54 protein-coding genes (2 of these 54 running past the window's edge) are annotated in these 57671 nt (G+C 51.2%); 35 read left to right on the top strand and 19 right to left on the bottom strand.

The genetic code is table 11. The features are described from left to right. Positions 1 to 1252 carry the 5' portion of a PDZ domain-containing protein gene (locus DEV76_RS02000; RefSeq protein ID WP_109694573.1) on the bottom strand. The gene continues 1097 nt to the left of window position 1, outside the view, so 1252 of the gene's 2349 nt are visible here — the first part of the coding sequence; the start codon lies at positions 1250 to 1252; its stop codon lies off the left edge, out of view. 161 nt (positions 1253 to 1413) lie between these two features. Here DEV76_RS02000 and DEV76_RS01995 point away from each other — a divergent pair, with 161 nt between their 5' ends. From DEV76_RS01995 to DEV76_RS01980, 4 genes are all read left to right on the top strand, one after another. Beyond that, positions 1414 to 2250: an ABC transporter ATP-binding protein gene (locus DEV76_RS01995; RefSeq protein ID WP_109694571.1), complete on the top strand. Its 837-nt coding sequence runs from the start codon at positions 1414 to 1416 to the stop codon at positions 2248 to 2250. 10 nt (positions 2251 to 2260) lie between these two features. Continuing rightward, the gene (locus DEV76_RS01990; RefSeq protein WP_109694569.1) at positions 2261 to 3106 is read left to right on the top strand and encodes a hypothetical protein; all 846 of its coding nucleotides are present in this window, start codon (positions 2261 to 2263) and stop codon (positions 3104 to 3106) included. Positions 3107 to 3124: 18 nt separating this feature from the next. Then, complete coding sequence (locus DEV76_RS01985) at positions 3125 to 3499, top strand: GntR family transcriptional regulator (RefSeq protein ID WP_109694567.1); 375 nt, start codon at positions 3125 to 3127, stop codon at positions 3497 to 3499. Positions 3500 to 3621: 122 nt separating this feature from the next. Then, complete coding sequence (locus DEV76_RS01980; protein ID WP_157962667.1) at positions 3622 to 4230, top strand: GIN domain-containing protein; 609 nt, start codon at positions 3622 to 3624, stop codon at positions 4228 to 4230. Positions 4231 to 4307: 77 nt separating this feature from the next. Here DEV76_RS01980 and DEV76_RS01975 read toward each other — a convergent pair whose 3' ends face one another. From DEV76_RS01975 to secA, 4 genes are all read right to left on the bottom strand, one after another. Further along, positions 4308 to 5483, bottom strand: coding sequence for a M20 metallopeptidase family protein (locus DEV76_RS01975; protein ID WP_109694563.1), 1176 nt, complete (start codon positions 5481 to 5483; stop codon positions 4308 to 4310). Beyond that, positions 5483 to 5908 (bottom strand): SPOR domain-containing protein, encoded by a 426-nt coding sequence (locus tag DEV76_RS01970; protein WP_109694561.1) that lies wholly within the window; start codon positions 5906 to 5908, stop codon positions 5483 to 5485. Before DEV76_RS01970 ends, DEV76_RS01975 begins: the two co-directional genes overlap by 1 nt. 41 nt (positions 5909 to 5949) lie before the next feature. Continuing rightward, the gene (gene deoC / locus DEV76_RS01965) at positions 5950 to 6612 is read right to left on the bottom strand and encodes a deoxyribose-phosphate aldolase (protein WP_109694559.1); all 663 of its coding nucleotides are present in this window, start codon (positions 6610 to 6612) and stop codon (positions 5950 to 5952) included. 92 nt (positions 6613 to 6704) lie between these two features. After that, positions 6705 to 10034: a preprotein translocase subunit SecA gene (secA, locus tag DEV76_RS01960; protein WP_109694557.1), complete on the bottom strand. Its 3330-nt coding sequence runs from the start codon at positions 10032 to 10034 to the stop codon at positions 6705 to 6707. Between the two features lie 444 nt (positions 10035 to 10478). On the opposite strand from secA, the gene DEV76_RS01955 reads away from it, so the two are divergent. The 7 genes from DEV76_RS01955 to DEV76_RS01925 all read left to right on the top strand — a co-directional run bounded on the left by DEV76_RS01955 (position 10479) and on the right by DEV76_RS01925 (position 19506). Then, entirely contained in the window at positions 10479 to 11768 is a 1290-nt protein-coding gene (locus tag DEV76_RS01955) for an MFS transporter (protein ID WP_109694555.1), read from the top strand. 21 nt (positions 11769 to 11789) lie between these two features. After that, complete coding sequence (locus DEV76_RS01950; protein ID WP_109694553.1) at positions 11790 to 12953, top strand: Gfo/Idh/MocA family protein; 1164 nt, start codon at positions 11790 to 11792, stop codon at positions 12951 to 12953. Positions 12954 to 13011: 58 nt separating this feature from the next. Further along, complete coding sequence (locus DEV76_RS01945; protein WP_109694552.1) at positions 13012 to 14064, top strand: sugar phosphate isomerase/epimerase family protein; 1053 nt, start codon at positions 13012 to 13014, stop codon at positions 14062 to 14064. Between the two features lie 46 nt (positions 14065 to 14110). Next, complete coding sequence (locus tag DEV76_RS01940) at positions 14111 to 14515, top strand: c-type cytochrome (protein ID WP_198651911.1); 405 nt, start codon at positions 14111 to 14113, stop codon at positions 14513 to 14515. 27 nt (positions 14516 to 14542) lie between these two features. After that, entirely contained in the window at positions 14543 to 15265 is a 723-nt protein-coding gene (locus DEV76_RS01935; protein WP_232826848.1) for a 3-keto-disaccharide hydrolase, read from the top strand. Positions 15266 to 15271: 6 nt separating this feature from the next. Beyond that, entirely contained in the window at positions 15272 to 16003 is a 732-nt protein-coding gene (locus DEV76_RS01930) for a ThuA domain-containing protein (RefSeq protein WP_109694549.1), read from the top strand. Between the two features lie 95 nt (positions 16004 to 16098). Next, complete coding sequence (locus DEV76_RS01925; protein WP_109694547.1) at positions 16099 to 19506, top strand: ThuA domain-containing protein; 3408 nt, start codon at positions 16099 to 16101, stop codon at positions 19504 to 19506. A 701-nt stretch (positions 19507 to 20207) separates the two neighbouring features. On the opposite strand, the gene DEV76_RS01920 is transcribed toward DEV76_RS01925, so the two are convergent. Next, complete coding sequence (locus DEV76_RS01920; RefSeq protein ID WP_109694545.1) at positions 20208 to 20618, bottom strand: transmembrane 220 family protein; 411 nt, start codon at positions 20616 to 20618, stop codon at positions 20208 to 20210. A gap of 551 nt (positions 20619 to 21169) precedes the next feature. On the opposite strand from DEV76_RS01920, the gene DEV76_RS01915 reads away from it, so the two are divergent. The 6 genes from DEV76_RS01915 to DEV76_RS01890 all read left to right on the top strand — a co-directional run bounded on the left by DEV76_RS01915 (position 21170) and on the right by DEV76_RS01890 (position 28027). Then, entirely contained in the window at positions 21170 to 22051 is an 882-nt protein-coding gene (locus DEV76_RS01915; RefSeq protein WP_198651910.1) for an EboA domain-containing protein, read from the top strand. A gap of 60 nt (positions 22052 to 22111) precedes the next feature. Continuing rightward, positions 22112 to 23098, top strand: a complete 987-nt coding sequence (locus DEV76_RS01910; RefSeq protein ID WP_109694543.1) for a TatD family hydrolase — start codon at positions 22112 to 22114, stop codon at positions 23096 to 23098. A 44-nt stretch (positions 23099 to 23142) separates the two neighbouring features. Beyond that, a complete protein-coding gene (eboC, locus tag DEV76_RS01905; protein ID WP_232826847.1) occupies positions 23143 to 24051 on the top strand; it encodes a UbiA-like protein EboC in 909 nt (302 codons plus the stop codon). A 171-nt stretch (positions 24052 to 24222) separates the two neighbouring features. Then, positions 24223 to 25374, top strand: a complete 1152-nt coding sequence (locus tag DEV76_RS01900) for a 3-dehydroquinate synthase (protein ID WP_109694541.1) — start codon at positions 24223 to 24225, stop codon at positions 25372 to 25374. Positions 25375 to 25413: 39 nt separating this feature from the next. Continuing rightward, positions 25414 to 26622 carry a metabolite traffic protein EboE gene (gene eboE, locus DEV76_RS01895; protein WP_109694539.1) on the top strand — a complete coding sequence of 403 codons (1209 nt, stop codon included), beginning with the start codon at positions 25414 to 25416 and terminating at the stop codon, positions 26620 to 26622. A gap of 43 nt (positions 26623 to 26665) precedes the next feature. Beyond that, a complete protein-coding gene (locus DEV76_RS01890) occupies positions 26666 to 28027 on the top strand; it encodes an alkaline phosphatase family protein (protein ID WP_109694538.1) in 1362 nt (453 codons plus the stop codon). Positions 28028 to 28148: 121 nt separating this feature from the next. Here DEV76_RS01890 and DEV76_RS01885 read toward each other — a convergent pair whose 3' ends face one another. Further along, entirely contained in the window at positions 28149 to 29510 is a 1362-nt protein-coding gene (locus tag DEV76_RS01885; protein ID WP_109694536.1) for a 3-keto-disaccharide hydrolase, read from the bottom strand. 277 nt (positions 29511 to 29787) lie between these two features. On the opposite strand from DEV76_RS01885, the gene DEV76_RS01875 reads away from it, so the two are divergent. The 6 genes from DEV76_RS01875 to DEV76_RS01850 all read left to right on the top strand — a co-directional run bounded on the left by DEV76_RS01875 (position 29788) and on the right by DEV76_RS01850 (position 34279). Next, positions 29788 to 30369, top strand: coding sequence for a DJ-1/PfpI family protein (locus DEV76_RS01875; RefSeq protein WP_109694532.1), 582 nt, complete (start codon positions 29788 to 29790; stop codon positions 30367 to 30369). 124 nt (positions 30370 to 30493) lie between these two features. Next, on the top strand, positions 30494 to 31378 hold the full coding sequence (gene atpG, locus DEV76_RS01870; protein WP_109694530.1) for an ATP synthase F1 subunit gamma: 885 nt from the start codon (positions 30494 to 30496) through the stop codon (positions 31376 to 31378). 106 nt (positions 31379 to 31484) lie between these two features. Next, positions 31485 to 32651, top strand: coding sequence for an SMC-Scp complex subunit ScpB (gene scpB / locus DEV76_RS01865; protein ID WP_109694528.1), 1167 nt, complete (start codon positions 31485 to 31487; stop codon positions 32649 to 32651). Positions 32652 to 32737: 86 nt separating this feature from the next. Next, entirely contained in the window at positions 32738 to 33181 is a 444-nt protein-coding gene (locus tag DEV76_RS01860) for an antitoxin Xre-like helix-turn-helix domain-containing protein (RefSeq protein ID WP_109694527.1), read from the top strand. A gap of 14 nt (positions 33182 to 33195) precedes the next feature. Continuing rightward, on the top strand, positions 33196 to 33666 hold the full coding sequence (locus DEV76_RS01855) for an RES family NAD+ phosphorylase (protein WP_109694525.1): 471 nt from the start codon (positions 33196 to 33198) through the stop codon (positions 33664 to 33666). 133 nt (positions 33667 to 33799) lie between these two features. Continuing rightward, the gene (locus tag DEV76_RS01850) at positions 33800 to 34279 is read left to right on the top strand and encodes a LytR/AlgR family response regulator transcription factor (RefSeq protein WP_109694523.1); all 480 of its coding nucleotides are present in this window, start codon (positions 33800 to 33802) and stop codon (positions 34277 to 34279) included. A gap of 206 nt (positions 34280 to 34485) precedes the next feature. Here the strand turns inward: DEV76_RS01850 and DEV76_RS01845 are convergent, their stop codons facing one another. The 8 genes from DEV76_RS01845 to DEV76_RS01810 all read right to left on the bottom strand — a co-directional run bounded on the left by DEV76_RS01845 (position 34486) and on the right by DEV76_RS01810 (position 40022). Then, on the bottom strand, positions 34486 to 35094 hold the full coding sequence (locus DEV76_RS01845; protein ID WP_109694521.1) for a 3-keto-disaccharide hydrolase: 609 nt from the start codon (positions 35092 to 35094) through the stop codon (positions 34486 to 34488). Further along, on the bottom strand, positions 35091 to 35531 hold the full coding sequence (locus DEV76_RS01840) for a MauE/DoxX family redox-associated membrane protein (RefSeq protein WP_109694519.1): 441 nt from the start codon (positions 35529 to 35531) through the stop codon (positions 35091 to 35093). The genes DEV76_RS01845 and DEV76_RS01840 overlap by 4 nt, the downstream gene beginning before the upstream one ends. Beyond that, positions 35528 to 36535 (bottom strand): hypothetical protein, encoded by a 1008-nt coding sequence (locus tag DEV76_RS01835; RefSeq protein WP_109694517.1) that lies wholly within the window; start codon positions 36533 to 36535, stop codon positions 35528 to 35530. The genes DEV76_RS01840 and DEV76_RS01835 overlap by 4 nt, the downstream gene beginning before the upstream one ends. 119 nt (positions 36536 to 36654) lie before the next feature. Continuing rightward, positions 36655 to 36849, bottom strand: coding sequence for a hypothetical protein (locus tag DEV76_RS01830; RefSeq protein ID WP_109694514.1), 195 nt, complete (start codon positions 36847 to 36849; stop codon positions 36655 to 36657). A 43-nt stretch (positions 36850 to 36892) separates the two neighbouring features. Continuing rightward, on the bottom strand, positions 36893 to 37081 hold the full coding sequence (locus DEV76_RS01825; RefSeq protein ID WP_109694512.1) for a hypothetical protein: 189 nt from the start codon (positions 37079 to 37081) through the stop codon (positions 36893 to 36895). A gap of 32 nt (positions 37082 to 37113) precedes the next feature. Further along, the gene (locus DEV76_RS25820) at positions 37114 to 37323 is read right to left on the bottom strand and encodes a hypothetical protein (protein ID WP_157962666.1); all 210 of its coding nucleotides are present in this window, start codon (positions 37321 to 37323) and stop codon (positions 37114 to 37116) included. A 674-nt stretch (positions 37324 to 37997) separates the two neighbouring features. Then, positions 37998 to 39560: a ribonuclease Y gene (rny, locus tag DEV76_RS01815; RefSeq protein WP_109694508.1), complete on the bottom strand. Its 1563-nt coding sequence runs from the start codon at positions 39558 to 39560 to the stop codon at positions 37998 to 38000. 165 nt (positions 39561 to 39725) lie between these two features. Next, positions 39726 to 40022 (bottom strand): cell division protein ZapA, encoded by a 297-nt coding sequence (locus tag DEV76_RS01810; protein ID WP_109694506.1) that lies wholly within the window; start codon positions 40020 to 40022, stop codon positions 39726 to 39728. 237 nt (positions 40023 to 40259) lie between these two features. Here DEV76_RS01810 and DEV76_RS01805 point away from each other — a divergent pair, with 237 nt between their 5' ends. After that, positions 40260 to 40751: an antitoxin Xre/MbcA/ParS toxin-binding domain-containing protein gene (locus DEV76_RS01805; protein WP_109694504.1), complete on the top strand. Its 492-nt coding sequence runs from the start codon at positions 40260 to 40262 to the stop codon at positions 40749 to 40751. A gap of 15 nt (positions 40752 to 40766) precedes the next feature. Then, a complete protein-coding gene (locus tag DEV76_RS01800; protein WP_157962665.1) occupies positions 40767 to 41198 on the top strand; it encodes an RES family NAD+ phosphorylase in 432 nt (143 codons plus the stop codon). A 13-nt stretch (positions 41199 to 41211) separates the two neighbouring features. Here DEV76_RS01800 and DEV76_RS01795 read toward each other — a convergent pair whose 3' ends face one another. Together DEV76_RS01795 and pheT are read right to left on the bottom strand one after the other, a co-directional pair. Then, the gene (locus tag DEV76_RS01795) at positions 41212 to 41517 is read right to left on the bottom strand and encodes a hypothetical protein (RefSeq protein ID WP_109694500.1); all 306 of its coding nucleotides are present in this window, start codon (positions 41515 to 41517) and stop codon (positions 41212 to 41214) included. Positions 41518 to 41520: 3 nt separating this feature from the next. Further along, the gene (pheT, locus tag DEV76_RS01790) at positions 41521 to 43953 is read right to left on the bottom strand and encodes a phenylalanine--tRNA ligase subunit beta (protein ID WP_109694498.1); all 2433 of its coding nucleotides are present in this window, start codon (positions 43951 to 43953) and stop codon (positions 41521 to 41523) included. Between the two features lie 489 nt (positions 43954 to 44442). Between pheT and dnaB the strand changes: the two genes are divergently transcribed. From dnaB to DEV76_RS01770, 4 genes are all read left to right on the top strand, one after another. Then, complete coding sequence (gene dnaB, locus DEV76_RS01785; RefSeq protein ID WP_109694496.1) at positions 44443 to 46017, top strand: replicative DNA helicase; 1575 nt, start codon at positions 44443 to 44445, stop codon at positions 46015 to 46017. A gap of 72 nt (positions 46018 to 46089) precedes the next feature. Continuing rightward, positions 46090 to 47451, top strand: coding sequence for an MATE family efflux transporter (locus tag DEV76_RS01780; protein ID WP_109694494.1), 1362 nt, complete (start codon positions 46090 to 46092; stop codon positions 47449 to 47451). A gap of 9 nt (positions 47452 to 47460) precedes the next feature. Further along, the gene (locus tag DEV76_RS01775; protein WP_109694492.1) at positions 47461 to 48168 is read left to right on the top strand and encodes an RsmE family RNA methyltransferase; all 708 of its coding nucleotides are present in this window, start codon (positions 47461 to 47463) and stop codon (positions 48166 to 48168) included. A 57-nt stretch (positions 48169 to 48225) separates the two neighbouring features. Beyond that, on the top strand, positions 48226 to 49149 hold the full coding sequence (locus DEV76_RS01770; protein ID WP_109694490.1) for a class I SAM-dependent methyltransferase: 924 nt from the start codon (positions 48226 to 48228) through the stop codon (positions 49147 to 49149). A 71-nt stretch (positions 49150 to 49220) separates the two neighbouring features. On the opposite strand, the gene DEV76_RS01765 is transcribed toward DEV76_RS01770, so the two are convergent. Then, complete coding sequence (locus DEV76_RS01765) at positions 49221 to 50018, bottom strand: TerC family protein (protein WP_109694488.1); 798 nt, start codon at positions 50016 to 50018, stop codon at positions 49221 to 49223. Positions 50019 to 50027: 9 nt separating this feature from the next. After that, positions 50028 to 51053, bottom strand: a complete 1026-nt coding sequence (locus DEV76_RS01760; protein ID WP_109694487.1) for a quinone-dependent dihydroorotate dehydrogenase — start codon at positions 51051 to 51053, stop codon at positions 50028 to 50030. Between the two features lie 82 nt (positions 51054 to 51135). Here DEV76_RS01760 and DEV76_RS01755 point away from each other — a divergent pair, with 82 nt between their 5' ends. The 6 genes from DEV76_RS01755 to DEV76_RS01730 form a co-directional block, all read left to right on the top strand. Beyond that, on the top strand, positions 51136 to 51642 hold the full coding sequence (locus DEV76_RS01755; RefSeq protein ID WP_157962664.1) for an RNA polymerase sigma-70 factor: 507 nt from the start codon (positions 51136 to 51138) through the stop codon (positions 51640 to 51642). Between the two features lie 68 nt (positions 51643 to 51710). Further along, positions 51711 to 52685, top strand: coding sequence for a FecR family protein (locus DEV76_RS01750; RefSeq protein ID WP_109694483.1), 975 nt, complete (start codon positions 51711 to 51713; stop codon positions 52683 to 52685). A gap of 32 nt (positions 52686 to 52717) precedes the next feature. Further along, positions 52718 to 55363, top strand: a complete 2646-nt coding sequence (locus tag DEV76_RS01745) for a TonB-dependent receptor (protein ID WP_109694482.1) — start codon at positions 52718 to 52720, stop codon at positions 55361 to 55363. Position 55364: 1 nt separating this feature from the next. Further along, a complete protein-coding gene (locus tag DEV76_RS01740; RefSeq protein WP_109694480.1) occupies positions 55365 to 56210 on the top strand; it encodes a DUF4249 domain-containing protein in 846 nt (281 codons plus the stop codon). A 48-nt stretch (positions 56211 to 56258) separates the two neighbouring features. After that, complete coding sequence (locus DEV76_RS01735) at positions 56259 to 57437, top strand: acetyl-CoA C-acyltransferase (RefSeq protein ID WP_109695351.1); 1179 nt, start codon at positions 56259 to 56261, stop codon at positions 57435 to 57437. Between the two features lie 30 nt (positions 57438 to 57467). Then, positions 57468 to 57671 carry the start of a hypothetical protein gene (locus DEV76_RS01730; RefSeq protein ID WP_157962663.1) on the top strand. 375 nt of this gene lie beyond the right edge of the window, so the window shows 204 of its 579 coding nt (coding positions 1-204); its start codon is at positions 57468 to 57470; the stop codon falls past the right edge of the window.

The raw sequence follows: 57671 nt of genomic DNA, 5'->3' as shown, positions 1-57671 counted from the left end.
ACTGCTTCTCAATTTCTCCTGAAAACTGGATGAGGTTATCCGAAGCGCTGCAGTTTTTGGGATAGTTATCAGATTTTGGTCCGGGTGTGAAGTCCATTTCACTGAAAGGTACAGCCTGGTTGTATTCAAATGCGGGAGAGCGTACTGCGTCCGGATTACCGACAAATGCGATGCCGGATGCACCGGCGCGGTAGATGAGGTTACTGTCTGCACGCACGTTTCTGTTATAGTTGTTCACGAACACTGCATTACCACCTACTTCGTCGAAAACACAATTGGTGACTGCAGACTGTTCAGCACCTTCCACCAGCACGGCACCACCGCGGTAGATGGTCCAGTCGCTGCGCAGAAGCGGTTCTTTGGTAAGCATGAAAGTACGGGCGTTGCCAGTGAATGTAATGCCGCTGATCGTGACATTTTTCAATGGTTGCTCCATGCTTCCTTTCAGCACGATGAGTTCGGTAAGCCGGGCGTATGCAATGTTTGATGAAGGTTGTTGCCCGTTTGCCGGTTGGAAGTAAAGCGTTTTTTCATTGGCGTCGTAGTACCATTCATCCGGAGCATCCAGTTCTTCACGCACATTCTCTACGAATCGGTGTTCGGCGTGGAGGCCCATCTGGCGGTTGTTCTGCCATCCGCCTTCCAGCTTAGCTGTTCCATCGGCATTCACGCCGGTAATGATGTAATGATAGCCGCCCCATTCTGCACGGTGCAATGCATGAACAATGGCGCCTTCCGGCTTTTTCCAGGATTTGATCCTTTCGGGTGAAAGTGCATCTGCAGATGTACCGTGGTAGAAGCGTGCGGAAGAGTCGTAGTTGGGATAACGTGCGGAGATCTTAAGTTTACCATCTATGTACAGCCTGTCTATGGAATTGAGGTTTCCGGGAAGTGAGGCTTTCCAGATTCCTTTTTCGCCTGCCTGCCAGGTAACTTTCAGTGGGTGAGCACCGGAAAGTACGGGCTTTTCTCCCGCATGCGCAGTTATTTGAAATGGTTGGCCGTTGGGATTATCGTCCCGGGTAATTAGCCACGTGCTGTCCAGGTAATAGGTGCCGCCCCGTAGAATGACGCGCGTTGCCTTGTCGGGCGATTTACGCCAGACTTCCCTGGCGCCTTTTAAAGTGGCTTTAGGAAGTGCTTTGGTGCCGGGGTTAGCATCGTTTCCGGAAGGTGACAGATAAACGTGGGTTTCCTGTGCCATTGCTGCAATAGGGAAGAGCAAACTACAGGATATAATCCATTTCAACATAGTTGGTTATTTATATGCCCGAAGTTAACCCGGTACATTTGCCCCTTGTGATAGTAATTGAACTATTTCTAACAAATATTTGGAAGTTCAGAAGTAACTGCTACATTTGTGGTGTATTAGTTAGCTAGTACACTAGTTCATCAACCTATAACCCGAATTACATGGTATCCCTTCATGAACTTACCTTTTCTTACGGCCGCAATGAGCCGGTGCTGGACGGGCTTAGCCTGACACTTGAGCCGGGCCGCATCTACGGGCTGCTGGGACAGAACGGTGCCGGGAAAAGTACGTTACTGTATCAGTTGGCCGGCCTGTTGTTTCCGGATTCCGGAACTTGCCGGGTAGGGAGCTACGAGCCTTCCCGCCGCGAGCCTGCTTTTCTTCAATCGGTGTACATCGTTCCGGAAACCTTCCGGTTGCCAGACCTTTCCTCCCAATCGTACATCCGGCTGCATGCACCGTTTTATCCCGGCTTTAACGCGGAAATCTGCCAATCTATTCTGCAGCATTTCCTGATTACAGGCGACGTTAAACTGCGCAGCCTGAGCCACGGGCAGCAAAAAAAGTTCCACATTGCCTTCGCCATAGCTACCGGCGCAAAGCTTCTGTTACTCGATGAGCCTACCAACGGTCTCGACATTCCATCCAAACAGCAGTTCCGCAAAATCATCGCAGGCCACCTTCGCGAAGACCAGTGTATGTTGATCAGCACGCACCAGGTGAGGGATCTCGACAGCCTTATCGACGATGTACTGATCCTTAATGATGGCCGCATCGTGCTTCAGGCTCCGGTTTCGCTGATCACGGAACGGTTGGTATTTAAAAAGGTGAAAAGCCATGGAGAAAGCGGTAAACCCCTGTATGTCGAAGAAGCGCTGGGCGGCTATGCTGTAATTGCACGCAATACTAACGAGGAAAGCTCGCGGCTGGATATGGAGCTTTTATTTAATGCCACGCTCTCCGGCCCTGATAAAATTCTTCCTGTTTTAAAAGATTAAAACCCTGTATATGTCCTTATCCTTTCAAAGATGCAAACAGTTGGTAGTGCTGGAACTTACGACGGAGCGCAAGTTTTATGCATATTCGATACTCGCGCTTGCCGGTATTTTACTGACTTATATGTTATACAATGCATATTACACTACAGATGGCTTACATCACGATCTGCAGGAGCAGATAGCCACGGAAGGCCTGATCATTTTCAGCCTGATGACATCGGCATATTATTTCAGGAAAATCAACAGTAATGATTCAAGGCTGGAATCGCTTATGTTACCGGTATCGCCGGTGGAACGGCTGATAGTGGCGCTGTTTTTTACCCTGGTTCTCTATCAGATTGCGTATCTGGTCATATACTTCTTTTGTGCAGGGACAGCTTTTTATGTGGATGAAACGCTGCAACATGGAAACCGCTTTTACTTATTTGATGGCAGAAGGGAGATAGACAGCAGTTTCCTTAAAATGCTCTTCGGGATGGTAACCCTTGGGCTGGCAACCGGCGCTACTTTCCGGAAGCTTCCGGTGGTGAAGGCAATATTAATCATGGCATTATTATTTATCGCAAATAACATGATCAGTCAGCATCTGAGCAGATTCCTGATGAAAGAAACGCAGCTTCCGGCAAAATTGCAGGAGCCTGTATTAGGACAGGTAGCGAAGAAGGTTGAGTTGATGAACGCGTCTCCATTCGGGCACTGGTATTTAAAATCCCAGACTGCCAGTGGGGAAACGGTAAGTGTTTTTACAATTAATCCGCCGGCATCCGTGGAGTTGCTGACCTCTGCAGCAGGCTTCCTGTTTCCGTTTGCGTTGATGTACCTGGTCGTATTAAAGCTGCGGGAGCAGGAAATCTAATCCCATCAATTCTTCTCTATGGAATTTAATAATCAGCTTTCCATCTACTTACAGATCGCGGAACATGTCTGTGACCGTATTCAGTTACGGGAATGGGCGCCGGAAGAAAAGATTCCCTCCGTGCGCGATCTGGCTGTAAGCCTGGAAGTGAACCCCAATACAGTGATGCGCTCTTATGAGCACCTTCAGCAACAAGGTATCATCCAAACCCGTCGCGGCCTGGGCTATTTTGTAAGTGAAGATGCTGTTGTTAAAATTACAGCATTGCGGAAGGAACAATTTCTGCAGGAAGAGCTGCCGCAGTTCTTCCGGAAAATATACCTGCTCGGCATTGAGCTGGATGAGCTGAAAGTCAGGTACGAGAAATTCAGGAACCGCCAAACAAAGGCATAACAATGATTTTCATGAAAAAAAGCAACATCTTAATACTAATCTTATTTCTACTTTTCCCAATAGGACTGATAATTCATCACTTATCGATTTACGCTGCATTCAGGAAAGGAGCGTTTGAGGATTTGCCACAAGCGTTAGAAGCGAAGCGGATTACGAGTGTATTGAAATCCTTTCATCATGTGGTAATCAACGGCAGGGTACGGCTCGTTAACCAGGTACAGAACACCCGCTATGTAGCCAGGATGCCGATAAATATCAGTATTGGAAATAAAGGACCAATGCTGGATGTGAGGGAAGAATTAAGTCCGTATGTGAAAACCGCGGTACGGAATGATACACTCTATCTTTGGTTCGAATGCGGTAATGTGCTTGACTGGAATAATCTGACGATTGCCAGTAATGGCATTAAGGTAGAAGGTACTTCGCTATACAGCCTGAATGCGGATAGTACAAATATAGAAGTGGGAGGAATAAAGCAGCATAGCTTTAATGTGAATCTGAAAGATGTTCAGCAGGCAGCATTTTATGAAATACAAGTCAGTAATCTTACTTTCGGAGCAGAGCGCAGCTATGCTTTCCTGATCTCGGGAAAAGCAGATACCCTGGAGTACCGGCTGGTAGATCACACCGAATTACATGTTCAACCTGCAATGAAGATAGGCAGGGACGTGAAAGTTGCAGAATCGAATATGTCGAAGCTGAATATTTACAAAGCATCGCCACAGCCATAGGAGATCGCTTATGTTATAAAAGAAACCGCCCGGGTATGAACACCCGGGCGGTTTTTTATTGTCTGTAATACGCTGTATTAAAACTGTGTGGCAAGGTACGCCATCGTTCCGGCTCCGATCTCCAGTGCCCGTTCATCAACATCAAATTTAGGGGTGTGAACACCCGCTGTGATGCCTTTAGCTTTGTTTCCGGTACCCAGCCGGAAGAAGCAGGCGGGGATCACCTGGGAATAGAACGAGAAGTCTTCTGCGCCCATCCTTAATTCGGTGTCAGTTACATTTTCCGCACCCATATAATCTTCGGCCAGTTTCCGCGCTGTGGCGGTAACGTCTTCGTTATTGTACAGTGTGGGGTAGCCTACGAGGATGTCGATATCTATTTCTGCGCCCATGGCATGTACCAGCTCGGTTGCCTGTTTGCGGATAAGTTCGTGGGCCCTGAAGCGCCAGGTTTCGTCCATGGCTCTGAAAGTTCCCATCAGCTTTACTTCACTGGGGATCACGTTAGTGGTGAACCCACCGTTGAAAGCGCAGATGGAGAGTACAGAAGGAGAGAAAGGATCATTGTTACGGGAAATGATCTGCTGGAGGCTCACCACAAGGTTGGATGCGATAAGAATAGTATCTGCCGTGAGGTGAGGGGCAGCAGCGTGGCCGCCTTTGCCTTTAACAGTGATATAAATCTCGTCGGCACTTGCCATGTATTTACCTGCGCGGAAGCCCAGAATGCCTGTTTCCATGGCAGGAAGCACATGGAGGCCAAGTATGGCCTGGGGCTTGGGGTTTTCCAGTGCACCGTCCTGAATCATCAGGCTGGCACCGCCGGGGTGTTTTTCTTCTCCCGGCTGGAAAAGGATCTTCACTGTGCCTTCAAATTCATTGCGCAGCTGTTGCAGAATGCGCGCGGCTCCAAGGGCAACAGTTGTATGCACATCGTGCCCGCATGCATGCATGATGCCGGCATTTTGGGATTTATAAGGTACATCGTTGGCTTCTTCGATGGGGAGGGCGTCAATATCGCCACGGAGGGCTATAACCTTCTTTTCCGGATTCTTACCTTCTATCAGGGCTACTACACCGGTACCGGCAACATTAGCGCGGTAAGGCACGCCCCAGGCATCCAGCTGCTGTTGGATGAATTTTGAGGTTTCGTATTCCTGAAAGGAAAGTTCGGGATGGGAATGCAAATGTCTTCTGCAGGCGATAAGGTCCGGTGCGTATTCACTGGCCAGGGCTTTTATCCGGTCTTTCATTAATCTTCTTTTTCCGGTGATACGTTGATGATAGTGGGCACTACGAAAGCTCCGTTGGGGAAAAATTCCGCCAGCTCCTTGCGGAGGTCGGTAGCTTCTTCGCGCGATTTGAAATCGCCTACACGTACTTTAAAGTAAGGAGCTTCGAAATCGATGTAAGTGCGGTAATCGGGATAGCGTTGCATCACACGTGTCTTTGCATCATTGGCCTCGTTCCGTTTGTTGGTAGTGAGTACCTGCACACGGAAGCCGGGTTGGTTGCGGATAGACAAGTTGTTGATATACACCTGTTTGCGGATCAGGATGTCTATCCGGCTGTCTTTCGTCACTTTAACATTGCCTTCCTGTTGCACTGATTCCTGCGCGCGCAGAACGGTGGCGGCGGATAAAAGTAAAAGCATCAGGCAGCCTGTTCGTAACATCATATAATTGATTCGTTTGATGGCAAAATGGTTTTTCTTACCCCTTACTGCAGGGCGGCGGCTTCGTTCATAATTGCCACTCCGGAGCTTGTTCCGATACGGGTGGCTCCTGCGGCTATCAGTTCCTTAGCAAAGGCAAAGGTACGAATCCCGCCGGAAGCCTTTATCTGAATATTGGCGGGCAGGTTTTTTCGCATGAGGGCTACTGCTTCAACGGTGGCGCCTTTTTCTGCGTATCCGGTACTGGTTTTTACGAAATCGACCCCGTACTTCCCATACAGCTCGCAGCAACGTATGATTTCTTCCTCCAATAATATGCCACTTTCAATAATCACTTTGATCCTGCACTGCTTATTACGTACGATAGGCAAAATGGTGGCTATCTCCTTTTCGAGGTAAGCCCAGTCTCCCCCACGGATGGCAATGAGGTTAGCCACCATATCCAGCTCAGTGGCGCCGTCGATAATGGCCAGCACTGTTTCGGCAACCTTGGCCTCCAGTGCGGAATAGCCGAAGGGGAAGCCGATCACGGTAGCCACAGCAGTAGTGGTTCCCCCCAGGAAAGTACTGGCGGCGTTCACGAAGGGTGGGGGCACACATACTGCGGCAAAGTCGTATTCGACCGCTTCCATGCAGAGGCGCTTAATATCTTCGAGTGTGGTTAAAGGTTTGAGTATTGTATGATCTATGTACCGGTTAGTATTCATTTTCTGAAGGGTGTTTTACAGAAAGTAAAAAAAAAACGGAGTTACACAGGATGGTCCCGGGTAACTCCGTTGGTTATTTTACGCTTTGGGCGTTATAAGTCTTTCCCGTGACAGTTTTTGTATTTCTTTCCGCTACCGCAGGGGCATGGATCGTTTCTGCCAACTTTAGGGCCTACGCGTACGGGCTCCTGCTTGTGTTCTTCCATAGCAGGGGCGTATTCTTCGCGGCGAGCGGGACCTTGTTGCTGGGCATGGCCGTTTGCTGCATCCGGGTCCTGATGGGTGGCGCGCATGCGGCTCATGTCAGTTTTCTCCTCATGCCCTTCGGTGATCTGCTCTTCTTCCGCCTGCTGGCCGGGGATGCCGGCTTTGCAAAGGAAGGAAACGATCTCCTTGGAGTTTTCGGCAGACATCTGCTTGAACAATTCGAATGCTTCGAATTTGTAGATCAGCAGCGGGTCTTTCTGTTCGTACACGGCGCTTTGAACGGACTGTTTCAGGTCGTCCATCGCACGGAGGTGTTCTTTCCAGGCTTCGTCGATGAGGTTGAGGGTGATGGAGCGTTCCAGCGCGGAAATAGTTTCCTTGCCATGCGATTCCACCACTTTGCGGAGAGGGGCCAGTACGTGGAGGCCACGGCGGCCATCGGAGAAGGGAATCGAGATGTTCTCGATATGCTGGCCCTGCTCTTCGTAGATCTTTTTGATAACGGGGTAGGTACCGGTTACTACTTCGTTGGTACGGCGGTGGTAATTGGCCACTGCCTCGCCATAAAGTTTCTCTGATATTTCCTGTACGTTACCTTTCTGGAATTCATCTTCCGTTATTACGGTATCGATCGCGAAGTTCTTGATTACATCCAGCTTAAAGGCTTCGTAATCGTCGGTTGCGCGGTGGGTGGATACCAGGTTTTCAGCTACTTCGTAGAATGAGTTATCGGTATCGATAGCGAGGCGCTCGCCAAACAGGGCGTGGTTACGGCGGGAGTAGATAACAGTACGCTGTTTGTTCATCACGTCGTCATACTCGAGGAGGCGCTTACGAATGCCGAAGTTATTTTCTTCCACTTTCTTCTGGGCGCGTTCGATGGAGCGGGTGATCATGCTGTGCTGGATCACTTCGCCTTCTTTGTAGCCCATACGGTCCATGAGTGCTGCGATACGGTCGGAGCCGAACATACGCATCAGGTCATCTTCCAGGGATACGAAGAACTGTGAAGTACCGGGGTCGCCCTGACGGCCGGCACGGCCACGGAGCTGACGGTCTACACGGCGGCTTTCATGACGTTCTGTACCGATAATGGCCAGGCCTCCGGCGTCTTTCACACCAGGTCCCAGCTTGATGTCGGTACCACGGCCTGCCATGTTGGTGGCGATGGTTACGGCGCCGGCGAAGCCTGCTTCGGCTACGATCTGTGCTTCACGGGCGTGCTGTTTGGCGTTCAGTACGTTATGGGGAATCTTTTCGAAAGTCAGCATTTTACCCAGCAGTTCAGATACTTCCACGGAGGTAGTACCTACCAGTACGGGGCGGCCGGCTTCTTTCAGTTTCTTGATCTCTTCAATTACAGCACGGTATTTATCGCGCTTGGTTTTATACACCAGGTCTTCCGCATCTTTACGGGTAATCGGCAGGTTGGTGGGGATGGTTACCACGTCAAGCTTGTAGATTTCCCAGAATTCACCGGCTTCGGTTGTAGCCGTACCGGTCATACCACCGAGTTTGTGGTACATACGGAAGTAGTTCTGCAGGGTAATGGTGGCGAAGGTTTGGGTGGCAGCTTCCACTTTCACGTTTTCCTTGGCTTCAATAGCCTGGTGGAGACCATCGGAGTAGCGGCGGCCATCGAGGATACGGCCTGTCTGCTCATCCACGATCTTCACTTTGCCGTCCATCACTACATATTCCACGTCTTTTTCGAAAAGTGTATATGCTTTCAGGAGTTGCTGTACGGAGTGGATGCGCTCGGATTTCACGGCGAAGTCCTGCAGCAGCTGATCTTTGCGGGATACTTTTTCTTCGGTGGTGATATCGAGTTTTTCCAAGTCTGCGATTTCGGAGCCTACGTCGGGCATCACGAAAAAGGCAGGGTCTTCACCGGCGCCGGTGATGAGGGCGATACCTTTATCGGTAAGATCCACACTGTTGTTTTTCTCATCGATATGGAAAAGCAGGCCTTCATCTACTTTGGGCATTTCACGCTGCTGGTCGGCGATGTAATAGTTTTCAGCTTTTTGCTGAAGCACTTTCATGCCGGGCTCGCTCAGGAATTTAATCAGTGCGCTGTTCTTGGGAAGACCGCGGTGTGCACGCATCAGCGCGAGGCCGCCGGTCTTGGGATCGTCTTTCCCTTCTGCGATGAGCTTTTTAGCTTCGATGAGGCTGGCGTTAACGATTTTACGCTGCTCTTCCACCAGGCGCTGGATGCGGGGCTTCAGGGTATGGAACTCCTGCTCGTCGCCACGGGGGATAGGTCCGGAGATGATGAGCGGGGTACGGGCATCGTCCACCAGTACGCTATCCACCTCATCCACCATTGCGAAGTGATGTTTGCGCTGCACCATTTCTTCGGGGCTGTGCACCATGTTATCGCGGAGGTAGTCGAAGCCGAATTCGTTATTGGTTCCGTAAGTAATATCTGCCTGATATGCGTTGCGGCGTTCGAAGGAGTTGGGCTGGTGCTTATCGATACAATCCACGGTGATACCGAGGAATTCGAAAAGGGGGCCGTTCCATTCGGAGTCACGGCGGGCGAGGTAATCGTTCACGGTAACGATGTGAACGCCTTCACCGGTAAGGGCATTAAGGTAAGCGGGGAGGGTTGAAACGAGGGTTTTACCTTCACCCGTAGCCATTTCGGAGATTTTACCCTGATGGAGCACGGCGCCACCGATGAGCTGAACATCGTAATGCACCATGTTCCAGGTTACTTCGCTGCCCCCGGCGGTCCAGGTATTTTTCCAGGCCACTTTGTCACCTTCGATGGTCACATAGTCGCGGAGCACTGCGAGGTGGCGGTCCATATCAGTTGCCGTGGCGGTGAGAACGCTGTTCTCTTTCAGTCTGCGTGAAGTTTCCTTTACAACGGCAAAGGCTTCGGGCAGCAACTGCACTAATATTTCTTCAATTTTCTTATTGCGTTCTTTCTGAAGCTTGTCGATCTCGCGGTAAGTGAGATCTTTTGTATTTACATCCTCTTCGGATTCTGCAGCGGCTTTCTTTTCGGTGATCTCCCGGTCTATTTCAGACAGGTGATCCTTGATGCGGGCGCGGAAAACCTGCGTTTTCCCACGGAGTTCGTCAATAGGCAGGGATGACAGTTTTTCATACTCCTCGTTAATCTGCTTCACAATAGGAAGGATCAGCCTGATGTCGCGCTCAGATTTGTTTCCTCCGAAAAGCTTTGTTAAAAAACCTAGCATGTTAAAATTTTCGATGTCTAAAGAATAAAGGAACCTGTTGGGCCGAAATATAGTCAAATATTACGCCCGGATACCAGGTTGTGACAAGGTGGCAGGACCGGCCTGCTGCCAAGGCTGGTAAAATTAGGGTTTTTTGGGTGATGACCCTATGAAATATGGGAAAAAATAGCCCTGCCGCGGTATTTCTGCCGTTAAGGGCTAAAAATCCCCCGGAACAGCAGGAGAGAGGGATAGGATGGAACAGGAGGCTTTTTTAAAAAATATTTTAAGTGTTGGATTAACACTATCTAACAAAAAATAACCACATTCGTGTCCGGGATCTGCCCCCTGCCCGTTTAACAATCAGGGCATTTATTCATCATAAAAAGTAAAAAATATGGAAATACTTTTTATAAATTTAAAGGTTTTAATAACGTTATTAGATTTTTTACAAACAACACGTCTATGAAGCAGATACAGCCTAAGAGTCTTTTCGTTGCCAGCTGCCTGGCCCTGCTTGTCACATCATTATCCTTCGGGATTCGCGCCGGCATCCTCGGACAGCTGGGCGTGCAATTCCATTTAAATGCACAGGAATTAGCAGTTATCGCCGGTACGGCATTCTGGGGCTTCCCCCTTGCTGTGGTACTGGGCGGTTTCATTGTTGATGCCATCGGTATGAAAAGATTGCTCCTCGCAGCTTTCGTACTTCACCTGCTGGGTATCATCCTCACCATCTGCACACCTTATTTCAGCTCAGGCTTCTGGCCGCTCTTCATCTCCACCCTCTTTATCGGGATGGCTAACGGTACGGTAGAAGCAGCCTGTAACCCCCTGGTGGCAACCATCTTCCCGGACAATAAAACTACCAAGCTCAACCACTTCCACCTCTGGTTCCCTGGCGGTATCGTAATCGGCGCCCTCGTAGTGTTCCTGTTTAAGGAAATGGATCTGGCCGGTCTCTGGCAGCTCCAGGTTGCACTGATGATCATCCCTACGCTCCTGTACGGTTACCTGTTCTCCAAACTGGAATTCCCGGTTACAGAACGCGTGGCTGCCGGCGTTTCCAACGCACAAATGTACCGTTCGGTAACCAGCCCCCTGTTTATCTTCATGTTCATCTGCATGTTCGGAACTGCTATCACAGAGCTTTTCACTAACCAGTGGATAGAAATCCTGCTGAAGAACGTAACTGAAAACGGTATTCTTATTCTTGCGCTCACCGCTGGTGTACAGGTACTTGGCCGTGCTGTGGCAGGGCCTATCGTTCACCGCCTTTCTCCAACCGGCGTACTGCTGATTTCAGCGATATTGTCCGCCCTCGGCCTTTACCTCATGGGTAGCCAGTCTGGCAGCATGCTCTTTGTTGCCGCTATCATATTCGGACTTGGCATCACTTACTTCTGGCCCACCATGCTCGGTTTCGTTTCTGAGAACATTCCTGAATCAGGAGCACTCGGTATGAACCTGATGGGCGGTGCGGGTATGTTTGCCGTATCCATTTATATGATGTTCATGGGTGGATTTTACGATAGCATTATCGGGAAGAACCTCCCTGCAGGCGGCACACTGGATGCTTACCGCTCTGCGGCGCCCGGTTCCCCTGAAGCAGCCGCTTACCTGCAGGCGCAGGCTGTAGCTGGTCCGGAAATCATCAACGTAACCCTCGTAATACCTATTATACTCATCGTTGCTTTCGGCGGCCTTTATTTTTATATGAAAGGCAGAAATAAACAAGTATTGCAAACCGTATAAACGTATCAGAAATTATATAGTATGAACAGGAAACTCAGAATGGGAATGATCGGAGGCGGTAAAGACGCCTTCATCGGTGCCATCCACCGCATTGCGGCGAATATGGACGGCCTGATAGAACTGAAAGCAGGTGCATTAAGCATCAACCCCGAAGTAGCGGAAGACTCCGGACGCTCGCTTTTCCTGGAAAGCGACCGCATCTATACGGACTTCAAAACCATGCTGGAGAAAGAAGCAGCCATGCCCGCAGATAAGCGGCTGGACTTCATCACCATCGTAACCCCCAACTTCGCGCACTTCGAACCGGCCATGATGGCCCTCGATAAAGGGTTTAACGTAGTGATCGAGAAACCGATCACTTTTACGCTCGACGAAGCAAAACAACTCAAAGCCAAAGTAGAGCAGACCGGGCTTACCCTTCTGCTTACACATACATACACCGGTTATCCCATGGTAAAGCAGGCCCGCCAGATGGTGGCCAATGGTGCTCTGGGTAAAGTACGCAAGGTTTGGGTGGAATATCCCCAGGGCTGGCTGTCTAAGCTCAGTGAGCGGGAAGGCAATGCCCAGGCCGCATGGCGTACCGATCCCAAACGCTCCGGTAAAGCCGGCGCCATGGGCGATATCGGAACCCACGCTTTCAACCTCGCAGAATACATCTCCGGCGATACTGTGGAAAAACTCTGTGCCGATAATAACATCATGGTACCCGGCCGTCTCCTAGACGATGATGGCGCCGTACTGATGCGCTTCACCAATGGTGCTGCCGGTGTGCTGATGGCCTCCCAGGTTGCTGCGGGTGAAGAAAACGCACTCAGGATCCGGGTATACGGAGAGAAAGGTGGTATCGAATGGGCGCAGCATGAGCCTAATACGCTGATTGTTCGCTGGCTGGATAAGCCCGCAGAGATCCTCCGTGCCGGTGCGGGTAACCCCCACCTGAGCTCTTACGCTACCCACAATTGCCGCACTCCGGGCGGCCACCCCGAAGGCTATCTCGAAGCATTCGGTAACCTGTACCGCAATTTCGCCCTCACGCTCCAGTCTATCATCGATGGTACCGAGCCGGCGAAGGAAGCGCTCGATTTCCCTTCCGTAAACGAAGGTGTACGGGGCATGGCATTTATCGATAATGTGGTGAAAAGTTCCGCCAGTACCGAAAAATGGACGACTTTCGAAATTTAGTCGCTCTTTTGAACGAAATACCGGAAATTGAATTTTTTAATCTGATAAGGAAAAGCATATGAAGACGATCAAAGGACCCGGCATTTTCCTCGCGCAATTCCTGGACGACAAAGCACCTTTTAATACCCTCGAAGGCATCACCAAATGGGCTGCTTCCCTTGGTTTTAAGGGCGTTCAGATCCCTACCTGGGATCCCAGGATGATTGACCTGAAGAAAGCCGCCGAGAGCCAGACTTATGCAGACGAAATTAAAGGCATAGTGCAAAGCGCCGGGATGGAAATCACCGAGCTGTCTACCCACTTACAGGGCCAGCTCGTGGCTGTACACCCCGCCTATAACGAACTGTTCGAAGGTTTTGCTCCCAAAGAGGTACAGGGTAACCCGAAGGCCCGCACAGAATGGGCTGTACAGCAGCTGAAGTATGCCGCTAAAGCAAGCCGCAACCTGGGCCTTAACGCCCATGCCACTTTCAGTGGCGCGCTGCTCTGGCATACAGTATACCCCTGGCCCCAGCGCCCCGCAGGCCTCGTGGAAACTGGCTTTAAAGAGCTGGCTAACCGCTGGCTGCCCATCCTCAATGAATTTGATGCCAATGGGGTAGACCTCTGCTACGAAGTACACCCCGGAGAAGATCTGCACGATGGCGCCAGCTATGAGCAGTTCCTCGCCGCTACGGGCAACCACAACCGTGCATGCCTCCTCTACGATCCCAGCCACTTCGTGCTCCAGGCAATGGATTACCTGGAATACATCGATATTTATCACGAAAAGATAAAGATGTTCCATGTAAAAGATGCCGAGTTCAACCCCACAGGGCGCTCCGGCGTTTATGGAGGGTACCAGGGATGGATCGACCGCCCGGGAAGATTCCGTTCACTGGGCGATGGCCAGGTGGATTTCAAAGCGGTATTCAGCAAGCTGACCCAATATAATTTCTCCGGCTGGGCCGTGATGGAATGGGAATGCTGCATGAAGCACCCCGAAGACGGAGCCCGCGAAGGCGCACCTTTCATTAAAGACCACATCATCCGCGTTACCGAGAAAGCGTTCGACGATTTTGCCGGTACCGGTGCGGATGAAAACCTGAACAGACGTATATTAGGGCTGTAATAGCTTTGCAATAACGATTTTCTAAAAGACTTAAACTCAGTAAACGATGAAGAAATCTATCTGGATGCCGGTAAGTATCAGTGTTGTTATGTTAATGGCAGCTTGCGGTGGCGGCGAAGAAAAGAAAGCCGAAGAGAAGGCATCCACCGCGGAAACTACTGCTCCTGCAGCAGACAATTCAATGGTTGCAGACGTAACCGGTAAAGGTAAAGAACTGATGGCAGCACAGGATTGCGCTACCTGCCACAAGGAAACCGAAAAAGTAATCGGGCCCTCCTTCAAAGAGATCGCTGCGAAATATCCCAGCAATCCGGAAAACATCGCAACGCTGGCCGATAAGATCATCAGCGGTGGCTCAGGTAACTGGGGTGAAATTCCCATGGCTCCCCACGCCGGTATCTCCAAATCCGACGCGGAAGAAATGGTGAAGTACATCCTCACTGTCAAATAAGTAAGACAACCCTATAAACATTTCAATATGATGAAACGCATATTTTCCGCCTCCCTGGTACTAAGCCTCCTCGCTGGTGCCACAGGCGCATGCGCCCAGGAGCCCGTTCTCTCCAAAAAAGAGAAGAAGGCCGGCTGGCAACTGCTGTTTGATGGCAAAACCACCAACGGCTGGCGCGGATATAAAAAATCAGAAGCTCCCGAAGCCTGGAAAGTGGTGGACGGTGCCCTCTACTTTGACACCGATGCTAAAAAAGCCGGTGCTAAAGGTGGCGACATCATGACCGCAGAAGCTTACGAGAACTACGAACTGGAACTCCAGTGGAAGATCTCCGAAGGCGGTAACTCCGGTATCATCTTCAGCGTTCATGAAGATCCTAAATTCGGTGCCACTTACCAGACCGGTCCCGAAATGCAGGTGCTCGACGATGATAAACATTCCGACGGCAAGATCCACAAGCATAACTCAGGCGATCTGTATGATCTCATCGCTTCCCCCGCACGCTACGCTAAACCCGTAGGTGAGTGGAACACCGCCAAGATCATTAAGAACAACGGCAAGCTGACCCTTATCTTCAACGGCCATAAAACTGCGGAAGTAGACATGACCTCCGAAGAATGGAAAAAACTCGTTGCCGGTTCCAAATTCAAGTCGTGGGACGGCTTCGGTGCTTACCAGAAAGGTCACATCGCACTGCAGGACCATGGCGACAAGGTTTGGTACAGAAATATCAAGATCCGTCAACTTTAATAAGCCATGATGCGCTATAAATACCTCTTCCTCCTCTTTGCCGTAGCGGCAATCGCCGGCCTGGCCGCCTTTAAGAAGGCAAAGCCGCGCCTGCTGGTTTTCTCAAAAACTGCCGGCTTCCGGCACGATTGTATCCCCGTTGCCAAGCTGGCTATGCTGAAGCTCGGTAACGAAAACGGGTATGATGTAGATACTTCAGAAGACGCTTCCCTGTTCAACACAAAAAATCTCGCACGCTACAAGGCAGTGGTGTTCCTCAATACCACCGGCGATATTTTTAACGACGAGCAGCAGGCTGCACTGGAAGGTTACATCCGCAAAGGTGGTGGCTATGTAGGTGTTCATGCAGCTACAGACACGGAATACGACTGGCCCTGGTACAACCAGCTGGTAGGCGCGTACTTCCTCAGCCATCCGCACCAGCAAACGGCTACGTTGCAGGTGGTGGACAGGAACCACCCTTCTACTGCACACCTGGATCCTACCTGGGTGCGTAAAGACGAGTGGTATAATTTCAAAAGCATTGTACCCGGACTGAACTACCTCATCAAAATCGATGAAAGTTCCTACGAAGGGGGCAAGAACGGCGATAACCATCCCATGAGCTGGTACCGCGCGTTTGATGGCGGGCGCTCCTTCTATACAGAACTGGGGCACACCAAAGAATCATACAGTGAGCCGGCATTTCTGCAACACGTTCTCGGAGGTATCGATTATGCCACCGGGAAAAAGAAATGATCCCTCAAAAGAATAGAACATCAGTAGAGACGCAGGCTTGCGTCTCTACTTGCTTTAAAATACCACGTCTACTACCGATTAACAGAAACGATACCATGAAGCATTTCACATACCTCCTCGTTTTTATCGTTACAGCAGCTTTGGCCGGCTGCAGCAAATCACGGCCCGGCAAAGCCAAAGTGCTCGTTTTCTCCAAAACAGCCGGCTTCCGCCACGCCTCCATCCCTGCAGGCATTGAAGCCGTTAAGAAACTCGGCGCAGAAAACAATTTCGATGTGGATGCCACCGAAGATGCCTCCAGATTCACGGAGAATAATCTTCGCCAGTATGCTGCCATCATCTTCCTCAATACCACCGGCGATGTACTGAACACCGCTCAGGAAGCGGATTTCGAACGCTATGTTCAGTCCGGCGGCGGGTTCGTGGGCATACATGCTGCCACCGATACCGAATACGACTGGGCCTGGTACGGCAAATTGGTAGGTGCCTACTTCTCCGACCATCCCCCCGGAACCGCTAAGGCCAAACTGATGGTTACCGACAAAACCCACCCCTCCACCAAAGATCTTCCCGACACCTGGGAGCATGCCGATGAGTGGTACAATTTTAAAAACCTCAACACCGAAACCAAAGTGTTGATGAAAGTAGATGAGTCTACCTACTCAGGTGGCAAGATGGGGAAAGACCATCCGATCTCCTGGTACCACGACTACGACGGAGGCCGCGCTTTCTATACCGAACTGGGCCACACGGAAGAATCTTATAAAGAAGAAAACTTCCTGAAGCATGTACTGGGCGGTATCAAATACGCCATCGGCAAGAACCTGGAGCTGGACTACGCCAAAGCAAAGTCGCTGCGCGTTCCGGAAGAAGACCGCTTCACCCGTCAAACCCTGACGAGCGGAGAGTTCTTCGAGCCAACCGAAATGGCCATCCTCCCCAACCTCGATATCCTCGTTGTTCAACGCCGCGGCGAAGTATTGCTCTACAGTGCTGCCCGTAAAAACCTCACTCAGGTAGGCTTCCTCAACGTATATCATAAAACCGAAGTCCCAAACGTGAACGCGGAAGAAGGTCTTATGGGCCTTGCCGCCGATCCTGACTTTGCGAAAAATAATTACATCTACCTCTTCTATTCTCCCACCGATACTTCCGTGAACCGCCTCAGCCGTTTCACTTTCGAGAATGGCCAGCTGAATATGAAGAGCGAAAAAGTAATCCTGCAGTTCTACTCCCAGCGCGATATCTGCTGCCACACAGGTGGTTCCATCGCGTTCGGTCCTGATGGATTGCTGTACGTTTCCTCGGGCGACAATACCACGCCCTTCGACGAAGCCGGACAGCCTTACGTGAGCAAAGGTTATGGTCCTGTAGATGACAGGCCCGGCCACCTGCAGTACGACGGCCGCCGTTCTTCATCCAACACCAACGACCTGCGCGGTAAAGTGCTGCGTATCCGCGTGAAGGAAGACGGCTCTTACGAGATTCCGGAAGGCAACCTCTTCCCGGTAGGCACCGCTAAAACGAAGCCGGAGATTTATACCATGGGCACGCGTAACCCTTACCGCATTTCCATCGACCGTAAAACAAATTTCCTTTACTGGGGTGAAGTAGGTCCGGATGCGGCTAACGATGATTCCACACGCGGCCCGCGCGGTTACGATGAGGTGAACCAGGCAAAGAAAGCCGGTTACTTTGGTTATCCGCTGTTCATCGCGGATAACAAACCATATCGCGCATTTGACTACGCAACGGGCGTTTCTGGAGATTACCATGATCCGAAGAAACCCATCAATAATTCCCGTAACAACACCGGCTTAACAGAATTGCCACCTGCACAACCGGCATTCATATGGTACCCTTATGGTAAATCAGAAGAGTTTCCGCTGGTGGGAACGGGTGGCCGTAACGCAGAAGCAGGGCCGGTTTACTACAGCGAATTTTACCCGAAAGAAACCCGCCTGCCCGATTACTACAACGGCAAACTGTTCATCTACGATTGGATCAGGGGTTGGGTAATGGCAGTAACGATGGATAAAGACGGCAACTATGTGAAGATGGAACGCTTCATGCCTTCGCAGAAATTCAACGCGCCAATCGATATGGAAATGGGACCAGACGGCAGATTGTACATTCTCGAATATGGCAATGGCTGGTTTTCGAAGAATGCTGACGCAGGCCTGGTGCGCATCGACTATAACGGTGGCAACCGCGCCCCGAAAGTGAAGATGGACGTGGAAAAACTGACCGGAGCACTTCCCTTTACGGTGAAGGCTTCCGCTGCCGGCTCCATAGATCCTGACGGTGATTCGCTGACCTACATCTGGAACTTCGGTAACGGTAATAAGAAAGAAACCAAAACGCCGGAAGCTGAATTCACCTTTACAACGGCCGGAGAATACCCGGTGTCTGTAGAAGTAGCGGATGATAAAGGCGCTAAAACTTCCAGCCAGACCATCCCCGTATATGCCGGTAACGAAACGCCCGGTGTAAATATCAAACTTACGGGCAATAGCATGTTCTATTTCCCCGGAAAGAAAGTGGATTATGCGGTGGAGGTATCTGATAAGGAAGACGGGCAGTCTGCAGCAGGCGGCTTTGATCCTGCAAACCTCTACGTAAAAGCGGTTTATTTGGAAGGCCGTGATAAAGCGGGAATGTCGCAGGGGCACCAGATCGTGTCTGGCGCTATCGCTGGTAAAAACATTATGGAAACTTCCGACTGTAAAACCTGCCACAAGCCCAATGAGAAATCCATCGGCCCAAGCTTTATGGAAGTGGCGAATAAGTATAAGAGTGATCCTAAGTCGCCCGAGTACCTCGCTAATAAAATCATCAAAGGCGGCGGCGGTGTATGGGGCGAAACTGCCATGGCTGCCCACCCGGGTATTTCCAACGGAGAGGCTAAGCAGATCGTGGAATACATCTTCTCCCTGGCCGGCGGTGCCAAACAGGACCCTTCGCTTCCTGCGAGTGGCAGCATAAATGCCACCCTGGGAAATGAAGTGAAAGACCGTGGTGTATTGTACCTGATAGCCAGCTATACGGATAAAGGGGGTGCCGGTATCCGTCCCATCACCGGAACGGCAACAGTGGAGCTGCGCAATCCTAAGATTCAGGCGGAAAGCTACAAGGAATCTGACGGAGCAAATTCCGTTGAGATTGAAGGGATGAAATTGCTGGTGCCGGGTGCCAATACCTGGGCTGCTTATCCCGACCTCGACCTGAGCGGTGTTTCCGGAATTGAGCTGACTTATTTCGTACGGGAAATCCCTGCTCACGGATATACTGTTTCCGCTCATCTGGATAGCCCCACCGGTACTGCCCTGGGTAGTGTATCTATCGGGAAGGGTGCGAAAGCGGGCCAGCCCAATCTGGCAACTATCTCTTTCCCTGCAATTGCAGGCGGTAAGAAGCAACCGCTGGTATTGGTGATTAAGGCTGCAGATCCTGCGGAAGCAACGCCGGTAGCGATCGATTTTTTAAGATTACAGGCTAAATAAGCCGGATAGGATATTTCAACGGGCCGTCTTGCAAACCAGCAGGGCGGCCCGTTTTTTTGTATGCAAATGTCCGTTGGATTTGAGGCGGTATGGTGTGATTTTTGCGCGATGTAACTCCTTCGCAGAGATACAAATCCTGCCGTACTGAGTTGACCTGTGATGAGCATGAAGGGTTACTGTCGTAAAGGAGGAGGGGCGATGCCCGGCAGGTTAAGGGGAAAGTAGCGGAAATCTGATAAAATACTTATTATCAATGAGTTGCGATCATACAATAAAAGGCCGTTTCCGGCGGTTTTCCCGCACTGCAAGTAATTCATAATCAATAACATCTGCACATCAAGTCCACATCAAGTCCACCTCATCTCCACCTTATGTCCGGAGTTACTGTAATGTTCCTGCATATATTCCGTATTGTTACCGCATAGATACCGTATGGTTACTGTACGTTTAATGCATCTTAATACCTAGTAATTAACTTGTAATAAGGTAGTAATTAACTTCTAATATCCATACTTTATCCATTAACTACGCATGCAATCCCCTTGCAATAAGCTTGCAATCTCCTTGTTATTCCTTTTCTGTTGAATTCCTGTTTTGTACTGCCGGGAGCAGCGTAATGATATTCAGGCATAAAAAAAGAGCTGTACCTGGTCTGGATACAGCTCTTGAAGTATGGAATATCATTACGGAAGGTCTGGGGATCACCCGATTTTCATCATCTTTTTGCGCATCTTTTTAGCCTTTTTCTGGCTGGAGTGCACAAAATTGACAAGCAGTACGATGATGAGGATGAAGAGCCCGAAGAATTCGCGGGTATCTTCTATCCAGGGGGTGGCTGCTTTCATGGAGCCGGCGATGTTCTGGGCCTGGTGTTCGGTAACCCAGCTCAGCACCCCGTCTTTCTCAAAGAAGAGGAAGGTGGCGTAGGCGAGGAAAACGAAGATGCCGAAAAGGTACCAGCCGCGGTAATAGCGCCGCGCTGCAGCGAGGCCGCATAGTACGGCGCCAAACAGGTAAATCGGTATCCAGATATAAGGATCCGGATCGTTCCACTGCAGGGCAGCGAACAATACGAACATCACACAAAAAATCACGTTAAAGATCTTCATCATGCTAAATGGTATATCCGATAAACTTACGTAAATTCCGGGAGTTAACAGGCAGCCCGCCGGAGAATCCTCTTAAAAAAAATCACACAGAAGTTTGCGGTTGTTAAATTAATGTTATAAATTTAGAACGTAACATTATACAGATCGGACAGTGCTTTGTATGAGTTTAAATTAACGCTGACTGCAGGAGGGCCTACAAACTTTTTGTCTTTATAAATTCCACCTCAGCATAGTTGCAAATAATCGCCCGTAAAGGCTTTCTGCCAGCGTTCATCTTATGCAAAATCGTTTTTCCTAAAGGAAAAGTTAAATTTTCACACCTTCAGGTGAGCGCCGAACGATTTTTAATGCTTATATTGCAAAAGAATTAGGGCCGGAACATTAAACTCCGGCCATTTTTCCCAGCTAACCTTGACAAAAATATTGGGGCTTTGCCCCTGAAGAATATCCTGGTTACTAATCAGGTTTTAGAATGGCGGAAGGAGAGGCACTAGTTGCCTCTCTTTTATTTTTTGTCGGGGCCGGCTCTTCTCATTATTACTTATTTTAGCTGCATGGGATACGCATACGAAGCAACGGAAACAGCCATAGTGTTAGCAGAAATCTTAGAAAAGCAAATCTCCGAAAAGGGTCGCCAATGGATCGCAGGTCAATTAACCGCCTGGCAGTCGAAAGGCACACTTCAAACTTTCAATACCGCATTTACGGCCGCGCCCCGCTTCCTGGGACGCGATGTTATTACCGTACCACCCGCCGCCCGCGAAGCCCTGTTGCCCCGCTCGGTGGATGGCTATACTGCCGACCGGCTCTTCCGCCTCTGGTGGCTCCTGCAGCTCCCCGTAACGGATGAAGCCGCATATGTGCAGGCTATTGAAAACCTTTTCCTCGCCGGAGAAATGAATGAGCTCACTGCCCTCTACGGCGCCCTTCCCTTCCTCGCATTCCCCGAAGCATGGAAATTACGGACGGCCGAAGGCATCCGCTCAAACATCGGCAGCGTTCTCGAAGCCATCATGGTCCGCAATCCTTACCCGGCCGCTTACCTCGATGTACCCGCCTGGAACCAGCTGGTCATGAAAGCTTTCTTTACCGACAAGCCCGTGCATCTTATATCCGGACTCGATGAGCGCGCAAATGCTGATCTGGCCCGTATCCTGAGAGATTTTTCCCGGGAGCGCCGCGCCGCAAGCCGGCCGGTACCACCCATGCTTTGGAGGCTCGTAGGCCCGTTCACAGACGCAGATAATTTCGAAGACCTGGAACGCGCATTTTTCTCTGAAGTGCATGCAGAGCGCGAAGCAGCCGCACTGGCATGCCATTCGTCATCCTACCCGCCGGCACGGCAACTACTCGAAACCCGTGCTGATGTGGCTGCGGAAATACATCAGGGGCTGCTTTCATGGGATACAGTTGCCGCCCGTGTAAATGGCCAATAGGTGTTACGCAATGCTGCCACCCATTTATTAATTTAATCGGAATTGTAATTCGTACTATATATGTGTTGTAATGCTGAACTGACGGAAAAGGATTTAGTCCCGCAATCATATGACCCCGCCTTTCTGACCACCATCAAAGGCATGCGGTTTTTCGACCCGCACGTGCATATGTCTGCAAGGACAACAGACGATTACCAGGCCATGGCCGATGCAGGCGTGGTTGCTATTATTGAACCTGCTTTCTGGCTCGGCCAGCCACGGACAGGTATAGACACCTTCCGCGATTATTTTAGCAGTCTTGTTGGCTGGGAACGCTTCCGCTCTTCCCAATTCGGCATCAAACATTACTGCACCATCGGCCTCAATTCCAAAGAAGCCAACAACGAAAAGCTCAGCGAACTGGTGATGGAAATACTCCCGCTTTTCATCTACAAAGAAGGCGTGGTAGGCGTAGGTGAAATCGGGTTCGACGATCAGACCGCACTGGAAGAAAAATACTATCGCGCACAGTTGCTGCTGGCTAAAGAGGCCGGTTTGCCCGTGCAGATCCATACCCCGCACCGCGATAAAAAGCAGGGTACCACCCGCAGCATGGATATTGCGCTGGAAATGGGACTCGATCCGCACATGGTGATCGTAGACCATAACAACGAAGAAACCGTGAAGGAAGTGCTCGACCGCGGCTTCTGGGCAGCATTCACCATCTATCCCTTCACCAAAATGGGGAATGAACGCATGGTGGAAATTGTGAAGCAATACGGAACGGAACGCATCATGGTTAATTCCGCTGCAGACTGGGGCATCAGCGACCCATTGGCGGTTCCCAAAACTGCAGCGCTGATGCTGGACAGAGGGATCTCCAAAGCGGATGTGGAACTGGTTACCTACCGCAACGCTATCACGGCATTCGCACAAAGCGGCCAGATCAATATCGCTGACTTCGAAACACCCGGAGAAATAGACCAAAGCCTGAAATTCAATGGCAGCACCGTTCTGAGAGGCGGACAAGCGCCACGTACAAACAAACAATCCACGATCATACGATAATCCTTTTATCCTTTGACGTACCATATTGAAAACCTGAGAAGCGCGTGAACTATATCCTTAGCAAACTGCTGGGTTACCTCCGGCTCATGCGGCCGGCTAATATCCTGACCGCCATTACCGACATCATTGCCGGAGCAGCCATCGTTGGCTTTTTCGAGCATGGGCTGAACGATCTGCAGTCTATTTTGCAATTGCTCTGCCTGATCATAGCCACCATCGGGCTGTATGGCGGGGGAGTTGTATTCAATGATGTATTCGATGCTGCGCTGGACAAGGTGGAACGGCCCGAAAGGCCCATCCCCAGTGGGATTATCTCCATTACGGAAGGGAGCGTGCTGGGCGGCTACCTGCTGGTTGTGGGGATCTTTGCGGCTTTCACCGTTAGCAGCTTCTCGGGATGGATTGCGGTACTCACTGCTGCATCCGCACTGGTGTACGATAAATGGGCGAAGCACCACCCGGTAGAAGGGCCTATCCTCATGGGCGTTTGCCGGGGATTAAACCTTTCGCTGGGCATGAGCGTATACCTCGTATCGCTCCAGGGCGATTTTCTTTGGTGGATTGCACTGGTGCCGGTAGCATACATCGCGGCAGTAACCATGATCTCGCGCGATGAAGTACACGGTGGTACCAAAACACCGCTTATCCGCGCTGCTGTCATATATGGGCTGGTCATCTGCGTAATCGGCTTCTTCAGTTATATGACCGGGCAGCTGTATACCGTTCCTTTCTTCCTCGCATTCTTCGCCTGGCTGATCTATAAACCCCTGCTCCGTGCCATGAAGGAACCTACGGGTCCCAACATCGGCAAGTCCGTGAAATGGGGGGTGCTTGGGCTGATTGCCATGAACGCCGCCTGGACTGCCGCTTTTGCCGGGGGGCCCTACGGCCTGGCCGTACTGGCATTTCTTCCGTTATCCATGTTCTTGGGCAAGCTCTTCGCCGTAACCTGATCTTCCTGATAACATTTACACTAACATGATTGCGGATGGTTTCGGGGGTTTCCTCCGTTCATCCGTTTCCCGCATTCGTCTGCCATTTTATTGTTGTTCCGGTTCCCCCGTTTTCGTACTTTTAACCGTTTATAACCGTCCTGGTAAAAGCGGGACTTCAGGAAAATTGCCATGGCTTTTATTCAACAATCATTTAGCGTTTCGTTCGAGTATAAGGTTTTTTTTACGGAGCATTTGTTCGATGCCAATAACCCGGTGTTCGCACAGTTCCTTGAATCCCGTGCGGAGAAAGGGTTTCGGAAGAAGTTGCTGTTTATCGTAGACGAAGGCGTATCCAGCAGTCACGAAACGCTGCAGGAACAGATCACAGCGTATTGCTCAGGAATAGAAGGTTTTGAACTGGTGGAAGATGTGATCGTGGTTCCGGGTGGTGAGGCATCCAAGAATGATCTGCAATTGTTCTACTGGCTTGTAAATGCGGTAGACCAGCATGCTATCGACCGGCATTCCTATATCGTAGGCATCGGCGGCGGCTCCGTGCTCGACCTCGTGGGCTATGTGGCAGGCGTAAGCCATCGCGGCGTAAAACATATCCGTATCCCTACTACCGTGCTTTCCCAGAACGATTCCGGAGTAGGTGTCAAAAACGGCATCAATTACCACGGCAAAAAGAATTTCCTTGGCACTTTTGCACCGCCCGCAGCCGTTTTTAACGACGCGCATTTCCTCACCACACTCGATGAGCGCGACTGGCGCAGCGGTATGGTGGAAGCGGTGAAAGTAGCCCTCATAAAAGACGCCGCATTTTTCTCCTGGATGGAAGAAAAGGCAGATCTGCTTACCGAAGCGGAGCCGGCGTCTCTCAACTATCTCATTCAACGTTGTGCCGAACTGCACATGCAGCATATCGGTGGTGCGGGAGACCCCTTCGAGAGCGGCTCTTCCCGTCCGCTGGACTTTGGCCACTGGAGCGCGCATAAACTGGAGCAGCTTACTGATTTCGAATTGCGCCACGGCGAAGCCGTATCTATCGGTATAGCACTGGATAGCGTGTATTCCTGGCTTACCGGCCTGCTCGATCCCGAGAGCCTGGAGCGCATTATACAACTGCTCAAAGCTCTCCGCCTGCCGCTTTATCATCCGCTGTTAGAGATCGAAGACGATGAGGCGCCTATTATCACCGGGCTGCAGGAATTCCGCGAGCACCTCGGCGGAAGGCTCACTATTTCACTCCTCGAAGCCATCGGTAAAGGGAAGGAAGTACATTCCATCGATCTAAATACCCTTCGCAAAGCGGTTAATATGCTGCGCGATAAATGGTAACCGTTTCTTTTATAACCCGAACCGTCAACTAGCAAGCTAATGGAAACACCATTCGGGCATTTGACCTATTGTACCAATATTCACCCTGGCGAAAGCTGGCCCGATCATTTCGCGCAGCTCCGTCAATACATCCCTGCCGTTAAAGCAGAAGTTTCTCCCGATAAACCTTTCGGCATCGGCCTCCGCCTCAGTAACCTCGCCAGCCTGGAGCTTTCCAAAGCCGCGGCACTGGAAGAATTCAAACTTTGGCTGAAGGAAAACGACTGCTATGTGTTTACGATGAATGGCTTCCCATACGGAGGCTTCCATCATGAGCGCGTGAAAGACCAGGTGCATACGCCCGATTGGTCTACCGCCGAGCGTGCAGCTTACACCGGGCGCCTGTTCCGCATCCTCGCAGCCCTGCTGCCCGAAGGCATGGAAGGCGGTATTTCCACTTCACCGTTGTCGTACAAATTCTGGCACCGCTGCGAAGAAGAAGTAAAATCCGTGATGGAAGGCGCCACTTTCAATATGCTCCTGGTGGTGGAACAACTCATACAGGTGCGTAAAAACGGCGGCCCGCTCCTCCATCTCGATATAGAGCCGGAGCCGGACGGGCTTCTTGAAAATTCTAAAGAATACCTCGACTGGTATTTCCAATATCTCCTGCCCGCAGGTGTGATGCTGTTTACCGAGAAGTTTGGTTTCAGTGAAGAAGAGGCTACGCTTGCCATCAAACAGCATGTGCAGCTTTGTTATGATGTGTGCCACTTTGCCGTGTCTTACGAAGATCCGCAGGTGGTGCTGGAGCGGATGCAGTACTTTGGATTGAAAGTGGGGAAGATACAGATCAGTGCAGCGCTTAAAGCCCTACTGCCCAAAGGCGACCGTGAGAACGTGATTGCCGGGTTCCGCCAGTTCAACGAAGCAGTATATCTTCACCAGGTTATTGCACGAACGAATACCGGTAATAAAATTCATTACCCCGACCTCAATGAGGCCTTGGCAGAAGCAGGAAGGGAAGAGGTGGAAGAGTGGCGTGCCCACTTCCACGTTCCGGTGTTTGTAGGGGAATTCGGAGCACTCAGCTCTACCCGCGACGATATTTCCCGCGTTCTGGCCCGTCAGAAATCGAAGCCCTTCAGTACCCATCTGGAAATAGAAACATACACCTGGGATGTGCTCCCGGCCGGCCTGAAGCAGGAAATGGGCGCTTCCATTGCCAGGGAAATGAAATGGGTGCTCCGGAAGTTGGATTTATCATGACGGCTGCATAGATTTGAAACAGCAATTAGAGAAGTTAAGACATATGAGAAAAACCGTAGTGCTGGATGTTGTTGGATTATCGGGCGCCCTCATCGGGGAACATACGCCTTTCCTGGCTGCCTGGGCTAAAAAGAACCATCAGTCATCCATCCGGCCCATGCTCCCTGCCGTAACTACCGCGGTACAGTCCACCTACCTCACCGGCCTCTGGCCCAGCGAAACCGGCATCGTCGGTAATGGCTGGTACGACCGTACCGACAGCGAAATCAAATTCTGGAAACAATCCAATAACCTGGTTCACGGAGAAAAAGTCTGGGAATCGGCCCGCCGCAAACACCCGGGGCTTACCTGCTCCAAAATGTTCTGGTGGTATAACATGTACTCCACTGCGGATTATTCCGTAACACCACGCCCGCAATACCTTTCCGACGGCCGCAAGATGCCTGACTGCTACGCCGCTCCGGCAGATCTGAGAGACAGGCTGCAACAGGAGCTGGGTACCTTCCCGCTTTTTCAGTTCTGGGGGCCCGGTGCCAATATCAAATCCAGTCAGTGGATAGCTGATGCTTCCATACTTACCGACCGCTGGCATAATCCCAATCTTACCCTCATCTATCTTCCTCATCTCGATTACTGCCTGCAGAAATTCGGGCATGATTATACCAAAATTGCCCCGGAGCTCCGGGCAATAGATGGTTTGGTGAAGCAGCTGGTAGAATATTACGAACAGCAAAACAGTGAGATCATCATTCTGTCGGAGTACGGCATTACCAACGTAAGCCGTCCCGTACACATCAACCGCCTTTTGCGTGAACACGGACTGATTAATGTTCGTGTTGAAAGAGGGCTTGAGCTGCTGGATGCCGGTGCTTCCAAAGCATTTGCGGTGGCTGATCATCAGATCGCACATATTTACCTGAACGACCGGAGTGTGGCAAAACAGGTGCGCGACCTGGTGGAGCAATTACCGGGAGTGGGGCAGGTGCTCGACCGCGAAGGCATACGCGAACATAACCTTCACCACGAACGTTGTGGCGACCTGGTACTGATTGCGGATAAAGACAGCTGGTTTACTTATTATTACTGGCTCGACGATGCCAAGGCGCCTGATTTTGCGCGGCTGGTGGATATACACCGCAAGCCGGGATACGATCCGGTGGAGATGTTCCTCAATCCTGCTGATCCGCTGGTGAAGCTGAAGGTGATCTGGAAAGTGTTGAAGAAGAAGCTGGGCTTCAGGTACCTGATGAATGTAATACCGCTCGATGCCACGCTGATTAAAGGCTCTCACGGCCGTTTGGCAGAAGACAGGAAGGATCATCCCGTACTGCTCACTTCGAGGCCTGTAACGGGAGATGTGCAGGCAACAGATGTGCGGGATATCATACTTGAGCATATAGGATAAAAATAGTGCGGAAGCCGGTCTGAAAGGGCCGGCTTTTTTGTTGGGTATGGCACAAAAAAAGACATCCCGAAGAATCAGGGATGTCGGTTTGAAAAACAGTGAACAATGAAATAGTCGCTGACTACTTCAAACTCTTTATCTTGATACTTCTGAAGCTCACATAATTGCCATGGTCCTGGATGAGGATACGGCCTTTTTCCGCGAGTCCGAAGTTCGGATATTTCTCATATTTGCTACGCGCCACGAGGGCTTTGTAGATATTGTCGCCACGGGTGTAGCTGACTACTTTATGCCCGTTCAGCCAGTGTTCCACACGATTGTCGGGGTACACTACCACGCGGCCGTGATTCCATTCTCCTACTTTGCGGTGGGAGTTGGTGAATTTGTAAGACGGGATAAGGTCGTACAGCGATCCAATCTTACGATTTCCTGCTGCTCCGAGCTTTGCATCGGGATGCTGGTCATCGTCCAGCACCTGGAACTCCAGTCCTATAGCGGAACCTTTGTTGCCTTCTGATTCCGTCACAAAATACTTCACTCCGCTGTTGGCACCCGGCGTTAGTTTAAAATCGAATTCCAGGTCAAATGCCGCAAACTCTTCCTCCGTTACGATATCGCCACCGTTAGTGGATTCTCCACCGTCGGAAGGCTGCACGCTGAGTACGCCGTCTTTAATTTCCCATCCTTTGGCGGGGAATGCAGGCTTGTACGCACCGCGCCATCCTTTGGTGGTGGAACCGTCCCAAAGCAGGCGAATGCCTTGCTTTTTCTCCTGTTCGGAGAGGTTGTTGGGAATGTTATTCACCACGTATACATCATCATATTTCGAATACTGCGAGGAAGCAGGGTTTTCGATGATGCGGATATTGCGCCAGCGGATTTTCTTACCGGCGTCTTCGGCCTTTTTGCCGATTCCATGCACCTGAAGTGCGATGAAGCCGGAAGGAAGTTCACTGTCGATCACATGGGCGGCCGATACTCCGTTGATAAAGGTACGGATTTCGCTGCCACGGCACTCAATTCTATATTTATTCCATTCGCCCTGTTTATAAGCGTTCTGGGCAACCGGGTTCAGATCCAGCGGATACAGCCATCCGCGGCGGCCTTCTTCGTAAACTCCGCCGCTCCATTTACGGGGAGAGGGGTCTACTTCCATCTGGTAGCCGTATACACGGCCGTTCTGATAATCCGGTTTGCTTTGGGAACGGAACTGGATGCCCGAGTTAAAATCTCTTTCCAGCCGGTACTCCACTTCGAAGATAAAATCGCCATAGTCCTTTTCGGTGGCCAGGAAGGAATTAGGCTCGCTGAGAACCGTGGTACCCACGATCTCGCCGTTCTTCACTTCATAAATGGCTTTGCCGTTCAGCTGCTTCCAGCCTTTCAGGTCTTTGCCGTTGAAGAGGTTCTGCCATTTGGCCGTCTGCGCATAGGATACAGACATGAACAGCACCCCGCAACCCAGGAGGATTTGCTTCTTCATCAATTGTGTTTTGTATCAGTAAAGCGTCCGGTGACAATCCGGGCTGCTTGCTCCCGCGCTTTTACGTGTTGTAAGTTGACATTCTTTGCGTTTGCCGCCCGAGGCTCCGCGTACAGACAATACTCTTCCGCTGTCTGACGGAGCCAAGTTAGCCATTCTCCCCGATAATTGCAATCGAGTGCAAAAAGATTATCCGGGTCAAAAAGCCTGCAGGCAGGCATGGATTCCGGGGGACAATATAATACCTTATCTTTATAACCACCTAAATTTTTAAGACATGGCAAGTAAGAAGATCGTGTTCCTTACGGGGGACTATGCCGAAGATTATGAAACGATGGTGCCCTTTCAGATGCTCCAGATGGTGGGGCACGATGTACATGCTGTTTGTCCGGATAAGCAGGCGGGGGAGAAGGTGATTACAGCCATACATGACTTTGAAGGGCAGCAAACCTACAGCGAGAAGCCGGGGCATTACTTTGTGCTCAATGCTTCCTTTGCGGATGTGCATCCGGAAGAGTATGATGCACTGGTACTGGCCGGTGGCCGTGCGCCGGAATACCTGCGGCTGAATAAAAAGGTAATAGATATGGTGAAGCATTTTGCCCGGGCAGGCAAGCCTATCGCTGCCATTTGCCATGGTATTCAGATACTTACGGCGGCAGATGTGGTGCGCGGGAAGAAGCTGACGGCCTACCCTGCCGTGGAGCCCGAAGTAGTGATGGCGGGCGGCACCTATGAATCCGTGAATGTATATGAAGCGGTGACGGACGGGAACCTGGTAACAGCCCCGGCATGGCCCGCTCACCCCCAGTGGATGGCCGCTTTCCTCAAAGTATTAGGCACCCAGATCATCCCTTAACCGAAACCTGACCAGAATCAGGTGAAGAAATCGGCCGGGGGATTTCCGAATGATAATGCCATTACTTACCTTTGCGCCCAAAATAAGGGGGCGGATGCCCTTTTCTATAAATATTTTATAATATATGTCTGGACAGCTTAAAGAAGTTCGCAACCGTATTAAATCCATCCAGTCTACCCAGCAGATCACCAAGGCTATGAAGATGGTGAGTGCTGCCAAGCTGCGCCGTGCGCAGGACGCTATCGTTCAGATGCGCCCTTACGCCGAGAAACTGCAGGAAATGCTGCAGAACATCGTCAGCAACACGGAGGGAGACATCGATATGGCGCTCGCCGCCAACCGCCAGGTGGAGAAAGTGCTGATCGTAGTGATCACCTCCGACCGCGGACTTTGCGGTGCTTATAACTCCAACATCATCAAGCTGGCTAAGCAGACCATCCGCGAAAAATACGCTGCACAATACGCTAAAGGCCACGTGGAAGTATTGCCCATCGGTAAAAAAGCCTGGGAACACTTTACCAAGAGTGGTTATAAAGTGAACGACAGTTTCTGGAACCTCTTCGGCCGTCTGAGCTTCGATCAGGTGAAAGCTGCTGCAGCCGTTGCCCTCGATGGTTTCATTAAAGGAGACTACGACGCAGTGGATATCGTTTACAGCGAATTCAAAAACGCCGCTACCCAGCGCTTTAAACTGGAACAGTTCCTCCCCATCGCTAAGGTGGAAAGCCAGGAAGGCAAAGGCCGTAAGGCAGATTTCATCTACGAGCCTGAAAAGGATACCCTCGTTGCCGAACTGATGCCTAAAATTCTCAATACCCAGTTCTTCAAAGCTATCCTCGACGCACACGCTTCAGAGCACGGTGCCCGTATGACTGCAATGGACAAGGCTACTGAGAACGCCGGCGAACTGCTCCGCAGCCTCAAAATCGAATACAACCGCGCCCGTCAGGCTGCCATTACTACCGAGCTTACAGAGATCGTGTCTGGCGCCGCAGCGCTTGTGGGTTGATCTTTTCAACAATTCATCCACAGCAATTTTTTTATATTTTATAAAGAATGTCAAAGGTCTTATTTTCGGCCTTTGACATTTTTATTTGACTTAAACCGCATTTCCCATGGAAATCTCACAGCTCATCCCGCACGTTGAAGCACTCATTTTTGCCGCTGACCGGCCCCTGCCGGCTGCCGACATTCTGGAGTTGCTGAATAATGCGCTCGCCTTCCTTGAAGACCGCGCCACGCCGGAGCAGGTTGCAGCTGCCATTGAGGCCATCCAGGAAAAATACAGCTCCGAGTTCTACGCCTTCAGCGTCCGCGAAAGCGGCGGAGGCTACCAGTTCCTCACCAAAAGGGATTATTACCAGACCGTAGCCCAGATCAATGGGGAGAAGTTCCTGAAGCGCCTTTCAACAGCTGCATTGGAAACCCTCGCCATCATCGCTTACAAACAACCCATCTCCAAAGGGGAAATCGAACATATCCGTGGTGTAAGTACCGACTACTCCATCACCAAGCTGCTGGAAAAGGAACTGATCATCATTTCCGGCCGTTCTGAGGAACTTCCCGGTAAACCACTGCTGTACTCCACCTCCAAAGCTTTTATGGACTATTTCGGCCTCAATTCCCCGAAAGATCTGCCCAAACTCAAGGAAGTGTTCGAAGAAGACTTTGTGCCGCCCACCCAGCTTACCCTCGAAGCCGTGGAAAACCTGGAAGTGGATGAAGAAACACTCTCCTCCGACGGACAGCTGATCGTTACCGAATCAGGCGAGCTTACAGAAACAACTACTATTCTTATGGAAGACGAGCCTTCCGAAGAACATACTGCAGGCTCCCCCGAATCTAGCACCGGCTCCGGTGATGGGGGCGGTGAGGAGAACGAAAGCGATGAAGATGCTCATGCTTCCGGTAATAGTGCAGGCGGTGATCCTGAAATGGCCGACAGTGGCGATGATCTCGAAGATGAACTGGACGAAGACGGAGAGATTGAAGCAATGCTGAGCGATGATAAGAAGGACAGTGATGATGAGGATGAAGACGAAGACGATGAAGAAGAGGACGAGGATGAGGAGGAGGACGAAGACGACGAAGATGGTGATGAAGACGAGGTAGAAGGCGAGGAAGAAGAAGCATCAGGGCCCGTTCCGTTTGAAGAAGATCCTTATAATACCAACGATACTGAAAAGGCGGATGATGAAGAACAGGCCATAGAAGATGCCGACGACAGGCTGAATGATGAAGAGGATGAATCGGAAGATGAAGAAGGCCGGGAAGGAAAATAGCTGATATTCAGTAAATTGGTTGTTGAAAATATTCAACTTTAAAAAGGAAATATTTCCTACCTTTGTAAAGGAATAAACAATTTGATATGCCAGCAGCTACCATTGCTTTACAAAAGGAAAAATACTCCGTGTTGCACCGGTTCATGGGGCTTGAGTTGGGGAACCTTTACCGCCTGGTAACCTCAGCACACAAAGGCGTGAAAACCAAGGTTTTCTATGACTTCGCGGAAACAATTAAAATGCCGGAGAAAGAGCTGGCCGGCATCATCAATCTTTCTGCACGTACCATCAGCAACTATAAAGAGCACCAGAAACTGCTGGAGCCTATCTACAGTGAACACCTCCTCAAACTCATAGCCCTTTACGAGAAAGGAGAATCCATCTTCGGGACCGTCGACGAATTCAGTTACTGGCTGAAGAAGCCTTTCTGGAGCGCCCGGGAAACGCCTATGGACTGGCTGGTAACCCCCGGCGGGGTCGATATCATTGCCGAAGAGCTGGATAAGCTCGCCGAAGGCTATCCTGTTTAACGCCCATTTCCTTTATGCTGGTATTCCGAATCACCCATAAACAATACAGTCAGGAATTATACGCCTCCGGCATTAAAGGCCGCTGGAATGGTGCCGGGCGCAAGGTTATCTACTGTGCCGAATCCATCTCCCTTGCATTCCTCGAAAACATGATACGCCGCCAGGGCGTAGGGTTCAATCACGACTTTAAGATCATGATCATTGAAATACCCGAAGATCTGGAGGTTACCGTAATCGGGCCGGGGCAGCTGCCTCCTAAATGGCGCGATTTTAAGGATTATAGCCACTGCCAGCCCCTGGGCAATAAATGGTTCGATGAAGGCCTGACCCCTGTCCTTAAAGTACCTTCCGCCGTACTACCTGAGTCATCTAACTACGTTCTGCATACACTTCACCCCGCTTTCCGACGGATCCGGCTCATCGAAACCACCGATCTTGTGCCCGACGAGCGCATAGAGGATATCCTCAAAAAGTACCCCCACTAAAGGGTTGCCGCAATTTCATCGCCGGTATGTTCATTTCATCGCCTTTTCATGCATTTCATCGATTTATTCCAGCCCCTCAGTAAGCAGTAGCTACATTTGGGAACAATCCATGCTTATCTAAAGTGTTCCCATCATGAAGATTCTCATCAACGAAACCGAAACTATTGCAGCGCAGAAGCTGAGAGAAATGATCGCCACCATTGACCCCGATGTGGAGATCCTGCAGTTCAACAGCCAGGTAAACCGCCTGCTGTCCAGCCTGCGCAACACGCAAACCGTTCAGCGCTACCTCGTACGCAGCGGTACACGCCTCATTTCCGTGGCTATCCAGGACATCGCGTTTTTCTATATCCGCGACCGGATGGCATGCATCCGTACCCATCAGAATACGGACCATTTCATCGATAAAAGCCTCGATGACATCGCCAATGAGCTTGACCCCCACGATTATTTCCGCCTCAACCGCCAGTGCATCGTGCACTACCGCAGCATCGTAAAGGTGCAGGCCTGGTTCAACGGTAAGCTGAAAGTACAGGTGAAGCCCACGCTGGAAGAAGATGTGATCGTAAGCCGCCTCCGTGCCCCGGACTTCCGGAAATGGCTGGGAGAATAACAGCGGAAAGGCTTTCGCGGATATCTGACCCGGCACGTTGATGAGCACTGTTACCCCCAAAACGGCCGTAGTTCCGACATCCATACCATCTCTGAATTAATTCCCTACAGGCAATCCATGCCAGAACAATTGCCATATAACCAGTAAAGCAAAAGCGGCCGCCCCGGAAAGGAGCGGCCGCAGTTTTTTGTATTACATGGGAAAGATTAGCTTTTCAGCGCTTTCACCTTAATGTTTTTCCAACGCACCTTAATGCCGCCACCAGAGTGGATCTGCAGGGCAATCTGGCCGTCTTTGGCACCAATCTTCTCATCGTTCAGGGTGATCATTTCCTGACCATTCAGCCAGGTGGTTACCTGGTTGCCCTTCACCACGATTTTCATCGTGTTCCATTCACCCATTTTCAGCGCTTTATCTTTTTCAGCTTCCGGCTTAATGAGCCATCCGCGGCCATAAGATTCGTAAATGCCACCGCTGTGCTGGCCGGGAGGGGCCACTTCAGCCTGCCATCCGGCAATCTTGGTGCCTTCGAGGGAGGAGTGGAAGAACACGCCGCTGTTACCATTGGCTTCCTGTTTGAACTCTACGGTCAGTTCGAAATCCTTAAAGGTTTTATCAGTTGCGAGGTAACCATATTCTTTATCCGGACCGCTTTCGCAGATCAGTTCACCGTTGTCTACGTACCATTTCTCCGTTCCATGGATCTTCCAGCCGTCGAGGTTCTTACCGTTGAAGAGTTTCTGAGCCTTTTGCCCGAAAGCCGTACCAGCGGAAAGCAGGGCGATGGCAGCCAGCGTCATCAGTTTTGTTTTCATGCTCCTGTAGTTTTTGTGGACGGGTAAGATAGCGAAAAATGTTGTAGAAGTATACCCGTAAATGCCAGAAGGGTGAAAGCGATGTTGAACACAATATGGGTGGGATAACCCATCTGCCCGAGGATGCCGCCGCAGGAACAGGGGATGTTGGTATAGAAGAAGTAAAGCACACTCATATACAGTGAAAAGCTGAGCATGAGGAATGCGGAAAGGTAGAGTCCCGCCTTCCGGGTGCCAGGCAAAGCAACCAGAATGGCAGCTGCCACCTCGGTTACTATAGTAAGTACGCCCGTTACCACGGGAGGAATATTGGCGAGCAGGGGAGATTTGGCAATATCCAGCTGAAACTGTCCGAATTCAAGGGCTTTCATAGATGCAGCATAGAAGAACAGGATGCAGAACAGGAAACAAATGATTTGCAGTACGCTGTTTTTCATGGGTAGTTCAGTTTATAGGCGATGATGTGTTGTTTGTGGGAAGTATATAGTATTCCATTGTCTACCGCTATATGCCGGACCTGCGCGCCTCCGTAAGGCGGTAGCTTCAGGCTGCCGCTGTATGCACCGCTGGCCAGATTGTAAACATCAATTTCCGGCGTTATGGTTGCCTCATTACCTGATGCAGCGTTAGACAGAACATAGAGGTACTGGCTGTCAATAGCAGCTTCCAGGTTGATGAAGATCGTTTTACTGGAGATGCTCCAGGAATTACCACTTTTGATGATGGTATTTGTTGCCGGTGTACGGTCTATGGTCTGGAATGTCCTGAAGCCGGAAGTATCCCAGAGGAGCACTTCACTGTTATGGTACTGCAGGAATGCGGCGGGCAGTTGGTTACCGGCGGTAGTGATTTGTCCGTCGGATGCCAGGCCGCCATCATCGGTATGGGGGAAGTCGTACAGGTTGCTGATCAGGCGGCCGCCATTACGGAAGTCTGCCAGTTTGAAATGAGCTTTTTGGGTAGCAGTATCATACATATGGATGAAATACAGGCTGTCGGCCAGCCGGGCAGCCCTGGTATACGGTAACTGTCCTGTTGGCAGTAAATCAGGTTGCCCGCCATCAAGGGAGTACCGGAAAACCTTTTTCTGATTCGGGGAAAAGAAGTAGATGCCTGAAGAGTCTATCTGCAAAGAAGCCGGCATATCCTGGAAGTGGTTGCGCAGATTGCTGATGATTTGCCTGCTCCCTTCCTGTGGGGTAATCCTGAACAGGGCTCCGGCCTTTTGATCGAATGCATAGGTAATGCCTTCGAATGTGGCGAGGTGATGAGTTTCACCGGCGATGGATTGCGTGTCTGCCGGCGTTGCAGTAATGAGTTTATATATACGGTTAACAGCGGTGCGGGCATGGGCTGGCTTGTCTGAGCCGGAAATGAGCATCACAAACAGGCCGGTAACCACCACACAGAGCAGTATTATTCCTGAAAGCAGTTTTTTCATTGTGTAAAGTGTAAATGGGACCGGTGTTGGAACACCGGTCCCGGTGATTGAAGTCCGGAAAATCCGGGAGCATTCAGGCGGCGCTCGTGCAAAACGCCGGGGTTGCATCAATCAGGCCATTACAAATCCGGGCATGTTTTGGGCGGTATTACAGACGGGCCATAAACCGCAGTTGTTGGGTCGATTCTGAAACACACACTGTGATTCTGGTCGCAGCAGATTTTAGCTGCTTTTTTACCGCTCGCCTTGATGGAGCTGGTAATGCCGATGCCGAGTGCAAGGCAAAGGCCAAGGATGGCAAATGAACGTTTCATAAAAATGGATTTTGGGTGAAGAAAAAAGACTTAACAGGGGATATCAGGGGCACTGATCAAACTGGTAAACTGACGGTCCGTACAGAACAATGGTGTTGCCGATTTTCTGGCAGGTACCTTTGTTCTGGTCGCAGCAAACCTTAATGAATTTCTTTCCGCTTGCTTTGATCGAATGGGTAATGCCGATACCCAGGGCCAGTGAAAGCCCCAGAAACAGGATGCTTTTTTTCATGTTTTATGTTTTTGGTGGTGTGAAAAATCGTGTTAGTAGCAGGTGGCGGGCATCCGTGGCCCGAAAAAGACCTTTACGCTGTTACGCATGCAGATTTGGTCGTTCTCGTCGCAGCAACGGGGAATCAGGTCGTTTAGGGTTTCCTGGCCGCCTGATAGGGGAGCATGGCTATGAGCATAAAGCACGGAGCCGGCTGTGCCCAATATGGCGCACAGGCTCAGGAAAAGAAGGCGTCTTTTCATGTTAAGAGTAATAAAATGAAGAAATGTTCAATGACAGGTACTGCACTGCCGCCGGAACGCAGTTATGCGATACAGCAAGGCATGCCTGATGCGTTAGGCCTGTAACGGTTCACTGATGATGACGATGTTGTAACGGGAAGAGATACTACCGCCATACCTGCGTTTGCGGCATGCGGAGTCGGGGCTTATTAGTTAACAATTTCTGCAACACTTGCGGGGTATCTCATGTAAGTCGATGTCTGGATTTGGTTAATCGTTCTGAATTGATGGACCGGTTGCACGAGTGGTTTCCATGAATGCTATTGCAATATAGCAATATGATTTATGCGGGCATATCGCATAAGTATGTGTTTTTGAGCAGCAAAGCATGGGTTAATTCAGGGTTAAAGTATACTTAAAGAAGGTATAATGTATATAAAAGCACCCCAAAGCTATGCCTGGTAAGGGTTTAATTGCAAATTATATACATATACCCTACATGAACCTTTAATATGCTTTATCAGAACAGTAACCCCGGAGTAAATGAGAGTCAGCCTTGCTTTAGTCCAAATGATGTCACTATGTTGGCTCCGGGGTGGGGAATGTGACATGATTGGAGTGAGGAGGATGGGTAAAGGCACAAAAAAAGGCCGTCCCGGGAAGAGACGGCCTTTTGAGTATGGATAACGTGCTGATTAGCGGGCAACGTTCACGGCGCGGCGTTCGCGGATCACCGTTACTTTGATTTGTCCGGGGTACTGCATGTCGTTCTGGATCTTGTTAGCGATCTCGAAGCTGAGACGGTCTGCATCGTTGTCGGTTACTTTTTCGCTTTCAACGATAACGCGCAGCTCGCGGCCTGCCTGGATGGCGTATGCTTTTTCAACACCATCGTAGTTCATAGCCAGATTTTCGAGGTCTTTGATACGCTGGAGGTAGCTCTGCATGATCTCGCGGCGGGCGCCGGGACGGGCACCGGAGATGGCGTCGCAGGCCTGAACGATGGGGGAGATCACGTAAGACATTTCCATCTCGTCGTGGTGAGCACCAATGGCGTTCACGATAGCAGGATGCTCTCCGTATTTTTCGGCCAGTTTGGCGCCCAGGAGGGCGTGGCTCAGTTCGGATTCTTCGTCGGGTACTTTACCAATATCGTGCAGGAGACCGGCGCGTTTGGCAAGTTTTGGGTTAAGGCCCAGCTCTGCGGCCATCACGGCGCAAAGGTTGGCAGTCTCTTTCGAGTGCATGAGCAGGTTCTGACCGTAGGAGGAGCGGAAGCGCATTTTACCTACCATACGCACGAGCTCTTTGTGGAGACCGTGGATGCCCATTTCAATAACGGTACGCTCACCGATTTCCATTACCTGTTCTTCCAGCTGGCGTTTGGTTTTTTCCACTACTTCCTCGATACGGGCGGGGTGGATACGGCCGTCCTGAACGAGGCGCTGCAGGCTCAAACGGGCGATCTCACGGCGAAGCGGGTCAAAGGAAGAAAGCACGATGGCTTCAGGGGTATCATCCACGATCAGGTCTACACCGGTAGCCGCTTCAATGGCACGGATGTTACGACCTTCGCGGCCGATGATCTGGCCTTTGATCTCATCGCTTTCCAGGTTGAACACGGTAATGGCGTTCTCAATGGTTTGCTCGGCAGCGGTACGCTGGATAGACTGTATAATGATTTTCTTGGCTTCTTTGTTGGCTTTCGTCTTGGCATCCTCAATAATCTCCTGGATGTGGCTGAGGGCCTGGCTGCGGGCTTCTTCTTTCAGGGATTCTACCAGTTGGTTGCGGGCTTCTTCTGCGGTAAGGCCGGCTACTTTTTCGAGGCGGCGGATGTGCTCTTCCTGGTGCTTTTCGAGTTCTGTACGCTTGATATTTACCAGTTCTATCTGGCGGGCCAGATTTTCCTTGATCGCTTCATTTTCGGTTACCTGCTTCTGCAACTGCTCATTCTTCTGGTTCAGGCCCTGCTCTTTCTGTTTGATGCGGTTCTCTGACTCGGATATCTTCTGGTTGCGCTGCATCACTTCTTTCTCATGTTCTGACTTCAGTTGCAGGAATTTTTCTTTGGCTTCGAGTAAGCGGTCTTTCTTAAGGTTCTCAGCACTCACTCTTCCTTCTTCTACTATGCGGCTGGCTTTCTCTTCTGCTTCCTGAATTTTTATCTGGGTGTTTTTAGCGAAAATCAGTTTTCCAAGTATTATTCCAATAGCCAGAGCGACAACGCCGGCTACTATCACCATTATGGATTCCATATTCTGTTTTGTTTAATAAGAGTATTGTTTAGGCATATTAAAATACGGTCATGGTCCGTTATTTCCAAACAGACCCACCTGACCCGCGAAAATAAGTAAAAATTGTCAGGAAAGCATCATGGGGCGTGATAATGAATAAATTGCGCTCGCCTGCGGCTGCAGTCATTATTTCAGTTGCTCATCCAGCAGATTGTCAAGATGTTGCAGTTTTTCCCGTAAAAAGGGAGTAATGTTAGCCTGGGCTTTACCACCGGTTGTGGCAGGGTGGGTGGCGTACATAATGAGAGCCATGGCTATATAATCCTGAATATCCTTCCCGGCATAGGCCGCTTTAAACTCTACGATCTTTTCGTTTACCTCTTTCATCACTCTTCTTACATCCTCCTCTTCGTCTTTCCGGATTTTTATACGATATGTGCGGTCGGCCACCACTATATTAACAGGTATGAGTTGCGGTTCCATGATTCAGTGTTTCGGCAAAAATAGCAAATGCGGGAAATCTCCACTTTTTTACTGAAACTCATTTTTTTGTGTCGCTCGAATGCTTATTATCATGAGAATTACAACTAAACGCTTTACGTAAATGTGCATACTGAGATAAATATTGTCGTCATGAGACGCTCATTATCAGTAAATAATTTCACGTGAAAAATTTCAGTTGTAAAGTTTTTTATCAACAAAAACTTACTTTATCTTCGAATGGATAATGCATCTGAAAAAAGGCGGCGCGGCCGGCCAAGGAAAACGGAGCGGCCGGAAGGGGAAGTGCTGGTGGGAGAATTGCCGTTGATGACATATGAAGATGTGGTGGATCTGCGGGCCGCCCTCTTCACCAAAAAGATTGACCTCGGTAAAAGCGGGATCACCAAAGAGCAGCTGACTCGCCTGAAAGAAATCTTCGGGCTTGACTACGATACCCTGAGCGCCATGCTTGCCGTCACTAACCGGGCGCTGCATCTCAAAAAAGGGCGCGACCTCCTGAACCGCGGCATCAGCGAGCGGATCATCGCCATCGCCGAAGTATTCAGCCTCGGCTACAACATGTTCCGCGACCGGGAGGTTTTTCATACATGGCTGCGCGCCCCCAGGCGCTCACTGGGAGGACTGGTGCCCCTCCATCTGATGGAATCGCTGGCCGGCGTGGAAGAAGTGAAACTGGAATTGCTCCGGCTGGACGAGTTCATGCTGTAAATCCTTTCATAGTATATGATGTTGTATCTATTGAGCCGGAAACCCGGCTCCAGGAAGCTTTTGCGCCCCAATGGACTGGCTGCGAGGTGGAACAGGGAAGATATGCCCTGCCGTTACCTGGTAGATCATCCCGGGATGTGTACAGTGGAAAGCGGACTGGCAGAGGTGCCTCCGGGCATCCCGCCTCATTATTTTATTGTGCCGGTAGAAGTGCCGGAAGGGAGTATCCGGTATTTCAGGGAAGATGAGTTGCCCGAGCAATGGCGTGCCATGCCGGTAACAGCCGTGTCGCGCGATTTCGGATCAGCACACCTCGGCGTGGCCGATAAGCTGGTGCTGGCATTTCCATCCGTGAATATAGGCCGGGAATGGACGTACGTGCTGAACCTGCGGCACCCGTTGATGAAAGAAGTGAAGATTGGCGTAAGCTACCTGGCAAAGCGGTAGTATGGCAATAGGATCAGGTATTGAGTAGGGCTATGCAACGGTCGATCTCGCGGATGTAATCATTGATTTTACCGCGAACCTCCCTGCGGAAGGCGTCTTCATCTTCCGATAGCCCGTTGCCCTGGGTAGCTGTGGCAATTTTGGAAAGCTTCAGCTTTTCGTCGAGGGTCTGGATAGTGGACTGCTGCTGCAGCAGCTCTTCCTGCTGTTGCTGCAATTGCTCCCGGAGCGTGGCATTATCTGCCTGCGCCAGTTGCAGTTTGCGGAACAGCTGCTGCAGCTTGTCCTCAATGCTTTGTATGTATTGTTCGATCTCCATGGTTTATTTGCGGATCTCCGCCTGTAACTGGCTTTCGAATGCTTTAACGAGTTTGTTAACCAGTGTATCGGTTTCCTGATCGGTCAGGGTTTTTTCCTTATCCTGGAAAGTGAAGCTTACCGCGTACGATTTTTTACCGGCACCCAGTTTATCACTTTCAAAAACATCGAACAGGTTGATTTGTTGCAACAGGTTCGTTTTCACTGACCTTGCGGCGGTTTCCACCGCAGCAAAGGGTACGCTTTTATCCAGCACCAGTGCCAGATCGCGGCGTACGGAGGGGAAGCGGGGAATCTCTTCGTAGAACGCATCTTTCGTGGGCAGGAGGCTCAGGATCACGTCCCAGTTAAAATCTGCATACCATACAGGCTGCTTGATGTCGAACGCTTTCAGCTGTGCAGGAGCCACATTACCGGCCACGGCTATTGTTTTGCCGGCGGAGGTGATCTCGAATGCAGGCTGGAGGCCGTGTACCGTGGTTGCAGTCATCTGCGGAGCCTGGAGGCCCAGCATCTGGAGGATGTTGCCGATATAGCCCTTCAGGTCGTAGAAGTCTACCGGTTTCTCTTTCTGCATCCAGTTTTCAGGAAGCTTCCGGCCGGTGAGGTACAGTGTCAGGTGAGCGCTTTCGGGGTATTGGCCCACGGCTTCCTGGCGGTATGTTTTCCCGAATTCGAAGAACAGCAGATCGTCGTTCCGGCGGTTCAGGTTATAGGCGATGCGCTCCAGGCCGGTTTCCAGCATGGAAGGGCGCAGCACGTTAAGGTCGGCGCTGAGGCTGTTGAGCATTTTCACCAGCGTATCCGCGTCGAGGTGGCTATAATATTGTGCGTTGGTAATAGAGTTCGTGAAGATCTCAGAAAAACCGTTGCCGGCGAGGTAGTCCGCAATCCTTTCCTTTACACGCTCCTTGTCGGGCTGTGCCTGAACGGAGGGCGCCATACTCACAAGGGCAGGGATGGGAATGTTATCCAGCCCGTCTATTCGCATTACTTCCTCTACGATATCTGCCGGGATGGTGATATCGGGTTTATGAAGGGGAGCGGCCACACGCAGGCGGTTTCCGCTTTCTTCATGAATGGTGAAACCGAGGCTGCAGAGGATGTTTTTGATCTGCGCTTCGGGGTATTGGTGGCCGCTGAGGGTGCGGATGTAGTCGTAAGTAACATCGATCTGGAAGGGCTGTACCGGCGCGGGATACACGTCTGTAAGGTCAGATGCGGGCGCTCCGTGTGCCAGTTCGCCAATAAGGGCAACCGCTCTTTCCAGGGCGAAGGGCGCCAGGGAGATATCGAGGCCTTTCTCGAAACGGATGGCCGCATCGGTGCGCAGGCCATGGCGTACAGATGTTTTACGGATGCTGGTAGCGTTGAAGTAGGCGCTTTCCAGGAAGATGTCAGTAGTGGCTTCCTTAACACCGGAGCCTAAGCCGCCGAATACGCCGGCTATGCAAAGCCCGTTGTCTTCCCCGTCGCAGATCATGAGATCTCCGGCATCGAGCTTACGCTCTTTACCGTCGAGGGAAATAAATGAGGTACCGGCAGGAAGGTTTTCCACGACGATTTTGCCGCCTTTAATGGTAGCAGCGTCGAAAGCGTGGAGGGGCTGGCCGGTTTCGTGGAGTACGTAGTTGGTGATGTCCACGATATTATTGATGGGTCTTACACCAATGGCAAGCAGGCGGTGCTGCATCCATAAGGGGGAAGGGCCCACTTTAACGCCGGTGATGCTTTGGCCGCAGTAGCGGGGGCAGGCGTCGGTATTTTTTACTTCCACGGCTATGGGAAGCGGTTTGGCTGCTTTTGCTGCGGCACTGATGCCGGGCTTGCGGACGTGGTAAACCTGGGTGTTTTCCCGGTTGTTAAGGAACGCACATACGTCGCGCGCTACTCCCATATGGCTCATGGCGTCCATGTGGTTGGGGGTAAGGCCGATTTCGAAAATCCAGTCCTGGTAAGGCTGGAATACTTCACGGGCCGGGGTGCCGGGCTGCAGGGATGCGTCCAGCACAAGGATGCCGTCGTGCCCGCTGCCGAGGCCTATTTCATCTTCCGCGCAGATCATGCCGAAGCTGTCTTCCCCACGGATTTTAGCTTTCTTCATGGTGAGGGGCTCACCGGATGCGGGGTAAATGGTGGTGCCTACGGGGGCTACCACTACTTTCTGGCCGGCGGCTACGTTGGGAGCGCCGCAAACGATGGCAAGCGGGGCGCCGTTACCGGTATTAACGGTGGTGAGGCGGAGCTTGTCGGCATTGGGATGCTTTTCCACAGTCAGTACTTCACCGATCACTAATCCTTCCAGGCTGCCTTTAATGCTTTCAAAACGCTCGAGGCTCTCTACTTCGAGGCCGATGGCGGTCAAAATAACGGAAAGTTCCTCCGGTACGGGCTTTACCGGCAAATAATCACATAACCAGTTGTACGAAATTGTCATTGGATGCTCCTTGTATTATATTGTCCGAAACACGTCGGATCGATTTAATGTTGTGTGAATCAATATTTTGCAAGACCTTTGCGCCCCCGCCGGAGGCAAAGCTGTGCCGCGTAAAGTTAACAACTTCTGCTGTACGTGACAGCGGAATTTTACGCAAGGGAAATGTGGAAAATCTTTTTGCACAATGATTGTGAATAATCGGACATTTGTTGTGTGTTGCAGGCTGATTTTGTGGATAAACTTGTTCAGGACGGTGGATAACTGCCTGATTGGTGTGCGCGAAGCAGTGGGAATGGATGGAATAAATATAGTTCGGCTGTGCGGGAGGGAAATGGATAAAGTCCATTACCTTCATTTGACCGGCTAGAAAATAATTTTACAATTTGTTAAAGATGGGTGAATGGAATCATGCAGGAATTGTAGAAATCCCTTTTCCGGAACCATTCGGTAACCACTTTTTTAACTTCATAACGCATAGGACTTAATATAATGGATCTCAATCTGAAGAAAGACCGTAACACACGCCGTAAGCCCGGCGTGGACCTGTCTACGATGGTGTATGGAAAGGTGCCCCCCCAGTCAAAAGAGCTAGAGGAAGCCGTACTGGGTGCACTGATGCTGGAAAAAGGAGCTTTCGATACTGTAATTGAGATTCTCAAAGCCGAGTGTTTCTATGTAGACGCTCACCAGAAAATATTCGCTGCCATGCAGCGCCTCGCCGGTAAATCCATGCCGGTGGATATTCTCACAGTTGTAGAAGAACTTAAAACCGGCGGCGAGCTGGAAATGGTGGGTGGTCCCTTCTTTGTGACACGCCTCACCAACATGGTAGTTTCTTCTGCCAACATCGAAGCGCACGCCCGTATCGTTCTGCAGAAGTTCATCCAGCGCGAACTTATCCGCATCTCCGGCGAAATCATTTCAGAAGCTTATGAAGACACGGCCGATGTATTCGACCTTCTCGACGCTGCCGAGTCCAAACTCTTCGAAGTAACCAATAACCACCTCCGTAAGAACTACGATTCCATCGACCGTATCCTCGTTAATACCATCAAGCGTATCGAGGACCTCCGGAATAAAGGCGACGAAATCACCGGGGTTCCCTCCGGCTTCCCCTCCCTCGATCAGATCACTTACGGCTGGCAGCCTTCCGACCTTATCATCCTCGCGGCACGTCCTGCGGTGGGTAAAACCGCGTTCGCGCTTAACCTTGCACGTAACGCAGCCCTCCATCCGAAGTTCGCGAAAGGTGCAGCGGTATTCAGCCTTGAAATGTCCAGCGGGCAGATCGTTCAGCGTATCCTGTCCGCCGAATCAGAAATCAGGCTGGAAAAGATCACGCGTGGTAAGCTCGAAGAGCATGAAATGCGTAAGCTTATGACCCATGGTATCGAACGCCTTGCAAAAGCGCCCATCTTTATCGACGATACCCCCGGTCTCAACATCTTCGAGCTCCGCGCCAAATGCCGACGCCTCGTGCATAACCATGGTGTAGGTATTATCATCATTGACTACCTTCAGCTGATGTCTGGCCCTAACGATGGCCGTAATACGAACCGTGAACAGGAGATTTCCAAAATCTCCCGTGATCTGAAAGGCCTCGCAAAAGAGCTGCACGTGCCGGTACTGGCACTTTCCCAGCTCTCCCGTGACGTGGAAAAACGTAAAGACGGTAATAAGATGCCACAGCTGTCGGATCTTCGTGAATCGGGCGCTATCGAGCAGGATGCGGACATGGTTATGTTCATCTACCGTCCTGAATACTACGATATCACTACCAACGAAATGGGCGAATCCAATAAAGGTGAAACGCACGTTCGTATCGCGAAACACCGTAACGGTCAGCTCGATACCGTGAAGCTCCGCGCTATCCTCGAATTCCAGCGTTTTGAAGACGATGGTTTCGTAGATGGTCCGCCCGCACCCATCGGCGGTGCTCCCAGCTTCCCGGGTAAACCCGGCGGCCCAGGTGGTTACGATGAAGCTAAAGTGTTCATCCAGAAAGGTTCGAAGATGAACGATATGGATTTTGACGACGACGCATTCGGTGATGCTCCGTTCTAAAGGATAGCATTGCACATAATACCGAAGGCCGGTCGTTCTGCAAAGAAAGACCGGCCTTTTTAATGACTCAATATGAAGCGGATTTACGAAAAGTATAAACACCATTACAAGGATAATTTTCACCTCGCCTACCCCGTAGTGATTTCCCAGCTGGGGCATACACTGGTGGGCCTGAGCGACAGTATCATCATCGGGCATACCGGTAAAGTACCGCTGGCAGCAGTTTCGCTGGGCGTCAGCCTGTTCACGATATTTATGGTAACGGGTATCGGCATGTCGTACGGACTAACGCCGCTCATCGCACAGGAGAACGGCCGGGGGAACAGGGCTAATTGCGGGCGGCTGCTGGCGCATAGTTTTATCATTAACATGATCACCGGGGTGGTGATGTTCGGGCTGATCGTGCTGGTAGGTTACAATCTCCACCGCATGGGCCAGCCGCCGGATGTTGCAGCGCAGGCGCGTGTGTTCCTCAATTATCTCGCCTTCTCTTACCTGCCGCTCATGGTGTTCCTCACCTTCAAGCAATTCGCGGAAGGGCTGGGCTTCACCCGGCAGGCCATGAACATCAGCATTATCGGTAACATCCTGAACATTGTACTGGGCGTAACCCTTGTATACGGTTTCCTGGGAATGCCCAGGATGGGCATTGCCGGGGTGGGTATCGCTACTTTCACCGACCGCCTGCTCATGGGTATCACCATGGCCTGGTATGTCCTGAAAGCGCCCCGTTTTAAGGAATACCTCGCAGACTTCCATTTCCGGGACATCTCCCGCGCCGTATTGAAGAAAATATCCGGACTGGGTACACCGGTGGCGCTACAGTATATTTTTGAAGTGAGTGCTTTCAGTGGTGCCGTAATCATGGCGGGCTGGCTGGGTTCTGAAGAGCAGGCTGCTCATCAGATCGCAATATCGCTGGCTGCCATGACGTATATGATGGCCAGCGGGGTATCCGCAGCTGCGGGTATCCGCAGTGGTAATAACCTCGGGGCAGGTAACTGGGCGGACCTGCGGAAGTCTGCCATCGCCAGTTATCATATGGTATTGGTGATGATGGGGATATCGGCACTCATATTTGTGCTGGGCTCCAGGTTCCTGCCTACCTTATATATTCAGGACCCTGCTGTGATCGCCATGGCATCCGGCCTGCTGCTGATAGCTGCCTTCTTCCAGTTGTTCGACGGTACGCAGGTGGTAGGTCTGGGTGTATTGCGCGGGCTTGGCGATGTGAAAATTCCTACTGTCATTACCATGATCGCATACTGGGTGCTGGGCCTCCCCATCGGGTATCTGCTCGGTTTCCCGTTGAAGCTGGGTATTCAGGGGATATGGTGGGGACTCTCGCTGGGATTACTGGTGGCATCGGCCCTGTTATTTTTCCGGTTCCAGAATATTACCCGCAGGCTGGAACTGCAAGCGGGAAAAAACTAATTTTGCCGGATGGAACTGCCCGTTTTCTTTGCCGGCGATATGGTAACCGGTACCACCGCCTACACGATGGATGAGCCTACTTCAAAGTATTGCGTGACCGTATTGCGCAAAACGAAAGGCGATAAAATTCTGCTGGCCGATGGCCGAGGCGGAAAGTATACTGCTGAGATTACTGACGATCACCGTAAGAAGTGCGTATCCGCCATATTGGAAACGGAACAGATTCCTGCGCCGGTACCACGTTTAAAAATCGGCATTGCCTTTACCAAGAACGCTTCCCGCATGGAGTGGTTCCTGGAAAAAGCCACCGAGATCGGAATGGCTGAGATCATCCCGCTTATAACGAAGCGTACGGAAAAAGAGAACCTGAAAATGGAGCGGCTGGAAAGCATCCTTGTATCGGCCATGCTCCAGTCCCGCCAATGGCATCTCCCCAAACTCCCGGTTCCGCAGCCATTTGAATCACTCATGGCGGCAGAAGGACAGCGTTTTATCGCACATTGTCTTCCCGGAGAAAAACAATCTGTTCTGAAGGCAGTACGCCCCGGTGAAAATGCGCTGCTGCTCATCGGGCCTGAAGGCGATTTTACTGCTGAGGAAGTGGAGCTGGCTTTGCAATATGGTTATCATCCTGTTACATTGGGCAGCACTCGCCTTCGTACAGAAACTGCCGGACTGGTAGGCTGTACCCTGATGGCGGCAGTTAATAACGGATAAGGATAACCGGTAAGTAATGTTGCCCATCCTGTAGGTAGTAACTCCCATTCTCCACCCATGCACCCCGGTATAGTTTTGTGGCTCATCATCAAAGCCATACTATACCCCATGCTCACGAGTACACTACCGGATGCCCTGCACGGCCTGTTCGTTGCCGGCCCTGATGCGGGCGATTATCCCCGAATCAATGATTATTTCAACCGCGCTTACCACCGCGATCCCGAGGCTTTCATGCTGCAGTTCGAACTGCTGCGCGAACAGCATGCAGCCTTTCATTCCCAGGATTCCATTGCCGGATATTGCAGCCTTAAGCCATATGGCTATGCAGGCGATTTTCAGCTGATAGACCGGCTGTACACCCATTACACCGGTGAAGGGGAACACATTACCCGCTGGGATGCTTTTGCGCAGGCACAGCCTGCGGCAGTGGCTGTCCGCAACAGGAAAACTTATTTCAAAGACCTGCTCACCAATGGTATGCCTGGCCGGGTACTCAATGTAGCCAGCGGTCCTGCGCGGGATGTATTTGAGTTTTACAAGACATGGCCGCAGGCGCCCATTACAGTGGATTGCCTGGAATACGATGCGCATGCGATTACCTACGCACAATCCCTGCTTGAAGGGAATAAGCGTGTGCAGTTCAGGCAGCAGAACATCCTTACCTGGAAAGCAGAAGGTTCGTATCAGCTGGTTTGGTCGTCGGGCCTGTTCGATTATTTTACCGATGCCGTTTTTGTACGGGTGTTGCGGAAGCTCCTGAGCTGTGTGGAGCCGGGAGCTGAACTGGTGATCGGTAACTTTTCTGATACGAACCCCAACCGCGCATTCATGGAAGTGGGGATGCAATGGTACCTCCACCATAGAAGCCCTGCTCAATTGACGGACCTTGCAAGGCAGGCGGGCGCTGCTAACTGGGCACCGGAAGTGAGGAGCGAGCCAGCGGGCGTGAACCTTTTCCTCCATTTGACGAAGCCCGTTTAACGTGAGGGATTTACAAAAAAGAAGGCTGGCCTGCGTAATGCGGGCCAGCCTTTTATGTTGTAGAAACGAAGTTATTTTTTCGGTTCGAGGTCGGTCTCTTTCGGGCCGCGCAGTTCTACGGGATGTGAAGGCTTCTGCTTGCGTACGCGCATGTTAAGCAACTCCACGATAAAGGAAAACGCCATGGCGAAATACACATAGTTCTTCAGGTGAAGATCGTGTACCGCTTCGGGGTTCCAGCCTTCTATGATAAGGATGCCGCCTACCATGATGAGGAACGACAGTGCCAGCATTTTAAGCGTGGGATGTTTGTGAATGAATGCGCTGATGCGGGGGGCGAAGGAGAACATGATGAACATGGCGATGATTACCGCGATGATCATTATCTCTACGTGCTTGGCAAGGCCTACCGCAGTGATGATACTGTCGAAGGAAAATACCATGTCGATCAGGATGATCTGTCCTACCACATTGGCGAGGGTAGCTGCTGCTTTTTTGGTGCCTCCCTGTTGGGTTTCATCTTCTTCCCCTTCCAGCTTGTGGTGGATTTCCAGCGTGGTTTTCACGAGGAGGAAGAGGCCGCCTGCCAGCATGATGAGGTCGCGGAGGGAGATGGCGTTACCGAAAATGGTAAACAGCGGTTCCGTGGCGCGGATGATGTAGCCGATGCACAGCAGCAAAACGATGCGGACGGCGATGCCGGTAAACATCCAGATGCGGCGGGCTTTCAGGCGCTTTTCTTCCGGCAGCCTGTTCATGACGATGGAAACGAAGATCACGTTGTCGATCCCCAGTACCACTTCCATGACAGTGAGGGTCAGCAAACTGATAAGGGCATCAGCGGTGAGGAGTTCTTGAAATGCTATCATTGGTATTGGTTAAACAGATAATCCCTGGCAGATTTTTTTAACGATGGTGGGTCCTTCGTAGATGAACCCGGTATATACCTGTACGAGGCTGGCGCCGGCGTCCAGTTTCTCCTGCGCATCGGCAGCGGTAAAGATGCCGCCTACAGCGATGATGGGGATCTTACCCCCTGATTTTTCGTGGATATACCGGATCACTTCCGTAGAGCGTTCCCGCACAGGGCGCCCGCTAAGGCCGCCTGCTCCTATCTTCTCCAGTTCTTCGGCCGGGGTGTTCAGGCCTTCGCGGCTGATGGTGGTATTGGTGGCTACCAGGCCCGCCAGCTCCGTTTCCTGAACGATCTCGATGATGTCATCGAGTTGTTCGTTGGTTAAGTCCGGGGCAATTTTGAGGAGGATGGGTTTGGGTTTGCTCTTTTGGTTGTTGAGCGTTTGCAGGTGGTGGAGCAGCTGTTTGAGCGGCTCTTTTTCCTGCAGGGCACGGAGGTTGGGTGTATTGGGTGAGCTTACGTTCACCACGAAATAGTCTACCACTTCAAAAAGAGCATGGAAGCATTTCTCGTAATCGCTTACTGCCTCTTCGTTGGGTGTCAGTTTATTTTTACCGATGTTGCCACCGATGATGAGGTTGGTTTTACGTTTCTGCAACCTTTTAGCAGCAGCGCGTACCCCTTCATTGTTGAAGCCCATGCGGTTGATGAGCGCTTCATCTTCCGGGAGGCGGAATAACCTTGGCAGATCGTTGCCGGGTTGGGGGAGGGGGGTGACCGTGCCTATTTCCACGAAGCCGAAGCCAAGGTGGGCCAGTTCGTCAATGAACCGGGCATCTTTATCGAAGCCGGCGGCAAGGCCTACGGGGTTGGCAAATGTGAGGCCCCAGAGCTTGCGTTCGAGGCCATCATTTTTCGGGCGGCAGCATGCGTCCAGCAGATTTTTGCCGAAGGGCAGCGCGTTTACGACTTTCAGTCCGCGCATTACACCATAGTGAATACGCTCAGGGGGGAAGCCGAAAAGTATTTTCTTGATTAAACCGTACATGTCCGCGCAAAGATATAAAATTGCCCAGACCAACGGCTATTTGGTTTATGAGTCCGGGGCACCTAATTTTGCCGCAACAATCATGTTGGACCTTCCTGCATTTGAACGGCTCTTCCGCGAGCATCACCCCCACTGCCTGGCTTTCGCCGTGCATTATACCGGTGACCCCTGGCAGGCCGAGGAAGTGGTGCAGCTCGTCTTCTCCCAGATATGGGAAAAGCGGGATCAGATCCGTATTTCCGGGTCGGAGCGGTCGTACCTCTTTACATCTATCCGCAATACGGCTATCAGCCAGTGGCGGAAGCAGCAGGTGCGGACGGAAAAGGAACTTTCCTTTGGCCGTTTGCAGGACGAATCGGTGCAGATGTCGCTCCAGGCAAGGGAGCTGGAAGGCCGCCTCGAGCAGGCGCTGGACAAGCTACCGGAGCGCTGCCGCGAAGTGTTCGTGCTTAGCCGGAAGGAGCAGCTGAAATATGCTGAAATTGCCACCGTGATGAATATTTCTGTTAAAACTGTTGAGAACCAGATGGGGAAGGCCCTACGTATCCTCCATGAGGAGTTGCGGGAGTACCTGCCCCTGATTTTTTGATACGGGATAGGGGGCTGCCTTTTTGAGGCGCGTCATCTAACCGGTCTAGTTAATATTTACAACTGTTCATGAGCCATCTGCAGCCCGATGAGGCTTTATATTCCTTGCTGTGCAAGTACCTGCTGAACGAGGCGGAAGCCCCGGAACGGGCGTGGGTAGATGCATGGCGGAAAGATCAGCCGGCTAACGAAGCCGCGCTCGATGCCATCCGCCGGCTCCTCGAAGCTCCCCTCCCCAGGGATACCTTCGCAGGCATCAGTACCAACAGTAGCTGGGATCGCCTCCATGCCACTATCACCGCTGCTCCCGCACAGGCTGCCGAAGCCTTCACGGACGCACCGGTGGTACCCCTCCGCCGCAGGAATACCTGGTGGATGGCGGCAGCAGCCATAGGAATTGTAGCTGTGGCAGGATTCTGGGGATTAAAGCAGCTGGGAGGAGATAAGCAGTCGTTCACAGGCGGAGAAACCGCCGCCCTGCACGATGGCAGCCGCATCGAACTTGCCGGCAACGGTAAGCTTACGGTGGATGCCGGTTTCGGGAAACAGGAACGCCGCGTTCGCGTATCCGGAAAAGCCAGCTTCGACGTCGCCCCTTCGGCCGGTAAACCATTTGTAGTGGAAGCCGGCGGTACGGAGATTAAGGTGCTCGGAACCCGGTTTACGGTAGAGCTGGATACCTCCCTGTTCATCCGCGTGGAAAGCGGTAAGATCCAGGTAACGGACCCCGCATTGGGGAAACCCGTTATCATGACCCCGGGCATGACCCTTCGGCGCCAGGGAACCGATGGCGGTTTCAACGTTACGGGCGGTACCCCGGAGCCATTGGTCTTCGAAGATGTGCCATTTAGTATTGTTCTGGAAACAGTGCAACAGGCTTATGGTGTGAAAATTTCCGTCGCCGACCCCGCGATGCTGGATAAACGGATCACTACCCGCTTCTCCGGCGAAACAATCGGGGAAGTAATGGAAGCCCTCGGGTTTATGGTTTCTGCTTCAGTGGATTCTGTTAAAACCGGGGAATACAAGCTGCAGCCGCTGTAACTATTATTAGTCAAAGTTAATTTGCTTGCAAAATGAAGAAAGTCCTGCCGGGATTATTGCTGCTGGCAATGCTCCCCCTGCAGGTGTTCGCATGGAACTGGCGCACCCGGATCTCGGTCTCACTGGAAGATCAGCCCCTTTACGTGTATTGTGACCATCTGGAAAAAACTTACGGCATTCCTTTCTCATACAGCCGCGATGTTGTGAACCTCAACCGCCGGATGACCCTCCGTGTCCGCGATATGCCCCTGCGGCAGGTACTCGATATGCTGTTTACTGATAACGGTATTCAATACCGCCGCATCGGAGGCCTCCTGGTGCTGGCTGCCAAACAACCCTTCCAGCGCACGATCAGCGGCTATGTGGAAGATGCTTCCACGGGTGAGAAGCTCATCGGTGCTACTGTTTATGCCCCTCACCTCAAAGCGGGTACCACTACCAACGCATACGGGTTTTATAGCTTTACCGCCTTACGCGATACCCTTTCCCTCTTCGTGTCTTACACCGGTTACAATGCCGTACAGGTACCCCTGCGCGACCGCGACAGCCGTCAGCTCAATTTCAAACTCCACCCTTCCAATACCCTGAAAGAGGTGGAAATAACGGAAGCGCTGCCCCGCCTGCAGGATCAGACGCAGATGAGCAAGGTGAACGTGAATGTGTCGCAGACGAAAACCATGCCCCGCATACTCGGAGAAGCCGATGTGCTGAAAACCATTCAGGCCATGCCCGGCGTAAGCGGAGGGATGGAAGGAACCAGCGGTATACATGTGAGAGGCGGAAGTCCTGATCAGAACCTCATCCTTCTCGATGGTACGCCGGTATATAATTCCACCCATCTGTTCGGCGTCTTTTCCGTATTCAATCCTGATGCGATTAAGAATGTGGATCTCTACAAAGGCGCATTCCCGGCAAGGTATGGCGGCCGCCTGTCGTCTGTAGTGGATATTTCCATGAAAGATGGGGATATGTATAATCATCACGGCGAATTATCCATCGGCCTGCTGGCTTCGCGCATGACGGCGGAAGGCCCCATTGTGAAAGGAAAAACATCCTATATACTCTCTGCTCGCCGCACCTACGCGGATCTCATTATGCAGGAGGTAGCCAATAAAGAATTGAAACTGGGGGAAGAAGGTGAGTTCTGGGCTTATTTCTACGATGCTAATCTGAAGATCAATCATATCTTTTCACCGAAAGACAGGATCTATCTCAGCGCATATGGCGGAGAGGATAACCTTACCATGCACCGCAACGAGAGCTTCGATTCCCTGCAGGGCGCCCCTAAGAGATATCATGAAGAAATGCGCTTCCGGCTGGGATGGGGCAACCAGGCATATGCCCTCCGCTGGAACCACATCTTCAATCCGCAGCTGTTCTCTAACCTAACTCTCAATTACTCGCAGTTCCGTTTCAATACCGATTACAAGTATAAATACATGGCGCTCGATACGCCGCGCATTCGTGAAAACGATAATGCCTTTGGCCGGTATTACTCAAAGGTGGATAATGCGGGTGCCAAGATCGATTTTGATTACCGGCCCAATCCCAACCACGTAATCCGTTTTGGCGGCCAGGGCACCTGGCACATCTTCAGGCCGGGTATTGCAGCATTCAACAATGTGTCCGACGATCAGCAGCTGGCCGATACTACGTATAATGATCAGTCTCATGGCGGAGTGGAGCTGTCACTTTATTTCGAGAACGACTGGAAGATACGTGACTCCATGCACCTCAACCTGGGTGTGCATGCATCGGCTTTTCTGGTGGAAGGCAGGGCGTATACCTCCATACAGCCCCGCCTGGGTTTCAGGTACATGCTCCCCCGACGTTGGGCCCTGAAAATGTCGTACACGGTAATGACCCAGTATATCCATCTGTTGACTAATACGGCTATTTTTCTGCCTACAGACCTCTGGGTAGCCGCTACCGATAAAGTGCCTCCCATGCACTCTTCGCAACTGGCACTGGGGTTGGCTAAAACCACGAAAGATAACCGGTACGAGTTATCCCTTGAAGGGTATTACAAACGGATGGACAACGTGATCCAGTACCAGGAACAGTCGGCCGATTTCAATTTCGCTACCAAAAGCTGGGAAGATCTGGTTGTAGTGGGCCGCGGCTGGAGCTACGGTACTGAAGTACTGCTGCAGAAAAAACAGGACCGCTTTAAGGGATGGATCGGGTATACACTTGCCTGGAGCCGCCGGGCATTCCCTAACATCAATCAGGGCACGGTGTTCCCGTATAAATGCGACCGGCGCCACGAGCTGGAAGTGGTATTAACGCACCAGCTGGGTAAAAGGTGGGAAGTATCCGCACAATGGCAATATGCCAGCGGTCTGCCGCTTACCTTGCCTGTGGCCAGTTATGAACAGGTAACAGAGCCATCGCCGCACCTGCCGGGGTCCATCAATGACCAGGATCCCATAGATGTACAACGCGACCAGTATACCGTGCGCATGAATGATGTTCACCGACTCGACCTGGGAGCTACCTATACCAAGCAACGCAAAAAGGCGCGGTATATCCTGAGCTTCGGTTTGTATAACACATATAACCGGAAGAATCCTTTCTTCTACTATTATAAACGCAACCCCGAATTGCAGCGGCGCGAGCTTACCATGCTCAGTGTATTGCCCGTGCTGCCGAGCGTTTCCTGGGCAGTAAGGTTTTGATATGAAAAAGATATTTCCGTTGATAACGGCCCTTGCGCTGGCCGCATGTGAAAGGCCGGCAAACATTCCGATGGAATATGAAGGCGACCGGATCGTGGTGAACAGCCTCGTTCAGGAAGATAGTGTGGTGTACCTGCGCCTTACGCGTTCCCAGCCACCGGGGGCAATCTCTTTTCCTGAAATTGCCAATGCCGGTGTGAGGCTCACGGCCGGTAATACTGTGCTGCCAATGCAGTTCAAAACCATCGGCGGCAAAGGGTATTACGTCTCGGATGCGAAAGTAACAGCGGGCATGCGTTATAAAGTGGAAGTAACCGCCACAGGATTACCTGCTGTGGAAGCGGCAGATACCCTGCCCCGCCGGCCTCTGCTCAGGGAGCCTTTCGCACAGGAAGGCGGTAACCGCGTAAAAGTATACCTGTCTGACCTCCCCGGGGGCGACCGTTACCGCATCCGCCTCTACAAAGCCCGGAAGCTGGATAATGGCAGCTTTACACCGGCAGAGCGCCGCCAGTACCGGTTCGATCCCTCTTATAACAACAGTTTTACTGACCTCGTCACCGAAACCTACCACGAATATTCCCTCATCCCCGATGATCGGTTCGATGGCAAGGAGATCCTTGTTGTGCTCCAGACGCGGCAGGTATTGGTAAAGAATGAAGTGCTGCTGCTGGAAGTATCCGGGCTCACATCCGCCAGCTGGCAGTATCTGAAGTCGCTGCAGCTCCAGGAAGCCAACCGGGGCAACCTTTTGGTAGACCCAACGCAGGTATTTACCAATGTGGGCAAGGGTTACGGGATCTTCGCAGGCATTTCCACGGCATGGGTGGAGATACCGGTTAAATAAGGCCGGAATTCCTTAAATTTGGAGTATACCAAACAAAAGGAGATAACCATGCAAGACGCATATATCGTAGCAGGATTCAGAACGGCGGTAACGAAATCGAAGAAAGGCGGGCTCAGGTTCTACCGGCCCGATGATCTGGCAGTGAACGTGATTCAGGGGCTGCTGGGCGCTGTGCCGCAGCTGGACCCTAACCGGGTCGACGATCTGATAGTTGGCAACGCCGTTCCGGAAGCGGAACAGGGCCTGCAGATCGGCCGCATGATCAGTGTACGTGCCCTTGGTATCGATGTTCCGGGGATGACGGTTAACCGGTATTGCGCATCCGGATTGGAAACAATCGCCATCGCCACTGCTAAAATCCGCAGCGGCCAGGCAGAATGCATCATCGCCGGTGGTACCGAAAGCATGAGCCTTGTACCCACCGCAGGCTGGAAAACAGTACCCGCCTACAGCGTAGCTACCACTACTCCCGATTATTACCTCAGCATGGGCCTCACCGCAGAAGCGGTGGCCAATGAATATAAAGTGAGCCGCGAAGAGCAGGATCAGTTCTCCCTCCAGTCTCACCTCAAAGCCATCAACGCCATCCAGAACGGATACTTCAAACCCGGCATTCTCCCCATTACCGTAGAGGATGTTTATGTCAACGAAAAAGGTAAGAAGCAAACGAAATCCTGGGTAGTAGATACCGACGAAGGTCCCCGGGCAGATACTTCATATGAGGCCCTTGCCAAACTGAAGCCCGTATTTGCTGCCGGAGGTTCCGTTACCGCAGGCAACTCCTCCCAAACGAGCGACGGTGCAGCATTCGTAATCGTCATGAGCGAAAAGATGGTGAAGGAACTGAACCTCCAGCCCATTGGTCGCCTCGTAGCCTGTGCTTCCGCAGGTGTACACCCGCGTATTATGGGTATTGGCCCCGTAGCTGCAGTGCCCAAGGTATTGCGCCAGGCAGGTAAATCCCTTGGCGACATCGATCTGGTGGAACTCAACGAGGCTTTCGCATCACAATCCATCGCCGTAATCCGCGAACTGGGCCTTAATCCGGATATCGTGAACATCAACGGCGGAGCCATCGCATTAGGGCATCCGCTCGGGTGTACCGGCACGAAACTTACCATTCAGATGCTGAACGATATGCAGCGTCTTAATAAAAAATATGGCATCGTTACCGCCTGCGTAGGTGGTGGACAAGGCATTGCGGGTATTATCGAAAATCTCGCCTGATACCTGGATTAAGATTTTTTTAAAGCCAGCTTGTCATCAACTATCAACCGCCGTTGTGTCACTCACTTCGGCGGTTTTTTTCATGTATCAGCATCGCAAAATGGTATATATACCATCTCCAAAAATGAACAGCTTTTTTACGTCCTGAAAAAAGTTTGGTGTGTATTTACTGATTACATTTCATGCACAAAAAATGTAACCATGTCATATACCAAAGCAACATTTGAAATTAAA

The sequence above is a fragment of the Chitinophaga deserti genome, from assembly GCF_003149455.1.
Classification (GTDB): domain Bacteria; phylum Bacteroidota; class Bacteroidia; order Chitinophagales; family Chitinophagaceae; genus Chitinophaga; species Chitinophaga deserti.
Note: the sequence above shows the minus strand (reverse complement) of the source record. Positions and strands in the feature narration are given on the sequence as shown.

Bases quoted from the DNA above. Each gene is read 5' to 3' on its own strand.
- DEV76_RS01995 (WP_109694571.1), top strand. From the start codon at position 1,414: ATGGTATCCCTTCATGAACTTACCTTTTCTTACGGCCGCAATGAGCCG.
- DEV76_RS01990 (WP_109694569.1), top strand. From the start codon at position 2,261: ATGTCCTTATCCTTTCAAAGATGCAAACAGTTGGTAGTGCTGGAACTT.
- DEV76_RS01985 (WP_109694567.1), top strand. From the start codon at position 3,125: ATGGAATTTAATAATCAGCTTTCCATCTACTTACAGATCGCGGAACAT.
- DEV76_RS01975 (WP_109694563.1), bottom strand. From the start codon at position 5,483: ATGAAAGACCGGATAAAAGCCCTGGCCAGTGAATACGCACCGGACCTT.
- DEV76_RS01970 (WP_109694561.1), bottom strand. From the start codon at position 5,908: ATGATGTTACGAACAGGCTGCCTGATGCTTTTACTTTTATCCGCCGCC.
- deoC (WP_109694559.1), bottom strand. From the start codon at position 6,612: ATGAATACTAACCGGTACATAGATCATACAATACTCAAACCTTTAACC.
- secA (WP_109694557.1), bottom strand. From the start codon at position 10,034: ATGCTAGGTTTTTTAACAAAGCTTTTCGGAGGAAACAAATCTGAGCGC.
- DEV76_RS01955 (WP_109694555.1), top strand. From the start codon at position 10,479: ATGAAGCAGATACAGCCTAAGAGTCTTTTCGTTGCCAGCTGCCTGGCC.
- DEV76_RS01950 (WP_109694553.1), top strand. From the start codon at position 11,790: ATGAACAGGAAACTCAGAATGGGAATGATCGGAGGCGGTAAAGACGCC.
- DEV76_RS01945 (WP_109694552.1), top strand. From the start codon at position 13,012: ATGAAGACGATCAAAGGACCCGGCATTTTCCTCGCGCAATTCCTGGAC.
- DEV76_RS01940 (WP_198651911.1), top strand. From the start codon at position 14,111: ATGAAGAAATCTATCTGGATGCCGGTAAGTATCAGTGTTGTTATGTTA.
- DEV76_RS01935 (WP_232826848.1), top strand. From the start codon at position 14,543: ATGATGAAACGCATATTTTCCGCCTCCCTGGTACTAAGCCTCCTCGCT.
- DEV76_RS01930 (WP_109694549.1), top strand. From the start codon at position 15,272: ATGATGCGCTATAAATACCTCTTCCTCCTCTTTGCCGTAGCGGCAATC.
- DEV76_RS01925 (WP_109694547.1), top strand. From the start codon at position 16,099: ATGAAGCATTTCACATACCTCCTCGTTTTTATCGTTACAGCAGCTTTG.
- DEV76_RS01920 (WP_109694545.1), bottom strand. From the start codon at position 20,618: ATGATGAAGATCTTTAACGTGATTTTTTGTGTGATGTTCGTATTGTTC.
- DEV76_RS01915 (WP_198651910.1), top strand. From the start codon at position 21,170: ATGGGATACGCATACGAAGCAACGGAAACAGCCATAGTGTTAGCAGAA.
- DEV76_RS01910 (WP_109694543.1), top strand. From the start codon at position 22,112: ATGTGTTGTAATGCTGAACTGACGGAAAAGGATTTAGTCCCGCAATCA.
- DEV76_RS01900 (WP_109694541.1), top strand. From the start codon at position 24,223: ATGGCTTTTATTCAACAATCATTTAGCGTTTCGTTCGAGTATAAGGTT.
- eboE (WP_109694539.1), top strand. From the start codon at position 25,414: ATGGAAACACCATTCGGGCATTTGACCTATTGTACCAATATTCACCCT.
- DEV76_RS01890 (WP_109694538.1), top strand. From the start codon at position 26,666: ATGAGAAAAACCGTAGTGCTGGATGTTGTTGGATTATCGGGCGCCCTC.
- DEV76_RS01885 (WP_109694536.1), bottom strand. From the start codon at position 29,510: ATGAAGAAGCAAATCCTCCTGGGTTGCGGGGTGCTGTTCATGTCTGTA.
- DEV76_RS01875 (WP_109694532.1), top strand. From the start codon at position 29,788: ATGGCAAGTAAGAAGATCGTGTTCCTTACGGGGGACTATGCCGAAGAT.
- atpG (WP_109694530.1), top strand. From the start codon at position 30,494: ATGTCTGGACAGCTTAAAGAAGTTCGCAACCGTATTAAATCCATCCAG.
- scpB (WP_109694528.1), top strand. From the start codon at position 31,485: ATGGAAATCTCACAGCTCATCCCGCACGTTGAAGCACTCATTTTTGCC.
- DEV76_RS01860 (WP_109694527.1), top strand. From the start codon at position 32,738: ATGCCAGCAGCTACCATTGCTTTACAAAAGGAAAAATACTCCGTGTTG.
- DEV76_RS01855 (WP_109694525.1), top strand. From the start codon at position 33,196: ATGCTGGTATTCCGAATCACCCATAAACAATACAGTCAGGAATTATAC.
- DEV76_RS01850 (WP_109694523.1), top strand. From the start codon at position 33,800: ATGAAGATTCTCATCAACGAAACCGAAACTATTGCAGCGCAGAAGCTG.
- DEV76_RS01845 (WP_109694521.1), bottom strand. From the start codon at position 35,094: ATGAAAACAAAACTGATGACGCTGGCTGCCATCGCCCTGCTTTCCGCT.
- DEV76_RS01840 (WP_109694519.1), bottom strand. From the start codon at position 35,531: ATGAAAAACAGCGTACTGCAAATCATTTGTTTCCTGTTCTGCATCCTG.
- DEV76_RS01835 (WP_109694517.1), bottom strand. From the start codon at position 36,535: ATGAAAAAACTGCTTTCAGGAATAATACTGCTCTGTGTGGTGGTTACC.
- DEV76_RS01830 (WP_109694514.1), bottom strand. From the start codon at position 36,849: ATGAAACGTTCATTTGCCATCCTTGGCCTTTGCCTTGCACTCGGCATC.
- DEV76_RS01825 (WP_109694512.1), bottom strand. From the start codon at position 37,081: ATGAAAAAAAGCATCCTGTTTCTGGGGCTTTCACTGGCCCTGGGTATC.
- DEV76_RS25820 (WP_157962666.1), bottom strand. From the start codon at position 37,323: ATGAAAAGACGCCTTCTTTTCCTGAGCCTGTGCGCCATATTGGGCACA.
- rny (WP_109694508.1), bottom strand. From the start codon at position 39,560: ATGGAATCCATAATGGTGATAGTAGCCGGCGTTGTCGCTCTGGCTATT.
- DEV76_RS01810 (WP_109694506.1), bottom strand. From the start codon at position 40,022: ATGGAACCGCAACTCATACCTGTTAATATAGTGGTGGCCGACCGCACA.
- DEV76_RS01805 (WP_109694504.1), top strand. From the start codon at position 40,260: ATGGATAATGCATCTGAAAAAAGGCGGCGCGGCCGGCCAAGGAAAACG.
- DEV76_RS01800 (WP_157962665.1), top strand. From the start codon at position 40,767: ATGATGTTGTATCTATTGAGCCGGAAACCCGGCTCCAGGAAGCTTTTG.
- DEV76_RS01795 (WP_109694500.1), bottom strand. From the start codon at position 41,517: ATGGAGATCGAACAATACATACAAAGCATTGAGGACAAGCTGCAGCAG.
- pheT (WP_109694498.1), bottom strand. From the start codon at position 43,953: ATGACAATTTCGTACAACTGGTTATGTGATTATTTGCCGGTAAAGCCC.
- dnaB (WP_109694496.1), top strand. From the start codon at position 44,443: ATGGATCTCAATCTGAAGAAAGACCGTAACACACGCCGTAAGCCCGGC.
- DEV76_RS01780 (WP_109694494.1), top strand. From the start codon at position 46,090: ATGAAGCGGATTTACGAAAAGTATAAACACCATTACAAGGATAATTTT.
- DEV76_RS01775 (WP_109694492.1), top strand. From the start codon at position 47,461: ATGGAACTGCCCGTTTTCTTTGCCGGCGATATGGTAACCGGTACCACC.
- DEV76_RS01770 (WP_109694490.1), top strand. From the start codon at position 48,226: ATGCACCCCGGTATAGTTTTGTGGCTCATCATCAAAGCCATACTATAC.
- DEV76_RS01765 (WP_109694488.1), bottom strand. From the start codon at position 50,018: ATGATAGCATTTCAAGAACTCCTCACCGCTGATGCCCTTATCAGTTTG.
- DEV76_RS01760 (WP_109694487.1), bottom strand. From the start codon at position 51,053: ATGTACGGTTTAATCAAGAAAATACTTTTCGGCTTCCCCCCTGAGCGT.
- DEV76_RS01755 (WP_157962664.1), top strand. From the start codon at position 51,136: ATGTTGGACCTTCCTGCATTTGAACGGCTCTTCCGCGAGCATCACCCC.
- DEV76_RS01750 (WP_109694483.1), top strand. From the start codon at position 51,711: ATGAGCCATCTGCAGCCCGATGAGGCTTTATATTCCTTGCTGTGCAAG.
- DEV76_RS01745 (WP_109694482.1), top strand. From the start codon at position 52,718: ATGAAGAAAGTCCTGCCGGGATTATTGCTGCTGGCAATGCTCCCCCTG.
- DEV76_RS01740 (WP_109694480.1), top strand. From the start codon at position 55,365: ATGAAAAAGATATTTCCGTTGATAACGGCCCTTGCGCTGGCCGCATGT.
- DEV76_RS01735 (WP_109695351.1), top strand. From the start codon at position 56,259: ATGCAAGACGCATATATCGTAGCAGGATTCAGAACGGCGGTAACGAAA.